Raw genomic sequence first — 57,671 nt, forward strand, 5'->3', positions numbered from 1 at the left:
TGCTCCCACCACCGGCGCACGGCGTCGCTGGCCCGCCACCTCGTCATCAGGGGGAGGTCGTCGCGGGTCATCGCCCGGAGGCTCACGACGTGCTCGGGATCGAGGTCGAAGTGCAGCACCGCGCCCGACAGGTCGCGCGCCACGGGGGCGCCGCCGACCGCAGCCACGGTGCGTGCGGCCGCGGCCCGCCACGACTCGCCGTCGTCGACCGACCCCGCGAGGTCGTGCGCGCCGGTGTGGACGACGAGGGTGGTCACCACTCGTCAGTGCGCCAAGCCGTGGCCGACCACCGGCGGGAGGACCGACCACGGGAAGTCGATCCAGCGCTCGGTGCGCCGCCAGGCGTAGTCGGGCTTGATGACCGACTGGGGCTTCTCGTAGACCACCGCGGTGCGGGCCTCGGCGACGTGGCCCTCGCAGAACTCGTGGACCAGCTCCAGGGTGCGGCCGGTGTCGGCGACGTCGTCGGCGATCAGCACCTTCAGCCCGGACAGGTCGACCGCGGCGGGCGTGGGCGGCAGCATGATCGGGACGTCGAGGCGCTGGTCGACGCCGGTGTAGAACTCGACGTTGACGACCGAGATGTTCTTCACGCCGAGCGCGTAGCCCAGCCCCATCCCGAGCGCCAGGCCGCCGCGCGCGATCGCGAGCACCATGTCGGGGGCGAACCCCGAGTCCGCGACCCCTTGGGCGAGCTCGCGGGTGGCGGTGCCGAACAGGTCGTAGGTGAGGACCTCGCGCTCGTTGCTCACGCCGCACATCCCACCAGAGCGGTGGCCGGGCGTGGAAGGGGGTGGTCAGTCCTCGGGCAGGTCGTGCGCGTCGACGAGGTCGTCGACGTCGTCGCCACCGTGGTCGGCGAGCGCCTCGCGGACGACCGCGAAGGCCAGGCCCGAGGAGTAGCCCTTGCGGGCCAGCATCCCGGCGAGCCGCCGGGTGGCGACCTGCGGGTCGAGCCCGCGCATCGAGCGCAGCTTCTTGTCCACCAGCGCTCGTGCGGCCGTGCGCTGGTCGTCGTCGTCGATCTGCTCGAGCGCCTCGGCGACGTCGTCGTCGGTGACGCCCTTGCGTCGCAGCTCCTGCTTGAGGGCCCGCGGCGCGAGGCCCCGGCTGCGGTGCCGGCTCTCCACCCACTGCCGCGCGAAGGCGGCGTCGTCGACCAGCCCGACCTCGGTGAACCGGTCGAGCAGCGCCGAGGCGAGCTCGTCGGGGACTCCCCGCTTCGCGAGCTTGTCGGCGAGCTCCTGACGGGTGCGCGCCTGGCCGGTGAGCGTGTCGAGCAGGATCTTGCGGGCCACCGCCTCGGGGTCGGCCTCGACCTCCGCTGCGGCGGCCTCCGCACGCGCCACGCGGGCGGCCTCGCGCTCCTCCCAGGTCCGGGTGCGGCTGCGACCGCCCTTCTTGCGCGCGCTGTTCCGCGCGCCCGACGAGCGGGCGCCGGGCCGCTCCGGCTCGGCCGGCGCGGGTGGGGTCTCCCCCACCCACGCCGTCACGCCGAGGCCGACGTCACCGACCCAGTCGGGGGCCGGCCGCTGCTCAGAAGTCATCGACCCCGATGGGCTCGTCGCTCAGGCCGTCGGCGGGCGCGTCGACGACCGGGGTGACGCCCAGCTTCTCGAGGATCAGCTTCTCGATCTCGTTGGCGAGGTCGGGGTTGTCGCGCAGGAAGTTGCGCGAGTTCTCCTTGCCCTGCCCGAGCTGGTCGCCCTCGTAGGTGTACCAGGCGCCGGCCTTGCGGATCAGGCCCGCCTCGACGCCGACGTCGATCAGGCCACCCTCGCGGCTGATGCCCTTGCCGTACATGATGTCGAACTCGGCCTGCTTGAACGGCGGCGCGACCTTGTTCTTCACCACCTTGACGCGGGTGCGGTTGCCGACCATGTCGGTGCCGTCCTTGAGCGTCTCGATGCGTCGCACGTCGAGGCGCACCGAGGAGTAGAACTTCAGCGCGCGACCACCGGTCGTGGTCTCGGGCGAGCCGAACATCACGCCGATCTTCTCGCGCAGCTGGTTGATGAAGATGGCGGTGGTGCCGGCATTGTTGAGGGCACCGGTCATCTTCCGCAGCGCCTGGCTCATCAGGCGGGCCTGGAGGCCGACGTGGCTGTCGCCCATCTCGCCCTCGATCTCGGCGCGGGGCACGAGTGCTGCGACCGAGTCGATGACGATCAGCGACAGCGCACCGGAGCGGATCAGCATGTCGGCGATCTCGAGCGCCTGCTCACCGGAGTCGGGCTGGGAGACCAGCAGCGCGTCGGTGTCGACGCCGAGGGCCTTCGCGTACTCCGGGTCGAGCGCGTGCTCGGCGTCGATGAAGGCGACGATGCCGCCGGCCGCCTGGGCGTTGGCCACCGCGTGCAGGGCGACCGTCGTCTTTCCGGAGGACTCCGGACCGTAGACCTCCACCACGCGACCGCGCGGGAGGCCACCGAGCCCGAGCGCGACGTCGAGGGCGATCGACCCCGTGGGGATCACCTCGAGCGGGGCACGCGTCTCGTCGCCCAGTCGCATGACCGAGCCCTTGCCGAACTGCTTCTCCACCTGGGCGAGGGCGGCGTCGAGGGCCTTCTCGCGGTCTGCACCAGCCATTGCTGTGTCCCGTTCTCTCGAGTGAGTGATGTGAGGTACGTCTGCGACGCTAGGGCGAGCCACCGACAGTCCCTGATCAGGACCGTCACCTGCTGTGGACAACCTCGCCCCTCGTCGTACCTGTGGACGCACAGTAGCCCGAACAGGTGTTCGACGCGCGCTCCGGCGCGGCGTGTCGCGCCGCCGATCGGCCTACCGGCTCAGTCGTGGCGTCGGGTCACGCCGCCGGCGACCACGACCGTGAGCGCGAGCAGCGCGGCGAAGAGGGCGAGCGCGGCGTAGCCCAGCGACCCCACGATCACGCCCGCCAGCGCGCCGCCGCCGGCCGCGGTGAGGGCCATCGCCATGTCGGAGGTGCCCTGGACGTCGGTGCGCGCCTCGATGGGCGTCCGGTCGGCGACCACCGTCGACGCGGCGACCGTCGCCGCCGACCAGCCCAGGCCGAGCAGGAACAGCCCGCAGAAGATCTGCCACGACGAACCCTCCGGCGAGGACCCGCAGAGGGCGAGCGAGACGAGCAGCACCGCTCCCCCGGCGACGAGGACCGTGCTCCGGCCGAGACGGTCCGCGGCCCACCCCATCACCGGCGAGAACGCGAACATCCCGAGCACGTGGATCGAGATCACGAAGCCGATCACCTCGAGGTGGGCGCCGCCGTGCTCCATGTGGAGCGGGGTCATGATCATGACGGTGACCATCGCGGCGTGGGCGCACGCCATCGCCACGACCGCTGCCCCGACCGCCGGCACCTCCCGCACGACGGTGGCGAACCGACTCCACGAGCCCCGGTCAGGACCGCTCGCCGCGTCCGCGCGGACCCCCGCGACCTGCTGGGCGAGCAGCAGCGGGTCGGGCCGCAGCCGCCACCCGACCCACACCGCTGCGAGCACCAGGACCACCGAGCCGATCGCGAAGCCGCCGGTGAGCTCCGGGATGCCCAGAGCACGCGCCACCCGGCCACCCACGCCGGTCAGGTTGGGGCCGGCGACGGCGCCGATCGTGGTCGCCCAGACGACGACGGACAGCGCACGGGCGCGGTGCGCCTCGGTGGCGAGGTCCGTGGCGGCGTAGCGCGAGCCGTTGTTGACCGCCGTGGTCGCCCCGAGCAGCAGGGCCCCGAGGAGGAGCACGGCCATCGAGTCGACGACGCCCGCCAGCACCGCGAGCACGGCACCCGTCGCGCCGACGAGGTATCCGGTCACCAGCCCCGCACGGCGCCCGCGCCGACGCATCAGGCGGGCGAGGAGGTAGGCCGTCGCGGCCGTGCCGAGCACCTGGAAGGTCTGCGCGAGCCCGGCCTGCGTCTCGCTCCCGGAGATGTCGCGCGCCAGGAGCGAGGCGGTCGCGACGCCGATCGTCACCCCGACGGCCCCCACCGCCTGGGAGACGACCAGGGTCCGGACCGTGTGCCGCTGGACCGCGGCGAGGTCGACCTGCTCGACGGTGCCGGTCACCGCTCGCTCGCGGGCAGCTCGAGCTGGCGGCGCACGGCCGCCCACACCTGCTTGGGCGGCATCCCGGCGTCGAGCGCCTCCTGGGTCGTGCGTCCGTCGAGGTCGCGCACGACCGTGAGCTCGGCCCAGGTGCGGGAGTAGTCGCGCCCCAGTGCGTCGTCGAGCCGGGCCCAGAACTCGGTGTGCCTCATGGGGACACGGTCCCACGCGTGGCCGACAGCTCGATCCACGACTCGTCCCGCGACCCGGCCAGCCCGGACCGGACCACCACGTCGGTCCACCCCGCGGCCTCGACGACTACCTGCAGCGGACCCGGGCGCCAGTAGGTGAAGTGGCGGGGGCGGGTGACCGAGCCGTGCGTCGACCACCCCTCGCCGTCGCCCTCCTTGAACGAGGCGCGCAGCTCGCCGCCGACGCGGGTCACGGTGGCGAGCCGCGCGAGCACCGTCGGCAGGTCCGCCCGTCGCGCGTGCAGCAGCGAGGCGTTGGCCCAGACCGCGTCGTACGGGCCCTCCGGCGAGGTGAGGTCGTCGACGAGCGGGTCGAGGAGGTCGCACGTGTGGCCCTGCTCGCGCAGCAGCGTGACGAAGCCGGGCGTGACGTCCGTGCGCCGGACGACCAGCCCGGCTGCCTCGAGCAGCAGCGCGTCGCGACCGCCGCCACTGCCGACCTCCAGCACCCGCGCGCCGGCACCGAGCCGGTCGGCGAGCGCGGCGACGTCGGCGCGGACGCTGTCCGGCACCGGCGGCGCGGCGAGGGCGTAGGCAGCTGCGTCCTGGTCGTAGGCGCCGACGGTCCGGAGGACCTCGTCGGGCCAGGCGCCGACGTCGTGGAGGTGGTGGACGACGTCGTGCAGGTGGTAGCTGCCGAGCGAGGCGACGGTGAACTGGTCACCGTTGGAGCGGGTGCCACGTCGCGCGGCGCCCCGTTCGTCGACGCGGGCGTAGAGACCGGCCACCGCACCGGCGGCGTCGATCAGGTCACCGACGACGACGGCGGGGTCCTGCGACGGGTAGTCGGACTCGACGGCCGTGACGTCCTGGTCCCAGCTGGCGAAGACCGGTCGGTCCTCCTCCAGCATCAGCCGCACCCGCTCGGCGAACAGCACGTGGACGTCGCGCACGTGGCAGGCGTACTCGAGCGGCGACCAGACCCCCGGCGAGGGTCGCTCGCCCACGTCGGGGCGACGCAGCACCTCCGACCAGGTCATCGCCGTGTCGTGCAGGAGCCCGGGCAGGTCGGCCAGGCCCTGGGCGGACGGATCGAACCCGCAGTCGGGGCAGGGACGCTCGAGGACCCAGGTCCAGTCCTTGGTGTCGGGCGTGATCTCAGACGTGATGTCGGGGGTGCTGCTCACGCCTGCATCCAACCAGCCCCGGCGCCGGGGACAATGGGCGGAATGGACATCCGCCGCGCAGTTCCCGCCGACCTCCCTGCCGTCGCCGCGATCTACGGACGCGAGGCCCGCGAGGGGTACGCCACGTTCGACCACGAGCCGCGACCGATCGCGTTCTGGGAGGAGAAGCTAGCCGGACCGGACCACCTCCTCGTCGCCGAGCACGACGGCGAGGTGGTCGGCTGGGTCTCGTCGGCGCCCTACCGCCCCAAGCCGGCCTACCGCCACACGCGCGAGACCACCGTCTACGTCGTGCCCGGCCACCAGGGGCTCGGCGTCGGCCGGCAGATGTACGACGCCCTGCTGGCGCTGCTGCGCGCGGACGGGGTGCACGCCGTCGTGGCCGGCGTCGCGCTGCCCAACCCGGCGAGCCAGGGCCTGCACGAGGCGTGCGGCTTCGAGCAGGTCGGCGTGATGCGGCAGGTGGGCCGCAAGCTCGACCGCTGGATCGACCTGGCGTGGTACTCCCTGGTGCTCGACTGAGCGCGGCTCAGGCCAGCCCGAGCTCGCGGGTGGAGACCTCGCGCATCTCGACCTTGCGGACCTTGCCGGTGACGGTCATCGGGAACTCCTCGACGACCATGACGTAGCGCGGGATCTTGTAGTGCGCGAGCCGGCCGGTCGCGAACGCCCGGACCCCGTCGGCGTCCAGCGGGTCGGCGCCCGGGCGCATCCGCAGCCACGCGCACAGCTCCTCGCCGTACTTCTCGTCCGGCACCCCGACCACCTGGACGTCCTCGACGTCGGGGTGGGTGTAGAGGAACTCCTCGATCTCGCGCGGGTAGATGTTCTCCCCGCCCCGGATCACCATGTCCTTGATCCGACCGGTGATCCGCACGTAGCCCTCGTCGTCCATCACGCCGAGGTCGCCGGTGTGCATCCACCCGTCGGCGTCGATCGCCTCCCGGGTCTTCTCCGGCTCGTCCCAGTAGCCCAGCATCACCGAGTAGCCGCGGGTGCAGAACTCGCCGGCCTCGCCGCGCGGCACCGTCTCGCCCGTCACCGGGTCGACGATCTTGACCTCGAGGTGCGGGCACACCCGGCCGACAGTGCCGACCTTGCGCTCCAGCGAGTCGTCGGTACGGGTCTGGGTGGAGACCGGCGACGTCTCGGTCATGCCGTAGGCGATGGTCATCTCGTCGATGCCGGCGGCGATGAGCTTCTTCATCATCTCCTCCGGGCACGGCGAGCCGGCCATGATGCCGGTGCGGACCGAGGACAGGTCGTAGGACGAGAAGTCAGGCAGCGCCCACTCGGCGATGAACATCGTCGGTACGCCGTAGAGCGAGGTGCACGCCTCGTCGGCGGTCGCGGCGAGGGTGAGGGCGGGGTCGAAGCCGGGCGCCGGGATCACCATGGTGGCGCCGTGGGTGGCGCACGCGAGGTTGCCCATCACCATGCCGAAGCAGTGGTAGAAGGGCACCGGGATGCAGACCCGGTCGGCCTCGGTGTAGCCGCAGACCTCGCCCACGAGGTAGCCGTTGTTGAGGATGTTGCGGTGGCTGAGGGTGGCACCCTTGGGGAACCCGGTCGTGCCGGAGGTGTACTGGATGTTGATCGGGTCCGTGGGCGTCAGCGACGCCGCGCGCTCGGCCAGTGCCTCGTCCGTGACGGCGTCGCCGTCGGCGAGCAGCCCGGCCCAGCTCTCCTCGTCGTCGAGGTGCACCACGCGCTCCAGTGCACGGGTGTCGACACGCGTCTGCTCGATCATCGCGCGGTAGTCGCTCGTGCGGAACGAGGTCGCGCTGACCAGCAGGCGCATGCCGGACTGGTTGGCGACGTAGGCGAACTCGTGGGTGCGGTAGGCCGGGTTGACGTTGACGAGGATCGCGCCGACCCGCGCGGTGGCGAACTGCACGAGCGTCCACTCCGCGCTGTTGGGTCCCCAGATGCCGACCCGGTCGCCCTTCTCGATGCCGGCGCCGATCAGGCCGCGTGCGACCCGGTCGACGTCCGCGTCGAGCTCGGCCCACGTCCAGCGGCGTCCGCTGGCGCACTCGACGAGCGCCTCGCGATCGGGGTGCGACGCCACGGTCCGGGCGAGGCTGGCGCCGATCGTCTCCTCGAGCAGGGCGGGCGTGCTGTCGCCCTGCGCGTAGGAGTCGGACGTGGTCGCGGCGGTGGGCTCCATGCCCCGAAACCTACGTGCGGGCCCCGACGCGTCGCCAGTGGGCACCGGCTCAGCGGCGCGACAGCACCAGACGGGTGAGCCTCCCCAGGCCGTGCTCGTAGGCACCCGCCCCCAGGTTGGTCCCGACGAGGAAGACCAGGGCGTCGGACGACGTGACGGCGTAGGTCACCGCGGAGGCGCCGAACGCCCCGGCGTAGTAGGGCACTTCCTTGACCAGCTCGGCCGTCACGTAACCCGCGGCGGAGGCGAGATGGAGGGCCCGTGGCCCCGCGGAGCGGGCGACTGCGAGGTCGTGGGCGGCCTTCGACAGCACGTTGGTGCTCGTCCCGGTGAGGGTCAGGAGCTCGTGGTTGGCGCGCAGGTTCGTCCGGAGGCCCAGGCCCCACACCCCGTAGCTGACGACGAGCAGGCCCACCAGGACGGGCTTGCCCCGGCCGTCGAGGATCCCGGACGTCGCCAGGAGCAGCCCCGCAGCCGTGGCCACTGCCTCGAGCGCGTAGGTCGAGGCGCCGGTGGCCACGAGCGACACGACCCATGCCGCGGCCTTCCCGCGGCGCGTCGCCGCCGGCTCCCGGCGCCGCGACGCAGTCGCGATCCGGTCCTCCTGGACGTGTTCTCCCACCATGGAGCTCACCCCGCTCCCTCCCCAGGCCCGCGACACGGTGCTGCCGGTCGGAGCCGACAAGGACGCTACGCGCGCGGCGCAGGGGTCGCCCACACCGAAACTTGGGGTATGGCCCACCCCGCGGCGGGCCTCAGGTGAGCAGCAACGCGTCCAGCCGGCGTCGTACGACTGCGAGCCCGACGAGGCCCATGACGACGAGGTAGACGACCGAGACCGCCGACTCCCAGGTCACCACCCCGGTGGTCAGCTCGCGGCACAGCACGACGCCGCGATAGAGCGGGGTGGCCTCGACGACCCAGCGCAGCAACCCGTCACCGAACGCCTCGACCGGGAAGAAGGTCGCCGAGAACAGGAACAGCGGCATCTGGGCGAGGGTGATCTTGTCGAAGTCCTGCCAGCTCGTCATCCACGTGGTCAGCGCCATGCAGACGGCCGAGAACGCGAACGCGATCAGCACCGTCGCCGGCAGGGCCAGCACGGCCCACCACGACTCGACCAGTCCCATCGCCAGCATCACGACGAGGAACGCGGCGGAGTAGACCGAGCCGCGCAGCAGGCCCCAGATGATCTCGCCCCGGGCGATGTCGCCGGTCGACAGCGGCGTGGCCAGCATCTGGTCGTAGAGCTTCTCGTACTTGAGCTTGAAGAACACGTTGAACGTGCTGTCGAGCAGCGCCCCGTTGAACGCCGACGTGGCGAGCATGGCGGGCGCGACGAAGGCGGCGTAGGGCACCTGCTCGCCGTGGAACTCGAAGGTGTCGATGAGCTGGCCGACGCCGATGCCGATCGAGAAGAGGTAGAGCACGGGCTCGAGGAAGCCGGTGAGGAAGAGCTTCCAGGCCGAGCGGTAGACGATGAAGTTGCGCAGCACCAGCAGCCGGGCGGCGCCGGTGGACGACAGCGGAGCGGGGACCGCGACCCCGGACAGGACGGCCACCTCAGACCTCCAGCCGCTTGTCGAGGCCCCGCACCGACCACACCCAGCCCACCGCGGTGAGCCCGACCAGGACCGCCAGGTTGACCAGCGCGAGCGGCCAGTCGACGGTGTCGAGGCAGAACATGCGCGACAGCGAGACGCCGTGCCACAGCGGGGTGAGCCGGGCGACCCACTCGAGCACCGGTCCGAGGTTGCTGATCGGGAAGAACGCCCCGGAGAACAGGGTGAGCGGCAGGACCCCGAGCCGGAACACCAGGCCGAAGCCCTCCTCGGACTTCAACCGCGCGGAGTAGCCGAACGTGATCGCCGCGAACGCCGTGCCGACGAGCACCTGCGCGACCCACGCCAGCACCGGACCCCACCAGCTCTCGAAGACGCCGAACGGTGCCAGCACGAGCATGAACACCGCGCACGCCGACGCCACCCGGAAGACCACGAAGGCGAGGAACGCGTTGACCAGGTCGCGGACCGCCAGCGGTGTCGCGAGCTGGGCGTAGAAGGTCTTGTGCCACTTGATGGCGCCCATCACCGGATAGGTCGACTCGCTGACCGCCAGGGTCATGGCGTGCGCCGCCACCAGCCCGGGGACGATGAAGGCGAGGTACGAGGTCGCGCCCTCGAGCCGCGCGGGATCGGCGTCGATGAAGCCGCCGAGCAGCACGCCCATCGCCAGGACGTAGAAGAGCGGGGTCGCGAACGAGTTGGCGACTCCCCCGCGCCAGGTGCGCTTGTAGACGGTGAGCCAGTAGTCGTACTGGCGGGCCATCCCCTCCCACGCGGAGAGGGTGCCGGTGGGCCGGGCGGCGGAGGTCGAGGTCGCCATCAGTCGGCCAGGCTCCGGCCGGTGAGGCGCAGGAAGACGTCCTCGAGGGTGGAGCGGCGCACGAGCGTCGCGATCGGCTGGAGCCCGCGCTCGATCACGGCCGTCACGACGTCCTCGCCGTGGTCGCTGTAGACCAGGAGCCGGTCGGGCAGCACCTCGACCCGCTCGCCGAGGTCCTCGACCTTCTCCGCGAGCGCCTCGTGCTCGCCGACGCCGAAGCGCAGCTCGGCGACCTCGCGGGTGGAGTGGGCGTCGATCAGCTCGCGGGGCGATCCCTCGGCGGCGATCACGCCCTTGTCCATCACGACGAGCCGGTCGCACAGCTGCTCGGCCTCGTCCATGTAGTGGGTCGTGATGACCAGCGTGACGCCGGACTGCTTGAGGCGGAACAGCTGGTCCCACAGCACGTGGCGGGCCTGCGGGTCGAGACCCGTCGTGGGCTCGTCGAGCAGCAGCACGTCGGGGTTGTTGATCAGGCTGCGCGCGATCGTCAGGCGGCGCTTCATGCCGCCCGAGAGGTCCTCGACCTTGGCCTTGGCCTTCTCGGTGATCTGCGCGAACTCGAGCAGCTCGCTGGCCCGCTCGCGGCAGGTGGCGCGGTCGAGGCCGAAGTACCGGCCGTAGATGTAGAGGTTGTCGAAGACGTTGAGCTCGTTGTCGAGGGTGTCCTCCTGCGGGCACACGCCGAGCCGGCCCCGGATCGCCGGACCGTCGGTGGCCGGGTCCATGCCGAGGATCCGCAGCTCGCCGCCGCTCACCGGGCTGACGGAGGCGATCATCCGCATGGTGCTCGACTTGCCGGCGCCGTTGGGCCCGAGGAACCCGAACGCCTCACCCTGGAGCACCTCGACGTCGATGCCCCTCACGGCCTCGAAGTCCCCGAACGACTTGCGCAGCCCCCGCGCCGAGATCATGGTCTCCCTCACGTCGCAGGACCCTAGATCAGACGTACGACACCGCGGTAGCGCACCCGGGTCCGTAGGATCGGACCGTGGACGAGCGCGTGGTCGAGGACGTCACGCCGCAGGCGCCCGCCGTGGCCGGGCCCGTGCTGATGAACCAGCACTGGCGCGACCTGACCTTCCTGCACTGGGCGGTCGACCCGGCGCTGGTCGCCGACCGGATGCCGCGCGGCGTGCGCCCCGACACGCTCGACGGACGCACCTACGTCGGGCTGATCCCGTTCCGGATGGTCGACGCCTCGCCGTTCCGGCTCCCGGGCACGCCGTGGCTCGGCACGTTCCTGGAGACCAACGTGCGCCTCTACTCCGTCGACGACACCGGGCGGCGCGGCATCGTGTTCCTCAGCCTCGACGCCGACCGCCTGGCCGTGGTGCTGGGCGCGCGGGCCGGCTTCGGCGTGCCCTACCGGTGGGCCCGGATGCGCCACCGGCTCGACGCGGGCGTGCACACCTACGACGCCCGGCTCCGCTGGCCCGGCGCCCGGGGCGCGACGCACGTCGCCGTACGACCCGGGCCGCGCCGCGAGCCGACCGAGCTCGACCACTTCCTCAGCGCCCGCTGGGGACTGCACACCTCGGTGCTCGGACGCACCCTCTACGTCCCCAACCGGCACGAGCCGTGGCCGGTGCACGACGCCGAAGTGGTGGCCCTCGACGACTCCCTGGTCGCCTCGGTGGGCCTGCCCGGGCTGACCACCCGGCCACCGGACCACGTCGGATTCAGCCCCGGCGTCTTCACCGAGTTCGGCTTCCCGGTCGACGCCCGCCGACCTCGCCGCGGGTGACGCTCAGCCTGCCGGCGTGAGCCGCAGCAGCCGTCCCGAGCCCTCGTCCTCGAGCAGCCAGATCGATCCGTCCGGCGCCTCGTCGACGGCCCGGACCCGCTGCCCGAGGTCGTAGACCTGCTGCTCGCCGGCCGACGTACCGTCGAGGTCGACGTGCACCAGCGCCTCACCGGACAGCGCCCCGATGAGGGCGTCACCGCGCCAGTCGGCGAACATCTCGCCGTCGTAGACCAGCAGGCTGCCCGGCGAGATGCTCGGGTTCCACCACGCCGCAGGCGCCGCGAAGCCGTCGCCCTCGGCGTGGTCGGGGATCTCGCCGCCGCCGTAGTCGCTGCCGTTGGACACCTCGGGCCAGCCGTAGTTGCTGCCCGGCTCGATGACGTTCAGCTCGTCACCGCCCTCGGGCCCCATCTCGGTCTCCCACAGCGTGCCGTCCGGGGCGAACTGGAGTCCCAGGGCGTTGCGGTGCCCCCAGCTCCAGAGCTCGGCGCTCACCCCGCCGCGGTCCTCCAGCGGGTTGCCGGGGGCGGGGTCCCCGTCGAGGGTCAGCCGGACGATCGACCCGAGGTTGTTCGAGGTGTCCTGCGCGGGACTCCCCTGCTGGCGCTCGCCCGAGGTCACGAAGAGGTGCTGCCCGTCGGGCGAGAAGGCGATCCGATGGCTGAAGTGGCCGTCGCCCTCCACCTTCGGCACCTGCCGCCACAGGACCTCGAGGTCCTCCAGCGACGCCGACGACCCACCGGCGTCGAGCCGCGCCCGGCCGACCACGGCGCCGGTGCCGCCGTCACCCGCCTCCACCCAGCTGAGGTAGATCGTGCCGTCCTGCTCGAAGGTCGGCGCCGGCGCCACGTCGCCGAGCCCGCCCTGACCGGCGTCCACCACCTCCGGGACGCCGCCCACCTCGACCTGCTCGCCCGTGTCGGCGTCGCGCAGGTGCAGCACGCCGCTGCGCTCGGTCACCAGCAGGTCTCCGGAGCCGGGCAGGAACGCCATCGCCCACGGCTCGTCGTAGCGGTCCACCTCCTCCACCGCGAAGGGCCAGTCGCGGTCGCCCTCCGCCGTGGCGGGACCGAGCGCGCCGGATGCGGCCGTGTCGCCGGAGCAGCCTGCCGTGAGGGCCGCGACGAGTCCGGCCGCGAGGCCGCCGAGCGTGCGCGCGAGGTGTGCCATGGCTCCATCCTGCGACGGGGTGGCAAGCAACCGGGTCCGTCGCGAGACTGTCCGAAAAGTTTCCGGTCGGTCCATGTCGAAGCGAGCCACACCCGTGCGACGTACGTGCGAGACAAGCAGTCCACACCCACACAGGAGTTGAGAGAGATGCCGCGTTTCATGGGATTCGTCCGCATGGAGGAGAACATCGGGATGCCGCCGAAGTCGCTGTTCGAGGCGATGGACGCCCACATCGGCGAGCGCGCCGCCGACGGCCGCTTCGTTGACGGCGGTGGGCTCTACGGCACCGAGGACGCCGTGAACTTCGTCGTCCGCCAGGGCGAGGTCACCCGCGTCGACGGCCCGTACGCCGAGGGCAAGGAGGTCGTCGGCGGCTGGGCGATCATGGAGTACCCGACCGTCGAGGCGGCGATCGCCGACCACGAGGTCTTCGCGCAGCTGCACGCCGACCACTGGCCCGAGGTCACCGTGATCTCGACGCTGCGCCAGATCTCCGAGGGTCCCGAGGAGCCCACCGACTGAGCGCGGCTCACTACGCTGGCCGCGTGCCGGCAGGGACCACGACTGACGACCCCACGGGGGCCGTGATCGCCGCGTGGCGGGCCGAGTCGGCCCGCCTCGTCGGCGCCCTCACCCGGATGACCCGCGACGTCGACCTCGCCGAGGACCTCGCGCAGGACGCGCTCCTCGCCGCGCTCGAGCAGTGGCCGGCCACCGGGATCCCGGACAATCCGTCCGCCTGGCTGATGACCACGGCGAAGCGCCGCGGCGTCGACCACTTCCGGCGCGCGGAGACGCTGCGCCGCAAGGTGGCCGAGCTCGAGCACGGCCGCGGGGAGGAGGCAGAGGTGCCGGACCTCGACGACCAGGTCGACCACATCGAGGACGACGTCCTGCGGCTGGTCTTCCTGACCTGCCACCCGTCGCTGACGCCGGAGTCGCGCGCCGCGCTGACCCTGCGCCTGGTCGGTGGCCTGACGACCGCCGAGATCGCGCGCGGGTTCCTGACCAGCGAGGCCACGATGGGCCAGCGGATCTCGCGGGCCAAGAAGACCCTCGCCCTGGCCCGCGCCGAGCTCGAGCTGCCCACCGGCGCCGAGCGGGTCGCCCGCCTCGACGACGTGATGGCCGTGCTCTACCTGATCTTCAACGAGGGCTACTCCGCCACCGCCGGCGACGACTGGATGCGCACGGACCTCGTCGACGAGGCCACCGGGCTGGCCCGGATGCTCGCCGACCTCGCTTCCGACGAGGTCGAGGTGCTCGGCCTCCAGGCGCTGATGGAGCTGCAGGGCTCGCGCACCGCCGCTCGCCTGTCCGCCGCGGGTGAGCCGGTGCTGCTGGAGGACCAGGACCGCACCCTGTGGGACGAGCTCCGGATCCGCCGCGGCCTGTCCGTGCTGGAGCGTGCGAGCGCCCTGGCGGCGTCCGGGGCGCCGGTCGGCCGGTATTTCCTGCAGGCCTCCATCGCCGCCCAGCACGCGGCCGCCCGCCGCGCAGAGGACACCGACTGGCGTCGCATCGCGACGCTCTACGACGTGCTGGCCGAGGCCGCGCCCGGCCCGGTCGTCGAGGTCAACCGCGCCGTCGCGCACGGCCGCGCCCACGGCCCGGACGCCGGGCTCGCGGTGCTCGACGCGGTCGACGTGTCCGCGCTGGGAGCCTCTCCCCTGCCGGCCAGTGTGCGGGGTGACCTCCTCCAGCGCGCCGGCCGCCACGGCGAGGCCGCGACGGCGTTCGACGAGGCGGCCGGACTCACCCGCAACGAGGGCGAGCGGGCGGTCCTGGTGCGGCGGGCTGCCGAGAACCGGGCTGACGCCACCCGCTGACCCGGCCTACTGTCGCAGGATGGAGCCCACCGCACCCACCGCCGAGGACCTGGTCCACCTGCGTCGCTGTGTCGAGCTCGCTCGCGAGGCCCTGGACGCCGGCGACGAGCCGTTCGGATCCGTGCTGGTCGCACCGGACGGCGCGGTGCTGCGCGAGGAGCGCAACCGCACGGGCGGGGGCGACCAGACCCGGCACCCCGAGCTCGACCTCGCCCGCTGGGCCGCCGCCCACGTGCCGGCCGACGCACGTCCCGCGTGCACCGTCTACACCTCCGGCGAGCACTGCCCGATGTGCTCCGCCGGGCACGCGTGGGTCGGGCTGGGCCGGATCGTCTACGCCGGCTCCACCGCCCAGCTCGCCGAGTGGCGAAGCGGCCAGGCGCCGGGACCGGTGGCACCGCTGCCGATCGGCGCCGTCGCACCGGACCTCCCGGTGTCGGGTCCCGCACCCGAGCTCGCCGACGAGCTCCGAGAGCTGCACGCCCGGGCCGCGGCGAGGGGCTGATCCCCGCAGGCGACCGGCAGGGGTGTGCCGGGCCGTCCACCGTCACGGTAGGAAGGACGCATGCGCATCTTCTTCACCGGCGGCAGCGGCAAGGCCGGCCGGCACGTCGCCCCGTACCTCGCCGAGCAGGGACACCAGGTCACCAACGCCGATCTCGTGCCGCTCGACCGGCCCGGCGTCCAAGACCTGCACGTCGACCTGACCGACGCCGGCGAGGTCTACTCGGCGCTCGCCGGGCTGGCCACGTTCGACGAGCTCGACCTGCCCGAGAAGCCGTCCTACGACGCGGTCGTCCACTTCGCGGCGATCCCGGCGATCCTCAAGCAGGCCGACGCCGCGACCTACGCGACCAACGTGCTCAGCACCTACAACATCCTCGAGGCCGCCACCCGGCTCGGCATCCCGAAGGTGGTCTTCGCCTCGTCCGAGACCACCTACGGCGTCTGCTTCGCCCAGGGCGAGCGCACGCCGCTCTACGTCCCGGTCGACGAGGAGCACCCCACGGTCCCGGAGGACTCCTACGCGATGTCGAAGGTGGCCAACGAGGTCACCGCCCGCTCGTTCCAGGCACGCAGCGGCACCGACGTCTACGGGCTGCGGATCAACAACGTCATCGAGCCGCACGAGTACGCCGAGCTGTTCCCGCCGTTCCTCACCGACCCCTCGCTCCGCCGACGCAACATCTTCGCCTACATCGACGTGCGCGACCTCGGGCTGATGGTCGAGCGCTGCCTGCAGACCGACGGCCTGGGCTACGAGGTCTTCAACGTCGCCAACGCCGACATGTCGGTGGCCGCGACCACGCAGGAGGTGATCGAGCGCTTCTACGACGGCGTCGAGGTGCGCCGCGAGATGGGTCGGGACGAGACGTTCTACGCCATCGACAAGGCGCGCTCGCTGGTCGGCTTCGAGCCGCAGCACTCGTGGCGCGACGTCCTCGACGACCCGGGCGCGGCGTCGTGAGCGAGCGTCGCCGGGTGACCTTCGAGGACCACGCCCACGTCTCCGGCCCGTTCCTCCACGGGACGAAGGCCGAGCTGAGCCCCGGCGACGAGCTGGTCGCCGGCTACGCCTCCAACTTCGACGCCGACCGGGCGCTGCGCCACATCTACTTCACGACGCTGGAGAGCACCGCGGCGTGGGGTGCCCAGCTCGCGACGGCGCTGGCCGGGCTGGAGGGCGACGGCCACGTCTACGCCGTCGACCCGATGGGCCCGTTCGAGGACGACCCCAACGTCACGGACAAGAAGTTCCCCGGCAACCCGACCGAGTCCTACCGCACCCACCACGCCCTGAAGGTGCTGCACGAGGTGCACGGCTGGCAGCCGCACTCCCCCGTGGCGCTGCAGGCGATGCTCGACGGGCTGGCGCGGCTGCGCGAGCAGGGGCTCGACGTCATCGAGGACTGAGCGCTGCTCCTGCCCGCTGTCGGTGGCGGGCCCCATGATGTGGTCATGACGACCTTCTCCGGCGACGACTTCGAGGGCGGCTCGTTCGTCCGGGCCAGCCTCAAGGGCGCGACCTTCCGCCACTCCGACGTCAGCGGCGTGACCATGCGCGGCGTCGACGTCGGCGGCCTCGACATCGACAGCCACGACCTCTTCATGGGTACGCTCGTCGTCAACGGCGTGGACGTCGTGCCGCTCGTCGAGGCCGAGCTCAACCGGCGGTTCCCCGGCCGCGAGCTCCAGCACGCGAGGACGCCCGAGGGCCTGCGCGAGGGGTGGGTCGCGGTCCAGGCAGCGTGGGCGGAGACGGTGGCCTCGACCCCGCCCGAGATGCGCGACGCGCATGTCGAGGACGAGTGGTCGCTCGTCCAGACCCTGCGCCACCTGGTGCTCGCCACCGACACCTGGCTGCGCGGCGCGATCCTGCGCATCGACCAGCCGTTCCACGAGATCGGCCTGATGTTCACCGGCGCCGAGCAGATGGGCGTCGACATGTCCCCCTTCCGCACCGACACCCCGTCCTGGGACGAGGTGCTGGCGGTCCGTGCCGAGCGCCAGCAGCTCGTCACCGACTTCCTGGCCTCCGTCACGCCCGAGGCGTTGGCGATGGAGCGCGACGACCCGTGGGGCTTCGACTGGCACCCCACCGTCGGCGACTGCGTGCGCGTGGTCCTCGAGGAGGAGTGGGCGCACCTGCGCTACGTCCGGCGCGACCTCGCGCTGCTCGGGTGACGGGTCCCGCCGGCCCCACTGCTCGTCGGTCGAGGAGGGACGAAGTCCTGTCGCGAGACCCGCTGTGGTGCAGCATCTGCCCATGCAGCTGATGCGCGCCCACGGGCTGGCCGTCGCCACCCTCCTCCTCGCTGCCTGCACCTCAGCCACACCCACGTCCACGACCGACGTCTGGCACGCGTGCCGCGACACGATGGCGGACGAGGGCGACGACACCATGCCGACGGGCTGGACGATCGTCGAGCGGTCGGTCGACGTCGCGCCCTCCGGCGACGGCTTCACGGTGACCGGCAGCGTCGAGGACGACGACGGTGCGGAGCTCGCCTTCGGCTGCGAGGTCGACGATGACCTGTCGGTCTCCGACTGGCACCTGAGGATCGACGGCCTCACCACCGGGGCGCCGTGATGCGTCGCGTCGCGTTCGTCATCACGGCGGTCGCCCTGTCGCTGCTCGCGGCCGGGCTCGGCGTCCGGCTGGTGCAGGTGCACCGCGAGGAGGGCACGTGGTCGCTGACGACACCCGGGGTCGCGCACCGCATCCACGTGTTCGACCGGGACTACGACCGCAGCGGCCGCAGCCGCGATCCGGTCGACGACCTCGTCGAGGGTGCCACCGTGCCCGGCGGCACCGTCCTCGTCCCGCCAGACCTCGGCCGGCGTCTGCCGCTGGTCATCGAGGTCCGCGACGACGAGGGAAGGGTGTGGACCTACGGCCTGGTCGGCGGACCGTAGCAGCCCCGCGTCAGCCGCAGCCGGTCGTGGTCGTGCCCGCGCCGTCGGTGTCGATCCCCCACTCGCACAGCCACCCGTCGTGGCCGCCGGTCGCCTCGAGGAAGGCGAGGACGACGACGAGGAACGCCAGCGCGACCACGAGGGCGGTGCCGCGCAGCGCCCACCGCCTCAGCCTCTCCATCGGTCCACCGTAGGACCTCCGTGCCTAGGGTGGGGCGCATGGCGGACAACGTGCTGTGGATCGTGACCGACGACCAGATGCGCTCGACCCTCCGGTCGATGGACCGCACCTGGAGGCGCCTCGTGCGCAAGGGCGTCCACTTCCCGCACGGCTACAGCGCGATGCCGCTGTGCGGGCCTGCGCGCGCGTCGATCCTGACCAGCCGCTACCCCCACAACCACGGCTGCTCGACCAACATGACCCACCAGCCCTTCGTCGCCCGAGGGCTCGACAGGGACACCGCCGCGACCCGGATGAGCCAGGCCGGCTACGGCACCGGCTACTTCGGCAAGTACATGAACGGCGTCGCGCAGGACCCGACGTACGTCGCTCCCGGCTGGGACCGGTGGGTGACGCTGCTCGACGGCATGGTCGACGACCCGAGGGTCAACGTCGACGGCTCGGTCCGGCAGGTCGGGTCGCAGCGCGCGTTCGACCGCTTCGCCGCCAAGCGGCTGCGGCGGTTCATCCGCCGCCACCAGGACGGGCCGTGGTTCGCGATCTACTCGCCGACCGCGCCGCACGGGCCCTACACGCCCAGCCCGGAGCACGCCGACGACTTCGACGGGGTCGCGTGGGACCCGCCGGCCCTCAACGAGCGCGACATGAGCGACAAGCCCACGTGGCTGCGCGACCTCCCGCCGCACGACCGCGACCGGATGCGCAGGCTCTACGAGGGCAAGCTCGAGGAGCTGCAGGACGTCGACGACCAGATCGGCAAGGTGCTCGACGTCCTGCGCCGCACCGGCCAGCTCGGGCGGACGTGGATCTTCTTCGTCTCCGACAACGGCTACCTCCTCGGCGAGCACCGGCTGCTGTCGAAGTCGCAGCCCTACGAGGAGGCAGCAGGCGTCCCGTTCGCCGTGCGCGGTCCCGGCGTCGACCGGGGCGAGGTCGACGCCCTCGTCTCGCAGGTCGACCTGATGCCCACCACGCTCGACATCGCCGGGCTGGACCCCGACTCGGGCCGCGAGCTCGACGGCCGGTCCATGCTCGGCCCGCTGAGGTCCGGGGAGTGGAGCGCCTGGCGCCGCCGGCTGCTCGTCGAGAACACGCACCTGGGGTGGTCGCTGCTGCGGGAGGGCCCGCACGCGTACGTCGAGCACCACGGCACCGGGGAGTGGGAGCTCTACGACCTCGCGCGCGACCCCCACCAGCTCGCCAGCCTCCGCGACGCCGACGTCTCCGGGTGGGCGAGGCGCACGGCCGAGCTCACCGCGAGCCAGGGCGTCGCCCTGCGCGGGCTCGAGCAGTAGCCGCGCTCAGACGAACGGCAGCAGCGACTCGAGCGAGTCCGTCGGCGTATTCAGGGCGATGCCGGCCCCGATCGCACCGAGCTTCCAGGCCGATCCGTCGCGGAACAGCCTCGCCATCACGAGCCCCGTCTCCCGGACCCCGAGCGTGATCGTGACGCGCGCCAGCTCGGTGCCGTCGTCGTCGACGAGGCGGCAGTAGGCGTTGTGGATGAACTCGAGGGAGTGCCCCTGGTAGCTCGTCACCAGGAAGAGGATCGACTCCACCTTCGAGTAGACGCGGTCGAGGTCGACGGTGATCACCTCGTCGTCGCCCTCGCCCCGGCCCGTGGTGTTGTCGCCGAGGTGGACGACCGAGCCGTCGCGGGTCGCGAGGTGGTTGAAGAAGGCGAGGTCGAAGAACTGACCACCGGCGAACTGCACGGCCGAGGCGTCGAGGTCGATCGGTGGCGCCCCGCTGCCGATGAACCCGGCCGTCGGGTTGTGGTCCCAGCCGATGGCCATCTGCACCTTCGTCAGGGGCTTCCCCTCCACGGCGAGCGTGAAGTCCTGCCCCTCGGTCAGCTCGATCACGGGTCGCTCCTCGGTCGTCCGGTGCCGTCGAACCTAGCGCGGCGGGCCCCGGAGCCCAGCCCGACGGGCGAGGCTCGCTGTCGGACCCCGGTGACAGACTGGCGCGCATGAGCGCCCTCGACCGGTTCAGCGCCCCCACGCGGGCGTGGTTCGAGGCGTCGTTCGCCAGCCCGACACCCGCGCAGGAGGGGGCGTGGGACGCGATCGCGGCCGGCAAGCACGCGCTCGTCGTCGCGCCGACCGGCAGCGGCAAGACCCTCAGCGCCTTCCTCCACGCGATCGACCGGCTGCTCAGCACCGAGCGGCCCGACGACAAGTCCCGGCGCACGCGGGTGCTCTACATCTCCCCGCTCAAGGCGCTCGGCGTCGACGTCGAGCGCAACCTCCGCGCCCCGCTCACCGGCATCCGCAACACCGCCGAGCGGCTCGAGTCCACCGTCCCCGACGTCACCGTCGGCCTCCGCTCCGGCGACACCAGCCCGGCCGACCGGCGCAAGCTCGGCACCACTCCCCCCGACATCCTCATCACCACGCCCGAGTCGCTCTTCCTGATGCTCACCAGCCAGGCGCGCGAGACCCTGCGCGGCGTCGACACCGTGATCATCGACGAGGTGCACGCCGTTGCCGGCACCAAGCGCGGCGCCCACCTCGGGATCAGCCTCGAGCGCCTCGACGCGCTGCTCGACCAGCCGGCCCAGCGCATCGGCCTGAGTGCGACCGTGCGCCCGCTCGAGGAGGTCGCCCGCTTCCTCGGCGGCAGCCAGCCCGTCGAGATCGTCGCCCCGCCGAGCACCAAGGAGTGGGACCTGCGCGTCGTCGTGCCCGTCGAGGACATGACCATGCCCGAGGAGTACGACGAGGAGTCCGGCGACCCCGGTCGCTCCACCAGCATCTGGCCCCACGTCGAGGAGCACGTGGTCGACCTCGTCGAGCAGCACCGCTCCACCATCGTCTTCGCCAACTCGCGCCGCCTCGCCGAGCGGCTGACGGCCCGGCTCAACGAGATCGCCTCCGAGCGGGCGGAGCGCGCCGCGGAGGAGGACGTCGAGCGAGACGGCGCGAAGCGGGCACGGCCCCCAGCCCAGGTGATGGCGCAGTCCGGCCAGAGCCAGGGGGCCGAGACGGTCATCGCCAAGGCCCACCACGGCTCGGTCTCCAAGGAGCAGCGGGCGATCATCGAGGACGACCTCAAGCGCGGCCGGCTCCCCTGCGTCGTCGCCACCAGCAGCCTGGAGCTCGGCATCGACATGGGCTCGGTCGACCTCGTCATCCAGATCGAGTCGCCGCCCAGCGTCGCCAGCGCCCTCCAGCGCGTCGGGCGCGCAGGCCACCAGGTCGGCGAGACCAGCCGCGGCGTGCTGTTCCCCAAGCACCGCGGCGACCTCGCCCAGACCGCCGTCGCGGTCGAGCGGATGCGCACCGGTGCCATCGAGAAGATGGCCGTCCCCGCCAACCCGCTCGACGTCCTCGCCCAGCAGGTCGTCGCCGCGCTCGCGATGGAGGACTGGCCCGTCGACGAGCTGTTCGCGCTGGTGCAGCGCGCCGCCTCCTACTCCCAGCTCCCGCGCAGCGCCTTCGACGCCACTCTCGACCTGCTCTCCGGCCGCTACCCCAGCGACGAGTTCGCCGAGCTCCGCCCCCGCATCGTGTGGGACCGCGTCGCCGACACGCTGAGCGGTCGCCCGGGCGCCCAGCGCCTCGCCGTCACCAGCGGCGGCACCATCCCCGACCGCGGGCTGTTCGGCGTCTTCCTCGTCGGGGAGAAGGCCAGCCGGGTCGGCGAGCTCGACGAGGAGATGGTCTACGAGTCCCGCGTCGGCGACGTCTTCGCCCTCGGCGCCACCAGCTGGCGGATCGAGGACATCACCCACGACCGGGTGCTGGTCACGCCTGCTCCGGGCATCCCGGGCCGACTGCCGTTCTGGAAGGGCGACGCGCTGGGCCGTCCCGCCGAGCTCGGCGCCGCGGTCGGCAGCTTCACCCGCGAGCTCGCCGCGCTCACCCCCGCGAAGGCGGTGGCGAAGGTCAAGGAGCGCGGCCTCGACGACTACGCCGCCACCAACCTCGTCACCTACCTCACCGAGCAGCGCGAGGCCACCCAGGTCGTCCCGCACGACACCCAGGTCGTCGTCGAGCGCTTCCGCGACGAGCTCGGCGACTGGCGCCTGGTCGTCCACTCCCCCTACGGCACCCCCGTCCACGCCCCGTGGGCGCTGGCCATCAACGCCCGGCTGCGCGAGCGCTTCGACGTCGACGGCCAGGCGGTCGCCTCCGACGACGGCATCGTGATCCGCATCCCCGACACCGACGCCGAGCCGCCCACCGGCGAGGTGATCGTGTTCGAGCCCGAGGAGATCGAGCAGCTCGTCACCCAGGAGGTCGGCGGCTCGGCCCTCTTCGCCAGCCGCTTCCGCGAGTGCGCCGCCCGCGCCCTCCTGCTGCCGCGCCGCGACCCCGGCCGCCGCAGCCCGCTGTGGCAGCAGCGCCAGCGCAGCGCCCAGCTGCTCGAGGTCGCCTCGCAGTACCCGTCGTTCCCGATCGTGCTCGAGGCGGTGCGCGAGTGCCTCCAGGACGTCTACGACCTCCCCGCCCTCGTCGCGCTGCTCGGTCGGGTCCAGCGCCGGGAGGTCACGGTCGTCGACGTCGCCACCACGACGCCCAGCCCGTTCGCGCGCAGCCTGCTCTTCGGCTACGTCGCCCAGTTCGTCTACGAGGGCGACTCCCCGATCGCCGAGCGCCGGGCCGCCGCGCTGTCCCTCGACCAGGGCCTGCTCGCCGAGCTGCTCGGACGCGCCGAGCTCCGCGAGCTGCTCGACCTCGAGGTGCTCGCGGAGGTGGAGGCCGAGCTCCAGTGGCTGGCCGACGACCGGCGCGCCCGCACCGCCGAGGGGGTCGCCGACCTGCTCCGGCTCGTCGGACCGCTGTCGACCGACGAGGTCCGCGCCCGCGCGGTCGACGGCGCCGACGTCGAGGCGTGGCTCGCCGAGCTCGAGGCCAGCCGCCGGGTGCTCCGGGTCCGGATGGCCGGCGACGAGCGCTGGACCGCGATCGAGGACATCGGACGGCTCCGCGACGGCCTCGGCGTGCCGGTCCCGGTCGGCACCCCCGACGCCTTCCTCGAGCTCCCCGACGACCCGCTCGGTGACCTCGTCTCGCGCTACGCCCGCAGCCACGGGCCCTTCACCACGACCGAGGTCGCCAGCCGTCTCGGGCTCGGCGAGGCGGTGGCGCGCCAGACCCTCCAGCGCCTGGCCCACCGCGGTCGGGTGCTCGACGGCGAGTTCCGCCCCTCGGGCTCGGGCAGCGAGTGGTGCGACGCCGAGGTGCTGCGCAAGCTCCGCCGTCGCTCGCTGGCCCGGCTGCGCCAGGAGATCGAGCCGGTCCCGCAGGACGCGGTCGCCCGGTTCCTCCCCGCCTGGCAGCGCGTCGGCGGCACCGGCCGCAGCCAGCTGCGCGGCGTCGACGGCGTGGTCGCCGCGATCGACCAGCTCGCCGGCTGCCCGGTCCCGGCCAGTGCGCTCGAGCCGCTGGTCCTCGCGGCGCGGGTCCGCGACTACGAGCCCTCGATGCTCGACGAGCTCACCGCGTCGGGCGAGGTGATCTGGTCGGGTCACGCCCCGCTGCCCGGCAGCGACGGCTGGGTGAGCCTCCACCTCGCCGACCAGGCCCACCTCACCCTGCCCGAGGTCGAGGCCGACGAGCCGACCGGCCTGCAGCGCGCCGTCCTCGACGCGCTCGACCCCGGCGGGGCGTGGTTCTTCCGCCAGCTCGCCGACCGGGTCGGCGCCACGAGCGACGCCGAGCTGTCGACCGCGCTCTGGGAGCTGGTCTGGCAGGGCCGCGTCACCAACGACACGCTCACCCCGCTGCGCGCCCTCGTCCGCAGCGGCACCCCGTCGCACCGCACCCGCCGCACGCCCCCGCGCCTGGGTCGCCCCGGTCGGGGCGGGGGCCGGATGCCGGCCCGCACCGGCCCTCCCGAGACCGCCGGACGGTGGGCCCTGCTGCCCGAGCGCGACGACGACCCGACCCGTCGCGCCCACGCGCGCGCCGAGCACCTCCTCGAGCGGCACGGCGTCGTCACCCGAGGCGCCGTGGTGAGCGAGCGGGTCGCCGGGGGCTTCGCGGGCGTCTACAAGGTGCTCAGCGCCTTCGAGGACTCCGGCCGCTGCCGTCGCGGCTACTTCATCGAGGGCCTCGGTGCCGCGCAGTTCGGCACGGCTGGCGCCGTCGACCGGCTGCGCACCTTCTCCGACCCCGCGTCGGCGTCGGGCGCCAAGCCCGAGGTGGTCGCCCTCGCCGCGACCGACCCGGCCAACGTCTTCGGCGCGGCCCTGCCGTGGCCCGAGGCCGATGCCGAGCGCTCCGGCCACCGGCCGGGCCGCAAGGCCGGGGCGATGGTCGTGCTGGTCGACGGGGCGCTCACCGTCTACGTCGAGCGCGGCGGCCGCACGCTGCTCACCTGGAGCGAGGACGAGGACGTCCTCACCCCTGCGGCGTCAGCGCTCGCCGAGGCCGCGGGGCGCGGCGCCCTGGGCCGGCTCACGGTCGAGAAGGCCGACGGCCAGCCGCTGATCGGCGGCGGCGGTGACACGCCGATCCGCCAGGCGCTCGCGGCAGCCGGCTTCGTGGCCACGCCCAAGGGACTGAGGCTGCGTGCCTGAGGGTGACACCGTCTTCCGGTCGGCGGCCGCGCTCGACCGCGCCCTCACCGGTCACCGGCTCACCGTCACCGACTTCCGCGTCCCGGCCTTCGCCACCCTCGACCTCACCGGCGGCACCGTCGTGCGTACCCTGTCGCGCGGCAAGCACCTGATCACGCGGATCGACCACGACCGCGCCTGGAGCCTGCACACCCACCTCAAGATGGAGGGCTCCTGGCACGTCTACGCCGACGGCGACCGCTGGCGGCGTCCGGGCGAGCAGGTCCGGGCAGTGCTCGGGATCGAGGGACGCACGGCCGTCGGGTTCTCGCTCGGCATCGTCGAGGTGGTGCCGCGCCACGAGGAGGCGGCCCTCACCGCGCACCTCGGCCCGGACCTGCTCGGTCCGGACTGGGATCCCGACGAGGCTCTCGCCCGACTGCTCGTGCAGCCGGAGCGTCCGCTGGGCGAGGCGCTGCTCGACCAGCGCAACCTCGCCGGGATCGGCAACATGTACATGGCCGAGCTGTGCTTCACCAGCGGCGTGCACCCGACCACCCCGGTCGGGCTCGTGCGCGACCTGCCGCGGCTGTTGCGCCGCGCCCACCAGATGCTCGAGGTCAACCGGCACCGGGCGATCCAGTCGACCACCGGCAACCTGCGCCAGCGCGAGCGGCTGTGGGTCTACCGGCGCGACCGGTCGCCGTGCCGTCGTTGCGGCACGCCGGTCGAGGTCGACATGGTCGGCGAGCCCGGCCGCCAGCGAGCCGCCTACTGGTGCCCGAGCTGCCAGCCAGCGGCTTGAGCCACGGGCCGGCGTCAGGCGGCGGAGGCGACCACGTCGCCGGCGCCGATCGGCGCGCTCGGCACCAGGCCGAGCGCGACCTCCTCGAGCGCCACCGCGTCGGCGACGTCGCGGAGCACGTCGGAGAGCGGGAGGTCCATCGCCTGGCACAGCGAGGCGAGGAGCTCGGAGGACGCCTCCTTCTGCCCCCGCTCGATCTCGGAGATGTAGCCCAGGCTGACCCGGGCCTCGGCGGAGAGGTCGCGCAGGGTCATCCCCCGCTGCATGCGGGCACCGCGCAGCACCTCACCGAGCAGTCGTCGGAAGAGAACCATGCGCGATGTCCTTACTCTCGGTCGAGTGGAGTCGTGGGGCCAACGCTACCCGAGGAGGGTTTCTTCCCGGGCGAGGATCCGCGCATCGTCTCGACCAGCAGGTCGAGGGCCGCGGCGCAGGTGGCCTCCCGGATCCCGCTCCGGTCCCCCTCGAGCGCGAGCAGGCGCGTGCGGAGCCCGTCGGGGCCGGCCACGCCGACCCACACGGTGCCTGCCGGGTGCCCCTCCTGCGGGTCGGGCCCGGCGACCCCGGTCGTCGACACGCCCCAGGTCGCGTCCAGGCGCCGGCGCACGCCCTGCGCCATCGCGGCGGCGCACTCGCCGGACACCACGCCGTGCCGCGCCACCACGTCCTCGGGCACGTCCAGCAGCGACACCTTGACCCGCGTCGCGTAGGAGACCACGCCGCCGACGAGGGCCCGCGACGCACCCGGGACGTCCGTGAGCCGGGCAGCGAGCAGGCCACCGGTCAGCGACTCGGCGCACGCCACCGTCCCACCGCTGCCCACCAGCAGGTCGAGCGCGAGGTGCGCCTGCGGCAGCCACATGTCGGTGACACTAGCCGCATGCCCCTCCCCATCGAGGACTACGCACTGATCGGCGACCGTGCCACTGCCGCACTGGTCGGCAGGGACGGCTCGATCGACTGGCTGTGCCTGCCCCGCTTCGACTCCCCCGCCTGCTTCGCCGCGCTGCTCGGCTCCGAGGAGCACGGCCGCTGGCTGCTCGCCCCGGCCGAGCCGGTGGTGTCGACCAGCAGGAGGTACGTCGACGGCACCGCGCTGCTGGAGACCACGTTCACCACCGCCGGCGGCGAGCTGGTGCTGCTCGACGTGATGCCGACCGGCGACGGGCGCGCCGACGTCGTGCGGCGGGTCACCTGCACCCGCGGACGGGTCCGGGTCGCCCACGACTGGCGGGTCCGCACCGACTACGGGCGCGTGCGTCCCTGGGTGAGCCGCGAGCAGGCCTTCGACGAGGAGGTGGTCGTCGCGGTCGCCGGCCCGGACAAGCTGGTCCTGCGCGGACCGCGCCTCCCCCGGGGACACGAGGGCCACCACGACGACGAGTTCGACCTCGTCGCCGGCGAGGAGATGACCTTCTCGATGACGTGGGTGCATTCCTGGCACGACGTCCCCGTCCCCCTCGGCCGCACCGAGCGGATCCGGGCCACCGTCGAGCACCAGCGCGCCTGGTCGGCCCGGGCACCGCAGGACGTGCCGCACGCCGACCTCGTGGGACGCAGCCTGCTCACGCTGATGCTGATGACCCACCAGGACACCGGCGGGATCGTCGCCGCACCGACCACGTCGTTGCCCGAGGACTTCGGCGGCGAGCGCAACTGGGACTACCGCTACTGCTGGTTGCGCGACGCGGCCCTCACGCTGGAGTCGCTGCTCGGCGCAGGCTACGAGGAGGAGGCGCTGCAGTGGCGCCGCTGGCTGCTGCGCGCGGTCGCCGGCGACCCGGCCGACCTGCAGATCATGTACACCGTCGACGGCGGCCGCGAGCTGCCCGAGCGCGAGCTCGAGCACCTGCCCGGCTACGCCGGCAGCCGCCCGGTCCGGATCGGCAACGGTGCGGTGTCGCAGCGGCAGAACGACGTGCTCGGCGAGGTGATGATCGCGCTCGACCTGGCCCGTCGGGCCGGGCTCGAGGAGACCGGCAACTCGTGGGCGCTGCAGCGAGCGCTCGTCGACGAGCTCACCGCGCACTGGGACGACCCCGACCACGGCCTGTGGGAGATCCGCGGACCGCTGCGGCACTTCACCCACTCGCGGGTGATGGTCTGGGTCGCCTTCGACCGCGCCGTGCGGGCCGTCGAGGAGCACGGCCTCCCGGGACCGGTCGACCGGTGGCGCGAGCTGCGCGACCGGGTGCGCGCGGAGGTGCTGGACAAGGGCTGGGACGCCGATCGCGGCACGTTCACCCAGCACTACGACACCCGTGAGGTCGACGCCTCGCTGCTCGTCATCCCGCTCGTCGGGTTCCTGCCCGCCGACGACCCACGCGTCCTCGGCACGATCGCGGCGGTGCAGGAGGACCTGCTGCGCGACGGCCTGCTCCTGCGCTACCGCACCGACACCGGGGTCGACGGCCTCGCCGGCTCCGAGCACCCGTTCCTGGCGTGCTCGTTCTGGCTGGTCTCGGCGCTCGCGGCGGCGGGCCGGCGCGAGGAGGCGCACGACCTCTTCGACCGGTTGTGCGGCCTGACCAACGACGTGGGCCTGCTCGCGGAGGAGTACGACGCCGACCACGGCCGGATGGCCGGCAACTTCCCGCAGGCGTTCAGCCACCTCGCCCTCGTGCAGGCGGCCCTCGCCCTGCGGTGAGCAGGACGAGGGCCGCCTCGTACGAACGGGGTGCGTCAGCGCGTCAGCGGCGGCGCACCTTCACCACGACGACCTCGCGGTCGCCGCGGATCTTGCGGTTGCCCGCGTAGGACACGACGATCCGCTTCTTGCCGGTGTGGGTGAAGCGGTCGAGGCGCAGGAACGCCTTGCCCTTCTTGAGCTTGACCGTGTAGGTCTTGCCGCCGGCCTTGACCGTGATCTTGCCGGTCACCTTGGAGATGCCGAGGGCCGAGGCCTTCAGCTTCAGGCGCAGGCGGGTCTTGCCCTTCACGACCTGCTCGGGCTTGGTGCGGACCTTGAGCGCGCCCTTGGCCTTGCGGACGTCGATCGGAAGCGAGAACGTCGTGCCGGTCGTGGCACCGGTGAAGGTCAGCATCTGCTTGCCGGTCTTCGTCTTGCCCTTGAGCTTCACCGACACCGCGCTGGTGCCGTAGTCGTCGAACGGGCTGGTGCCGATCGTGTTGTCGACCGCGGTGGAGCCGATGGTGACGTCGCCGGCCTTGACCGCGAGGGCGGCGTCCTTGGCGTCGGCCGCGGTGCTCATGGCGAGCGAGGACAGCGACAGCTTCACGTCCTGGCCGATGCGGTAGAAGCGCGGGGCGCCGGCCGGCCAGGAGACGCCGACCTGGCGCTGCTCCGAGCGGACGGCCAGCGGGGTGGTCGCGGCCTTCGCGGCCATGTAGTCGACCATCGCCTGCAGGTCGACGCGGCCGGTGTCGCGCTTGCCGGTGCCGGCGTTGAACCCGCGGAAGTTGTCGCCGCCGCTGGCGAGGAACGAGTTGACCGTGACCGAGTACGACGCGGCCTTGTCGATCGCCTTCCCGTTGAGCCACATCCCGGTCACCCGGTCACCCTCGGGACGCTTGGCGTCGTAGGTGGCGAGGAAGCCCTCGGAGACGCCGAGGCGCAGGAACGGGCGGGTCGGCACGTTGCCGCTGCCGTCGCGCTGCCACTGCTGCTCGAGCACCGTCTTGATCTGCGCGCCTGTCATCTTCATGTTGACCAGGGTGTTGGCGAACGGCTGGACCACTGCGGCCTGCTTGTAGGTCAGGTTGGCCGGGAAGCCGCCCGCCACTCCGGTCATGTCCTGGCGGAGGCCACCGGGGTTCATGAACGCGATCTGCGCGCCGCCGGCCTCGGGGGTCGACGTCACCCAGCGCTGCACCTCGGCGACGAGGTTGCCGGCGGTGGACTCGCCACCGCGGTTCTCGCTGCCGTCGGCGAGCTTGGCGCGGTTGAAGGGACCGGCGATCTTGCCGAGCACCCGGGCGCCGAGGACGTCGGCCTTGGTGACCGCGTCGTTGACGAGGGTGGTCACGGCCGCCTTGGTGTCGATGGCCGTCTGGTCGGTCAGCGTGACCGTGTTGGCCCGGACGATGTCGTTGGTCGTCACCGACACCGCGTCGGTGTCGGGGTCGACGCTCATGACGAGGCGGTTGAGGTTGGTGCCGTACTGGCCGGCCGACACGACCGGACGCCCGTTGATCGTGTGGTTGTAGGCCAGGTGGGTGTGGCCGGAGATGATCGCGCTGACGTCGCTGTCGACGCCGTTGACGATGCGGCCGAAGGCGTTGGCGTTGCTCGACGCCGACGCCAGCGTGGTGTCGGGCGCCCCCTCGTGGACCAGCAGCACGACGACGTCGGCACCGTCGGCCTTGAGCCGGTCGGCAGCGGCGTTGGTCTCGTCGATGATGCTGGAGATCTTGAGGTCGGCGATGCCCGACGGGCTCACCAGGCTCGGGAGCTCCTCGGTGACGCCGCCGACGAAGCCGATCTTCACGCCGCCGACCGTGGTCGTCCAGGTGCCGCCGTCGGAGGCGTCGTTGGCGTCGGGCGTCCGGGCCGTGACGTCCGGGAGGGCGTAGGAGCTGTCGGACTTCTTGCGCACGTTGGCGGCGATGTACTGCCAGTTGGCGCCGCCCTCGGGGTTGGTGGTGGCGTCGTAGGGCGCCATCACGCGGCTGACGAGGTCGTTGTAGCCGGCGTCGAACTCGTGGTTGCCGGCAGACGAGACGTCGAGGCCCGCGGCGTTCATCGCGTCGAGCGTCGGCTTGTCACGCTGGATGAACGACTCGAAGGTCGAGGCGCCGATCAGGTCACCGGCCGCGGTGAACACGGTCGTGCCGGGGTGGTCGGACTCCAGCTGCTTGACGGCGCCGGCGAGCTGGGCTGCGCCGGCCTCCTGGGCACCGTTGGAGGTGTTGGAGAGGAGTCGACCGTGGAAGTCGTTGGTCGCCAGGATCTGGATCGTGACGGGTGCGGCGTTCGCCGGCGTCGCCGTCGAGATGACGGCGAGCGGGGCTGCCACGAGCCCCGTCAGGGTGGTCGCGAGGGCGATCCCGCGACCGGTTCGTGATGCTGACACGAGGTGGCCTTTCGTCAGGGTGCGTGTGAGTCGGCTCACCCTAGCGTCCGATCCGCCGGGCCTCGTCTCGGCACGACAACGATTTCCCGACCTGTCGGTCAGTGTTCTCCCCGGACCCGCTCCACGCGGTCCTCAGGCGGGGCGCACGCGCTGGCGGCGCACCTCGCGGACGAACTCCCAGCCCGACCACAGCGTCATCGCGACGGCGCCGGCGATCATGACCTGGCTGAGGTAGAACAGCACCTCGCCCGTCGGGCCGGGCCAGAAGTCGAAGGCACCGCCGTGCGCGTCACCGTGCGGCAGCGGCCACGTGAGCCCGGCGAGCGCGAAGGCCTGGAGCACGGTCTTGATCTTGCCGCTCTGCGCAGCGGGGATCACGACCTGCTTGAGGACCGAGAGCCGCAGCAGCGTCACGCTCCACTCGCGCAGCAGCACGACGACCGTGACCCACCACCAGACGTCGCCGACGATCGACAGCCCGATGAAGGCCATGCCGGTGATGGCCTTGTCGGCGATCGGGTCGGCGATCTTGCCGAAGTCGGTGACCAGCCCGTGCTTGCGGGCGAGGTCGCCGTCGATCTTGTCGGTGATCATCGCGACGGCGAAGAGCGCGAACGCGACCCACCGCCACAGCGGGTCGTTGCCGCCGTCGTGCAGCAGCGCCCACCCGAAGAACGGCACCATCACGATGCGGAGCGTGGTCAGGACGTTGGGGACGTTGAGGTTGGAGACCTCGCGCTGCTCGGTGCTCATCGGTCGGCTCCGTCCGCGGTGGGGTGGGCGACCAGGTCGACACCGTCGGTGCCGGTGACGGTCGCGGTGAGCAGGTCGCCGACGCGTGCACCGGAAGCGCCGACGACCACGGTGGTGCCGTCGACCTCCGGACCCTGGTGGTCTGCGCGTCCCTCGACGACGCCGTCGGACACCGACTCGACCAGCACCCGCACCTCCTCGCCGATGCGCTCCTCGGCCCGCTGGGCGTTGAGCTCCTCGACGAGCGTCGACACGTGCTCGGTCCGCGCACGGACCTCGTCCTCGTCGAGCTTGAGGTCCTCGGCGAACCCGGCCGCCTCGGTGCCGTCCTCGTCGGAGTAGCCGAAGACGCCGGTGACGTCCATGCGGGCGGCGACGAGGAAGTCGCACAGGGTCTGCAGGTCGTCCTCGGTCTCGCCGGGGAAGCCGACGATGACGTTGGCGCGCACGCCGGCGAGCGGGGCGAGGGTGCGCACCTGCTCGAGCAGCCCGAGGAAGCTCTCGGGATCACCGAAGCGGCGCATCCGGCGCAGCACCGAGGCGCTGGCGTGCTGGAAGGACAGGTCGAAGTAGGGCACGACCCCCGGCGTGGAGGCGATCGCCTCGATCAGGCCGGGACGCGTCTCGGCGGGCTGGAGGTAGGACACCCGCACCCGCTCGACCCCGTCGATCCCGGCCAGCTCGGGCAGCAGGGTCTCGAGCAGGCGGAGGTCGCCGAGGTCCTTGCCGTAGGACGTGGAGTTCTCGCTGACGAGGAACAGCTCCTTGGCGCCCTGCGTGGCGAGCCACTGCCCCTCCTGCAGCACGTCGCTGGGACGGCGGCTGACGAACGAGCCGCGAAAGCTCGGGATGGCGCAGAAGGAGCAGCGCCGGTCGCAGCCGCTGGCCAGCTTGAGCGGGGCCATCGGCCCGGCGTCGAGCCGGCGACGCACGGCGCGCGGCCCCGTGGCGGGCGCACCCGCCCCGATCTCGGACACGTCGGCCGTGACCGGCTCGTGGCCCGGCACCGAGATGGCGGACGCGTCCCGGTCGACCGGCGAGATCGGCAGCAGCCGACGCCGGTCGGAGGGCGTGTGGGGGTGGTGGGTCTCGCCGCCGACGATGGCGCGCAGCTTCGACGCGATGTCGGGGTAGTCGTCGAAGCCGAGCACCGCGTCGGCCTCGGGCAGCGACTCGGCGAGGTCCTTGCCGTAGCGCTCGGCGAGGCACCCGACGGCCACCACGGCCTGCGCGCGCCCGCCGTTGCCGGCCGACGCCTTGAGGTCGGCCGCCTCGAGCAGCGTGTCGACGGAGTCCTTCTTGGCCGCCTCGACGAAGCCGCAGGTGTTGACCACGACCGTGTCGGCGTCCTCCGGGTCCTCGACCAGGAGGAACCCGCCCGCCTCGAGGCGTCCGGCCAGCTCCTCGGAGTCGACCTCGTTGCGGGCGCAGCCGAGCGTCACCACGGCGACGTTCAGCGGGGTCAGGGAAAGCTCGGTGTCAGTGGTCATCGCACCCGTGAGTATGCCGGGTCGGGCTCCCACATCCCCCATTCCGGGGTTTCCGGGCGCCGTGCGTTCCGGTAGACATTCCCCACGGTCGAGCGGAGCTGCCATGACGGACACGCAGACGGGGAACGGTGAGCTGAGGGCGGGAGCCATCGGCTTCGTGGACGCGCTCGTGATCGGGCTGGCGTCCACGTCGCCCGCCTACTCCCTGGCCGCCATCATCGGCGCGGTCACTGCGCTCGCCGGGGTGCACGCGCCCGGCATCCTGCTCGCGTCGTTCGTCCCGATGGCGCTGATCGCGGCGGCGTTTCTCTACCTCAACCGGGTCGACCCGGACTGCGGGACGACGTTCAGCTGGGTGACGCGCGCGATGGGGCCGTGGTTCGGGTGGCTCGGCGGCTGGGCGATCATGATGACCGGCGTGCTGATCGTCGGCTCGCTGGCCGACGTGGGCGTGCGGTTCGGGCTCTACGGCCTCGGCGAGCTGGTGCGCAGCGACGCGCTGGTCTCGGCCGGCGACGAGGCGTGGGTGCGGATGCCCCTCGCGGTGGTGCTGGTGCTCGCGATGACCTGGATCTGCGTGCTCGGCACCGACGTGTCGGCGCGGCTCCAGAACGTCCTCATCCTCGTGCAGGTCGTCTCCCTGCTGGTCTTCGCGGTGGTCGCGATCGTGCGCGCGGTCGGCGGCGACAGCCCGCTCGACGAGGTCACGCCCGCCGTCGGGTGGCTCGACCCGTTCGGTGCCGGCGGCGCCGCCCTCAGCTCCGGCCTCCTGCTGGGCGTCTTCGCCTACTGGGGCTGGGAGTCGGCGGTCAACCTGAGCGAGGAGACCACCGACGGCGACCGCACGCCCGGTCGCGCCGCCATGCTCTCGACGGTGATCCTGCTGGGGACCTACGTGTCGGTGGCGGTCGCCGTGGTGGCCTTCGCGGGGACCCAGTGGCTGGCCGACAACGCCGGTGAGGAGGAGGCGGTGTTCTACACCCTCGCCACCGAGGTGCTCGGCGGGTGGAGCTGGGTGCTGCTGCTGTCGGTGTCGACGGCCGCGATCGCCTCCACCCAGACGACGATCATCCCGGCCTCGCGCACCGGGCTGTCCATGGCCCGACGAGCCGCGATCCCCGCGCGCCTGGGCCACATCCACCCGCGCCACCGCACGCCCGACGTCAGTACGTGGACCGTCGCCGCCATCGCCATCGTCTGGTACGTCGGCATGTACCTCGTCAGCGAGAACGCGCTCTTCGACTCCCTCACCGCGCTCGCGCTGCTGATCGCCTTCTACTACGCGCTGACCGGTGTCGCGTGTGCCGTCTACTACCGCAAGCACCTCACTGAGAGCGTGCGCAGCCTGCTGCTGATCGGCGTCGGCCCGGTCGTCGGCGCGCTGATGCTCGCCTGGCTGCTGGTGCTGGCCGTCCGCGACCAGTCCGACCCCGCCAACTCCTACAGCGGCCAGGCGTGGTTCGGGGTCGGTCCGCCGCTGGTCATCGGCATCGCGATCTTCCTCGTCGGGGTGGTGTGCATGCTGGTGTGGCGGGCACAGGACCGGCGCTACTGGGCCGAGCGCCCGTCGCTGCCCGACCCCGACGTCGTGCACGGGCTGAAGTCCCCGCGCCCGGATCCCGACGGATTGGAGGGCTGAGACCGATGACGGTGCTGCTGGGCTACGACGAGTCGCCGGGGGCCGACGCGGCCCTCGAGGTGGCGATCCAGGTCGCCACCCGCTTCGGCGAGGACCTGGTCCTCGTCTACGGCGCTGCGCCACCGGGCCGGATGGGCGAGGAGGCGCGCACGCACCTCGAGGCGCTGCTGGAGATGGGGCGGTCGGCCACCGCCCACGCCCTCGAGCGGGCCCGCGCGAGCGGCGTCGAGACGAGCGTGCGGCTCGTGGACGCCAAGCCCGCGGAGGCACTCCTGCAGGTCGGCGCCGAGCTCGACGCCTCCGTGATCGTCGTCGGCACCGCTGGTGACAGCCCGTTCCGCGGTGCGCTCCTGGGCTCGACGCCCCACAAGCTCCTGCACCTCGCCGACCGCCCCGTGCTCTGCGTCCCCGTCCCCTGACTGCCGGGTCGCGGGGTCAGTCGGCGACGAAGGTGCCCTGGCCGGCGACGCCGGCCTCGCCGACCGGACGCGCCGTCCCGCCGGCGACCGTGACGGTGACGCCGCCGTCGGTCGACTGGACCCGGACCGGGGGCGACACCTCGAGCTCGCGGGTCTGGCCGACGGCCAGGCTGCCCTTGAACACGATCGTGCCGGCCGCGTCGCGGACGACCACGCGGGCACCCGACGAGGGGGCGGAGACCACGACCGCGACCGGCTTGGCGGCCGGCGCGCTCGCCGCGCCCTGCGGTCCGCCCGACCCGTTGAGGACCGGGGTGGCGCCGCGCAGCTCGGGCGGGGTGTCCATGACCAGGCGGGCGATCGACCAGGCCAGCACGAGGGCCATCACGACCGCGACCAGCACCGACCAGTTCGGACCGCCGCGGGTGCCGCGGATCGAGCCGTTGGCGCCGGTGGCGAGCTCGGCCTCGAAGACCCGGCGCGGGTTGATCGGGGCGTGGGCGTAGCGCTCGTCGTAGGAGGCCAGCAGCGGCGCGACGTCCACGCCGAGCACCCGGGCGAGCGTGCGGAGGTGGCCGCGCGCGTAGAAGTCGCCGCCGCAGGGCTCGAAGTCGTCGACCTCGACGGCCTCGATGACGTGCGGGCGGATCCGGGTCCGCTCGGCGAGCTGGTCGACGGTGAGGCCGATCCGCGTACGCGCGGCGGCGAGCTCCGGGCCGATGACCGGGTCCTCGGCCGGCTCGACCTCGAAGTCGTCGAGCACGAGCGGCTCGACGGGCTCGCCGGGCCGGGCGATCGCCCGCACCCGGTCGCCCCACGACTGCGTCTCCTCGACCAGGCTGACCCGGCCGGCGCGGTGGTGCTCGCGCCCCTCGGGCTCGGTGTCGGTCTCGACCTCGACCTCGCGACGCACCTCCGAGCGGCGCGCGGCTCCCGTCTCGCGCAGCGCAGCGGGGGTCGGGCTTGCGACGACCGGCTCGGCGCCGCTCGCACGGTCCTCGTCGACCGCGCCGGGCTCGTCGGCGTCGAGGTCCTGCTCGGGCGCCTCGTCGGCGACGGGCTCCAGCACCACGACCTGGCTGGCGTCGCGGGCGACCCGGCCGAGCGCCTCGGTGAGGTCGCCGTCGGCACCGGTCACGCGCGTGGCCAGGCCCAGCGGCACGGCCAGCGGAGCGCCGTGCAGCAGGCGGGAGACGACGGTGTGCCGCTTGCCGGCCCCGGAGAGCTCGGACTCGATCAGCTCGAGGTTGTGGGGCACCACGACGAGCCGGCCGTCGCGCAGCGGGCCCCGACGCGGGAGGTGCTCCACGTGGTGCACCGCCGTCCACGGCAGCCCGCGCCACGTGCGGCCGAGCCGGATCCGGATGCCCTGCACGTCGGCGACGAGCAGCGGCGTGCGCGCGTCGACCAGCCCGACCAGCCAGTAGGCGCCGAGCAGGCCCATCACGACGACGAATGCCCAGTCCAGGGCCGAGCCGCTCTGCGTCGCCCGTGCCAGGTAGGCGATGGCCACCGCGGACGCGGTGAGGCCGACTCCCCCGGCGACCCCGGCACGACGGCGTACCTCGACGGCGTCCGGGGCGACGCCCAGCACCTCGCGGCCGTCCCCCGTCATCTCGTCGTGCTCACGGACGTGGTCCTCGTGCAGTGCCTCGGCGCCCATCAGGCTCCCCCTTCCAACGTGGCGATCACGGAGTCGATCTCGTCCGGCTTGACCAGGACGTCGCGTGCCTTGGAGCCCTCGCTGGGTCCGACGACCCCGCGGCTCTCCATGATGTCCATCAGGCGGCCGGCCTTGGCGAAGCCCACGCGCAGCTTGCGCTGGAGCATCGAGGTCGACCCGAACTGGGTGGAGACGACGAGCTCGATGGCCTGGACCACGAGCTCCATGTCGTCGCCGATGTCGTCGTCGAGGTCGCGCTTGGACTCCTTCGGCGCCGTCACGTCCTCGACGTAGGTGGGCTCGAGCTGGTCCTTGCAGTGCTTGACGACCTGGTGGATCTCGGCCTCGGTCACCCAGGAGCCCTGGACGCGCACCGGCTTCGAGGCGCCCATCGGCAGGAAGAGGCCGTCACCCTGGCCGACGAGCTTCTCGGCGCCCGGCTGGTCGAGGATGACGCGGCTGTCGCCGAGCGAGCTGGTGGCGAACGCCAGCCGGGACGGCACGTTGGCCTTGATCAGGCCGGTGACGACGTCGACCGACGGGCGCTGCGTGGCGAGCACGAGGTGGATGCCGGCGGCGCGGGCGAGCTGGGTGATCCGGACGACCGAGTCCTCGACGTCGCGCGGGGCGACCATCATCAGGTCGGCGAGCTCGTCGACGATGACCAGGAGGTACGGGTAGGGCGACAGGGTGCGCTCGCTGCCCGGGGGCACCTCGACCTTGCCGGCACGCACCGCCTTGTTGAAGTCGTCGATGTGGCGGAACCCGAAGTTGGCCAGGTCGTCGTAGCGCATGTCCATCTCGCGCACGACCCACGCCAGCGCCTCGGCGGCCTTCTTGGGGTTGGTGATGATCGGGGTGATCAGGTGCGGGACGCCCTCGTAGGCGTTCAGCTCGACCCGCTTGGGGTCGACCATGATCATCCGCACCTCGTCCGGGGTGGCCCGCATGAGGATCGAGGTGATCAGCGAGTTGATGAAGCTCGACTTTCCGGATCCCGTGGCACCGGCCACCAGCAGGTGGGGCATCTTGGCCATGTTGGCCACCACGAAGCCGCCCTCGACGTCCTTGCCGAGGCCGGCGACCATCGGGTGGTGGTCCGAGCGGGCGGTGTTGGAGCGGAGCACGTCGCCGAGGGAGACGATCTCCTTGTCGGTGTTGGGGATCTCGATGCCGATCGCGGACTTGCCCGGGATCGGGCTGAGGATCCGCACGTCCGCGGAGGCCACCGCGTAGGCGATGTTCTTCGACAGCGCCGTGACCTTCTCGACCTTGACCGCCGGGCCGAGCTCGACCTCGTAGCGGGTGACCGTCGGGCCGCGGGTGTAGCCGGTGACGGTGGCGTCGATGCCGAACTCGTCCATCACCTGCATCAGCCGCTCGACGACGGCGTCGCTGGCCTTCGACCGTGCCTTGTGGACCGAACCCGGCTTGAGGGCGGAGTTCTCGGGCAGCGAGTAGGTGATGTCACCGGAGAGCGCGAGCTGCTCGACGCGCGCGGGCAGCGGCGTGTGCGGCGGGGGCTCGACCGGACCGGTGTCGTCCTTGCCCGCGCCGGCGTCGACCGCCGGGCTGACCTCGGTCGGGGCGTCGGCGAACAGGTCGATGCCGTAGTCCTCGACCGGCTCCTCGTCGGCCTTCTTGCGCTTGCGCTTCTTCAGCTCGCGGTCCGACAGGACCGGGCTGTCGTAGGCCGGGTCGCCCATCTCGGGGTCGACGTCGTCGTCGAGCATCGACCGGCGGCGGGTGCGCACCGGCGTGGTGGCCGCGTCCTCGGTGGGGAGGTCGTCGGGGTGGGTGCGGCCCAGGGCACGGTCGCGGAGCTCGGCGAGCCGCGCAGGCACCTGGTAGACCGGGGTGGCGGAGATGATCAGCACGCCGAAGGTCATCAGCAGCGCGAGCAGCGGCACCACGACGTAGGGCGTCTGCATCAGGTCGAGCAGCAGGCTCGAGGTGACGTAGCCGACCGCGCCGCCCGCGGACTGCAGGTTGGTCGCGTCGCCGAGCACGGGCTGCGGGTTGCCGTTGGCGATGTGCACGATGCCGAGCAGGCCGAGGGCGAAGGCGGTCCACCCGATGACCTGGCGGCCCGCGGGTCCGTTGCGCTCCGGGTCGCGCAGGGTGCGCCAGCCGGCCCACACGAGGAACAGCGGCACCAGCCAGCCGACCTTGCCGACCGCGCCCGAGGTCACCGAGCGGGCGAGGTCCATCACGCCGCCGGGGAGCTGCCACCACACGGCGGCGCCCACCACGGTCGCGAGGCCCAGCAGGAACAGCCCCACGCCGTCGCGCCGGTGCTCGGGGTCGAGGTCGCGGGCGGACTGCCCGACCGAGCGGGCGACCGCGCCGACGCCGTGCGCCAGCCCGAGCCAGATCGCGGCGACCGCGTGCCAGAGCGCGCCGAACACGCGTGACACCGGCCCCGGGCCGTTGCGCACGGCACGGGGTGCGGGACGCGCGGCGGGGCGGCGCTTGGACGCGCTCGATCCGCTCCGCCCCTTCGCCGCGGAGGCGCGAGGGGCGGGACGCTTGGTGCTGGTACTCCGTGATCGGGTGCTCGACCCACTGGTGCTGCGCTTGGTTCCAGACGTGCTCGAGCTCCGCGACCCCGGCGGGGAAGACGTACGGGTCGCCATGGTCCGACCCTACGGCCCCGTCACACCCGCCCCATGGATCACAGCAGTGCGTGTCGTGGCGTCCCGGCACCTGTGGGACACGGGAGAGGAAAGTATTCGGTCAGGGGCTTCCTGACCGAGCGGTCGGGTGCTTATGGTGACCCGGATCACTCGGGGCTGTCCCGGGTGCGCACATCATCCCCGGAGGAAGATCACGTGAAGCTTCTCGGGCAAGGGTTGTCCCTTGCACTCCTCGCCGCGGGCATCGCCGCGGTACCCGCAGCGTCGGTCCAGGCCCAGCCGGCCGGATCCGACGACGTCGTGTCCCAGCTCCGCCAGGAGGCCAACACCTCGGTCTCCGTCAGGCGCTCCCCCGCCACCGGCAAGGTCACCTTCCTGACCGCCAACGGCCGCACCGGCGACCTGCTCCCCGGTGTCGCCGCGAAGTCCGGCAAGGACGCGGTGGCCAAGGCCGGCGAGTACGTCGACCGCTACGCCGCCGCGTTCGGCGCCCGCGCCGACGAGCTCGAGCAGTCGCGTGTCACCACGGACGGCAACGGCACCACCGTCACCTACCAGCAGGTCTACCGCGGCATCCCGGTCTACGCCGGTGAGCTGAAGGTCAGCGTCGACGCCCAGGGCGACCTGGTCGGCGTGGCCGGCAACGCGGTCCCCGACCTCGACCTCTCGGTCACCCCGAAGGCCAGCGCCGCCAAGGCCGGCGCCCAGGCCGTGCGGTGGGTCAGGTCCGACCCGCCGAGCGAGGCCGACGGCAGCGGCGCGGCCGACACCTCCGGGATCAAGGCCGACCCGCAGCTGGTCGTCTACCGCAAGGGCCTCGTCAAGGGCGAGCCCGGCGAGGCGGTCCTCGCCTACCAGGTCGAGGTCAGCAACGCCAAGAACATCCGCGACGTCGTCGTGCTCGACGCGCAGACGCTCAAGATCATCAACCGCTACTCCCTCGTGCACGGCGCGCTCGACCGCGAGCTCTACGAGCTCAACCCGGGCACCACGCCGGTGTGGTCGGAGGGCGACGCGTTCCCGGGCGGCCTCAACGAGGACCAGCAGAACCTGGTGAACTCCGCGGGCGAGTCCTACTGGCTCTACTCCAACGCCTTCGGCCGCGACTCCTACGACGGCGCCGGCGCCACGATGAAGACGGTCAACAACGACCCGACCATCGACTGCCCCAACGCCAACTGGAACGGCACCACCACCAACTACTGCGACGGCGTCACCTCCGACGACGTCGTGTCGCACGAGTGGGGCCACGCCTACACCGAGTACACCTCCGGCCTGATCTACCAGTACCAGTCGGGTGCGCTCAACGAGTCCTACTCCGACGTCTGGGGCGAGACCCTCGACCAGATCAACGGTCGCGAGGACGAGGGCGAGAGCTTCATGACCCCGCGTCCCGAGGGCTGTGACGTCACCGCCCCCGCCGGCATCACGATGAACATCACCGCGCCGGCGACCCGTGAGTGCACGGCCGTGGAGGCCGGCTTCGGCCCGGGCTTCAGCACGACCCCGACCACCGCGACCGTCCTGGTCGCGACCGACGCCGCCAACGCGACGGGTCCGTCCACGACCGACGGCTGCACGGCGTTCACCAACGCCGGCGCGATCGCGGGCAAGTACGCCTACGTGGACCGCGGCACCTGCTCGTTCCAGGTCAAGGTCGACAACGCCGTCGCGGCGGGTGCCACCGGCCTCGTCATCGGCAACAACAACGTCGACTTCCCGATCAGCCCGGCCGGCACCGCCGACATCCCGGGCGTCATGGTCGGCCAGGACGACGGCGTGGTCTTCAAGGCCAACGGCACCTCCACGGTCAGCATCGCGGCCGAGGACACCACCGGCCGCGCCGACTCGACCCGCTGGCTGATGGGCGAGAAGTCCACCGCCTTCGGTGGCGCGATCCGCGACATGTGGTCGCCCACCTGCTACGGCGACCCGGCCAAGGTCACCGACGCCGAGTACAAGTGCGACCCGGCCCTGACCGACGCCGGCGGCGTGCACAGCAACTCGGGCGTGCCCAACCACGCCTACGCGCTGACCGTCGACGGCGGCACGTTCAACGGCCAGACCATCTCGGGCATCGGGCTCGACAAGGCCGCCAACATCTGGTGGCGCGCCCAGACGGCGTACCTCACCCCGGCGTCGAACTTCACCGACGCCGCGGACGCCTTCGAGCAGTCCTGCGCCGACCTCGTCGGCCAGCCGATCAACAAGCTGAGCACCACGCCGAACGCCGGTCAGGTCGCCACGACCCCGATCACGGCCGACGACTGCGCCCAGCTGACCAAGGCCGTCGCCGCGGTCGAGATGCGGACCGAGCCGGTGCGCTGCGACTTCCAGCCGCTGCTCGCCAAGAACGCCCCCAACCCGTGTGGTGAGGGCTTCGTCAGCGACGCGATCTGGAGCGAGGACTTCGAGGACGGCCTGGCCGGCTGGACCGCCTCGCAGGAGATCGCCGACATTCCCGAGTTCGACTACGCGGGTGGCTTCGGCAAGCCGTGGGAGTCCGTCGCGAAGGCGCCCGGCGGCCACGCCACCAAGGTCGCCTACGGCCCGACGCCCGACCTCGGCTCGTGCACCGGCGACGGTGGCGACGACTTCTCCAGCCGTGACTCCATCACCTCGCCGATCGTCGAGCTCCCGGACACCCTCCGGACGCCGCGCCTCACCTTCGACCACTACGTGGCGATCGAGAGCGGCTACGACGGCGGCAACGTCAAGGTCAGCGTCAACGGTGGCTCCTTCGAGACCATCCCGGCCGAGTCCTACGTGTTCAACGCCCCGGGCCAGATCTTCACCCTGGGCCAGGGCAACACCAACCCGCTCCAGGGCCAGGACGGCTTCACCGGCGTCGACGGTGGCCAGGCCAAGGGTTCGTGGGGCCAGTCGCAGGTGGACATCGAGTCCCTCGGCATCGAGCCGGGCGACACCGTGCAGTTCCGCTTCGACATCGGTCGCGACGGCTGCGGCGGCATCGACGGCTGGTACATCGACAACGTCCAGCTGATCCAGTGCAAGCTGGCCACCGAGATGACGGCCGTGCACCTGCCCGAGCCCTCCACCTTCGGTGAGGCGTCCGCGGTCCAGGTGAAGGTCTCGCGCAAGGGCAACGTCGGCTCGGCCCCGACCGGCGACGTCACCCTGACCAAGGCCGACGGCTCGACCGTCGCCAGCGGCACCCTCGACGGCGGGGCGGCGACCATCGCGCTCCCGGCGGACCTGCCGGTCGGCGTGCACACGCTGACCGCGACCTACTCCGGCGACGTGACGCTGGCCTCGGCCACCGCCAAGGTCACGGTGACGGTCAAGGCGGCTCCCGGCCAGGAGAAGGCCGGCTCGCGGACCTCTGCCTCGGTGAAGCCGAGCAAGCCGCGGTTCCGGCAGGACTTCAAGGTCGTCACGAAGGTGAAGTCGCGCGACGGCAAGCCCACCGGGAAGGTCGTCGTCCGCATCGACGGCAAGAAGGTCGGCACCGCCAAGATCCGCAAGGGTCGCGTGGTCATCACGGTGCGCAAGGACCTGAAGGTCGGCACGCACAAGCTCGTCGCGATCTACAAGGGCTCCGACACCGTGAAGCGCAGCAAGGACAAGCTCACCTTCCGGGTCGTCCGCTGACCCAGCGAGGCTGAGCAACCGCACCACCGGCGAGGCCCCGACGGACATGTCCGTCGGGGCCTCGTCGCGTCCGCGGACGATGTGCGGCTCGCGGTGCACGGCTCGGGAAAATCCACTCCTCGGGGCTTCCCGCGCGCCACTCCGTCTCCCTAAGGTGTGCCAGATCACTCGGGGATGTCCCGGGTGCGAGCGAGAGGTAGAACTCGTGAAGCAGCCCAACCGAGGCCAGGGCCTGACCCTCGGCCTCGCTCTCATCGCCGCCGGGCTCGCCGCCCAGCCGCTCGTCGCGGCCCAGGCGGCCCCGACGAGCAAGGCGGAACAGTCGGTCGTCAGCCGGCTGAAGGACGCCGCGGCCGGCAAGGTCGACCTCCGGTCCAACCCCGCCACCGGTCGCGTCGGGTTCGCCCGCGCGGACGGCACCGGCCAGGACCTGCTCCCGGCCGTCGCGGCCGAGGGCCGCCAGGGCGCGATCGCCAAGGCGTCGGCCTACCTCGACGACTACGCCACCGCCTTCGGCGCGCGGCCCGGCGAGCTGCGCCAGACCGAGGTCTACGCCAGCAAGGCCGGCTGGTCGATCACCTTCGCCCAGTCCTACCGGGGCGTCCCGGTGTTCGGCGGCGAGCTGAAGGCGTTCGTCGACCGCGACGGCGACCTCACCGCCGTCAACGGCTTCGCCGCCCCCGACCTCTCCCTCGACGTGACCCCCGGACTGTCGCAGCAGGAGGCCTCGGCGAAGGCGCTGCAGGCGGTCAGCGCCAAGCCGGCCGGCTACGAGGACGGCGGTCCCAGCGGGTTCCGCAAGGGCCTCCAGGTCCGCTCCGCCGACCTGGTCGTCTACCGCACCGGCTCCCCGCGCGGCATCGAGGGCGAGGCGAAGCTCGCCTGGGCCGTCGAGGTCTGGAACAAGAAGTCGGTGCGCGAGACGCTCATCCTCGACGCCGCCAGCGGCAAGCCCCTGAACCGCTGGTCGATGATGGCCGACGCGCTGGACCGCGAGCTCTACGAGGCCTTCGTCAACGACAACGGCACCCCGAGCGACCCCAACGACGACTTCGTCGACGCCGACCAGGTCTACACCGAGGGGCAGGACTTCCCCGGCGGCCTCGACCAGGACCAGCAGAACGAGGTCCTCGGCACCGGCGAGGCCTACTGGCTGTTCCGCAACACCTTCGGCTACAACGCCTGGGACGGCCAGGGCGGCAAGATGATCACGGTCAACAACGACCCGACCATCGACTGCCCCAACGCCAACTGGAACGGCGTCACCACCAACTACTGCTCCGGCGTCACCGGTGACGACACCGTCGCCCACGAGTGGGCTCACGCCTACACCGAGTCGACCTCGGGCCTGATCTACCAGTGGCAGGCCGGCGCGATGAACGAGGCGTACTCCGACATCTGGGGCGAGACCGTCGACATGCTCAACGACCGCATGAACGACGTCGGCGAGCCGAACTCCGACGGCGGCAACGTCCCGCGCACGGCGGGCAACTGCTCGCAGTACACCCGCTCGCTCACGGTCATGACGATCACCGCTCCCGCGGAGGTCGCCGGCGACTGCGAGAACGTCCCGGCCTCCTTCGGCCCGGTCATCACCGAGACGCCGGTCAACGCGACCGCCGTCGTCGGCACCGACGCCGCCGACGCCGACGGACCGTCGACCACCGACGGCTGCTCGCCGCTGACCAACGCCGCCGCCATCGACGGCGACTGGGTCTACGTCGACCGGGGCACCTGCCCGTTCGCCACGAAGATCGCGAACGCGGAGGACGCGGGCGCGAGCGGCATCGTCGTCGGCAACACCCCGACCGGCGCGCTGGGCTCCATCGCGGGCCAGTCCGACCTCTACGGCGTCATGGTCTCCAACGCCGACGGCGAAAAGTTCAAGCAGGCCGGCACCACGAGCTTCACCATCGCGGCCGAGCCGTCCGACGCCGACCCGACCAACCGCTGGCTCTCCGGCGAGTCGGACCCGGCCTTCGGCGGGGCGATCCGCGACATGTGGAACCCGAACTGCTACGGCGACCCGGGCAAGGTCTCGGACCAGGAGTACGTCTGCGGCAGCGAGGACTCCGGCGGCGTCCACACCAACTCCGGCGTGGTCAACCGCACCTTCGCGCTCCTCGTGGACGGCATGGACGGACAGGGCACCGGCATCGGGCTCGACAAGGCCGCGTGGCTGTTCTGGCACACCCAGACCAACTACCTCACGCCCACGTCGTACTTCCCCGACCTGGCCGACGGCCTCGAGGCCTCCTGCCAGGACCTGCAGGGCATCGCCCTCGACAAGGCCACCGTGGGCAACCCGCAGCTGGCCGACGGCTCCGACGGCGCCTTCAGCGCCGGCGTGATCGCGGGCGGCACGACCGAGGCGGACTGCGCCATCCTCGCCGACGTCATCGCCGAGACCGAGCTGCGCCTCGACCCGAGCGCGGAGTGCGACTGGCAGCCGCTGCTCAAGCCCGGCGCCCCGGAGCTCGGCTGCGGTGCGGGCACCACGACCTCCACCACGTGGTCGGAGGACTTCGAGGACGGCCTCGCCGGCTGGACCCAGGACGAGGAGGTCGGCTCGCCGGTCTCCGAGGGCATTGCGTGGGAGGCCTCGACCGAGGCTCCCGAGCACACCGGCGGCGTCGCCTTCGGCCCCGACCCGGTGGCCGGCAACTGTGGCGCACCCGGCGACCTCACCAGCCGCAACGGCCTGATCTCACCCGCCATCACGGTGCCGGCCGGCACCACGCCGCGCCTGCAGTGGGACCACTACATGGCCTCCGAGGCGACGTGGGACGGCGGCAACGTCAAGGTCAGCGTCAACGGCGGTGAGTTCGCCCAGGTGCCGAACGAGGCGTACCTGTTCAACGCGCCCGGCGGCACGATGGACCCCGACCAGGGCCCGATGGGCGGCGAGGCCGCCTGGACCGGCACCGACGGCGGCCAGCTCGGCGGCTCGTGGGGCACCTCGGTCATCGACCTCGCCCAGGTGGCGAAGGCCGGCGACTCGGTGAAGTTCCGCTTCGACATGGGCCGCGACGGCTGCAACGGCGTCGAGGGCTGGTACGTCGACAACGTCAAGGTGCAGGTCTGCAGCACGGGCACCACGCCCACCACGCCGCCGACCACCACCCCGACGCCCACGCCCACGCCGACGCCCACCCCGGCGCCGGAGGCGGTCGACTCCACCACCGTGGTGAAGGTCGTGCCGAAGAAGCCCTCGCACCGCGAGGACTTCAAGGTCGTGGTCAAGGTCGAGGCCGACGGGGCCACCCCGGACGGCAAGGTCGTGCTGCGCATCGACGGCAAGCGGATGGGCATCGGCATGCTGGAGGACGGCAAGGTCGTCTTCCGCATCGAGCGTGACTACTTCGTGGGCAAGCACGTCGCCTACGCGAAGTACAAGGGCTCGGACACCGTCGACCCCAGCAAGGACCGCGTGCGGTTCCGGGTGGTCCGGGGCTGACCCGACCCACCAGCAGCACCCAGCACCACGGCAGGACGGGAGGGCCCCGGCGGAGCGATCCGCCGGGGCCCTCCCCCGTTCGCCGGACTCAGCCCCCGGACTCAGCCCCCGGACTCAGCCGGCGTCGAGACCGGCGAGCCACGGCAGCACGACCAGCGCCGTCGGCAGCGCGAGCAGCGCGAGGGCCAGGATCGCGACGAGGCACGCCTGCACCCGGTGCGGGCGTCCGTCGCGCAGCGCGGACACCCGTGCCGTGAGCGCCCCGGACGACCCGAGCGCCCCCTCGGGGGTCGACGAGCCGGCCAGGGCGAGCAGCGCACCGAGCAGCGCACGGCGGTCGCCGTGGCGCACGGCCGCCCGGTCGGCCAGCACCTCGACCAGCACCTCGACCTCGGCGCGCGCCGCGCGGCTCGCCACCCAGCGTGGGAAGGCCCGGTGCAGCACGGTGAACGCCTCGAGGACGAGGTCGTGGCGCGCCCGCAGGTGGGAGCGCTCGTGCTCGAGCACGGCCTCGAGCTCGTCGGGACCCAGCCGGTCGAGGGCCGAGCGTGACACCACGATCCGCGACACTGCGACACCGGGGACGCAGTAGGCCACCGGCAGGTCGTGGTCGAGCACCGAGACCCCTCCGTCGACGCGGGCGACGAGGTCGACCCGCTCGCGGTGCGTGCGCCGCACCCGCCGCAGCGCGGTGCCGGTCAGGTGGCCGCTCAGCAGCAGCCGGCCCGCCACGACCAGCGTCACCGCGCCGGCCAGCGCGGCGACGACCACGTCTCCCGACGCGACCGGGGGCACCCAGAGCCGGTCGGTGGCCAGCGCCAGACCCGCCCCGAGCGCGGCGAGCACCGCCGCCAGCGCCGTGCTCTGCCACAGCAGCATCGCCGCCGCCGGCGTACGTCGCAGGCGCGGCCAGCGGGCCAGCAGCGCCGGGACGGGGCCGGCGAGCAGCACGCCGAGGACGCCGAGGACGACGGGGGTCAGCACGGGCGCGGGATCAGTCGAGCTCGGCCAGGGCCTGCCGCAGCGCGGCCAGGTCCTCGGCGCTGGCCTCCCCGACGAACGACACGAGGGCCTGGCGCCGGTCGTCCCCCGTGCCGTCGAGCGCCTCGCGCATCAGCTCGGCGGTGAGCTCCGCGCGCGACTGCCGCGGGACGTAGCGGAACGCCCGCCCCTCGCGCTCACGGACCAGCAGGTCCTTGCGGGCGAGCCGGTCGAGCACCGTCATCACGGTCGTGTAGGCGAGGTCGCGGTCGCGCAGCGACGCGTGCACCTCGCGGCCGCTGGCGCCGCGCTTGCCATCGACCGCTCCCGCGTCGAGGGTCCACAATGCCTCGAGGACCGCTTGCTCCAGCTCGCCCGTCAGGGACCTTGGACTCATGTCTCCGGAGTCTAGGGGCCCTGTCGCCGAAACTACGACACGACGTAGTATCTACTACACTTCGTAGTAATGACCGCGCCGAAAGGGTGCCTCCATGGACGTCCTCGACATCGCCCGCTGGCAGTTCGGGATCATCACCGTCTACCACTTCCTCTTCGTCCCCCTCACCGTCGGGTTGACGGCCGTCATCGCCGGCCTCGAGACCGCCTGGGTCCGCACCGGCAAGGAGGAGTACCTCCGGCTCACCAAGTTCTTCGGCAAGCTGTTCCTGATCAACTTCGCGATCGGCGTGGTGACCGGCATCGTCCAGGAGTTCCAGTTCGGCATGAACTGGTCGGACTACTCCCGCTTCGTCGGCGACATCTTCGGTGCACCGCTCGCGGTCGAGGGGCTGCTGGCGTTCTTCCTCGAGTCGACCTTCCTGGGGCTCTGGATCTTCGGCTGGGACAAGCTCCCCCGCGGCCTCCACGCCGCGACCATGTGGCTCACCCACCTCGGCACCCTGGCGTCGTCGTGGTTCATCCTCGCCGCCAACTCCTGGATGCAGCACCCGGTCGGCTACCGCTACAACCCCGAGTCGGGGCGCGCGGAGCTGACCGACTTCTGGGCCGTGATGTTCAACAAGGTCCAGCTGGTCACCTTCCCGCACGTGATCATGGCGGCCTACATGACCGCCGGCGCCTTCCTGCTCGGTGTCGCGGCGTACCTGTACATGAAGAAGGGCCACGAGCAGGACCGCCCGCTCTACCACAAGGCCATCCGCATCGGCGCCGTCGTGACCCTGCTGGCCGGCCTGGGAGTGGCCATCACCGGTGACCTGCAGGGCAAGGTGATGACCGAGGTGCAGCCGATGAAGATGGCCGCTGCCGAGGGGCTCTACGAGACCAGCTCGAGCTGCGCCCCCTTCTCCGTCTTCACCGTCGGCACGCCCGACGGCAAGGAGGAGAAGTTCGCCGTGACGGTCCCCTGCCTGCTCTCCTTCCTCGGCACCGGGTCGGTCGACGGCACGGTGCAGGGCATCAACCCGCTGCGCGAGGAGTACGTCCAGAAGTACGGACAGGACCCGACGGCGACCACGGCCACGCAGGGCGACTACACGCCCGTCATCCCGGTGACGTACTGGTCCTTCCGCTTCATGATGGGCCTCGGCTTCTTCGCCGCCGCCGGAGCCGCGCTGATCCTCTGGATGACCCGCAAGGGTCGCGTCCCCGGCGTCCGGTGGGTGGGCACTCTCGGGCTGTCGCTCCCGATCGCCGTGGTGCTGGCCAGCTCGTGGGGCTGGATCTTCACCGAGATGGGCCGCCAGCCGTGGGTCGTGTTCGGCCTGATGACCACCGAGTCCGGTGTCTCACCCGGCGTCTCGACCTTCGAGGCAGCCACCTCGCTGATCGTGCTCACCCTCCTCTACGCGGTGCTCGCCGTGGTCGAGGTCGGCCTGCTGGCCCGCTACATCAAGGCCGGCGCCGAGCCCTTCGTCGAGCCCCCGGACGTCCCGGTCGGCGGCGCCGACGAGGACAAGCCGCTCACCTTCGCCTACTGACCCGACCACCAGCCACGACATCCCGAGAAGGATCGAGGAAGACATCGCCATGGAACTGACCACCGTCTGGTTCTCGCTCATCGCCGTGCTGTGGGTCGGCTACTTCTGCCTGGAGGGATTCGACTTCGGCGTCGGCATGCTGCTCCCCGTCCTCGCCAGGGACGAGACCGAGCGCCGCGTCATGATCAACACCATCGGGCCCGTCTGGGACGGCAACGAGGTGTGGGTCCTGGTCGCCGGAGGCGCCACCTTCGCCGCCTTCCCCGAGTGGTACGCCACGCTCTTCAGCGGCTTCTACCTCCCGCTCCTGCTGATCCTGGTGGGCCTCATCGTGCGCGGGGTCGCCTTCGAGTACCGCCACAAGCGCGGTGAGGCCGCGTGGAAGCAGCGCTGGGACCTCGCGATCATCGTCGGCTCGTTCCTGCCGGCGCTGCTGTGGGGCGTCGCGTTCGCCAACATCGTCGCCGGCGTGCCGATCGACGCCGACAAGGAGTTCACCGGCAACCTCTTCACCCTGCTCAACCCCTACGGCCTGCTCGGCGGTCTGGTCACGCTGACCCTGTTCCTCACCCACGGCGCGATGTTCGTGGCGCTCAAGACCGACGGCGACATCCGCCACCGCGCCCGCGACCTCGCGGTCCGGATCGGTGCCGTCGCCGCGGCGCTGGCCGTCCTGTTCCTCGTGTGGACGCAGGTCAAGACCGGCACCGCCGCCACCGCCGTCGTGTTCGTCGTCGCCGCGCTGTCCCTGGTCGGTGGCCTGGTCGCCGCCCGCGCCGGCAGCGAGGGCTGGGCCTTCATCGGCACCTTCGTCACGATCGCCCTCGCGGTCGTCGGGCTGTTCCTCGCCCTCTTCCCCGACGTGATGCCGTCGACCACCGACCCGGCCTTCTCGCTCACCACCACCAACGCGGCCGCCACGGCGTACACGCTGAAGGTGATGACGTGGGTCGCGGTGATCTTCACCCCGATCGTGCTGGGCTACCAGGCGTGGACCTACTGGGTCTTCCGCAAGCGGATCTCGGTGCACCACATCCCCACCGCGGAGCTCGCGGAGGCGTCCGCCCAGTGAGGCCACTCGACCCCGCCGTCCTCACCCACCTGCGACCTGCTCGGGTCCCGCTCGCCGTGGTGGTGGCGAGCGGGGTCGTCGGCGGCCTGGCCACCGTCGCCCAGGCGTTCGCCCTGGGCGCGCTGGTCGTCGCGGCAGTCACCCCGCCGGCCGGGGGCTGGGCGGTCGCCGGCTGGTGGCTGGTCGGACTGGTCGCGCTGCGCACGGTGAGCGCGTACGTCGGCCAGCGCGCCGCCGTGCGCGCCGCCGGCGAGGTGTCGGGCGCGCTGCGCGGGCGGCTGCTCGAGGCGTCCCGCCACGATCCCACTGCCCGCCCCGCCGAGCTGTCCGTGCTCGCCACCCGCGGCCTCAGCGGCGTCGAGCCCTACGTCACCCGCTACCTCCCCGCGCTGGTCCCGGCGACGGTGCTGCCGGTCGTCACCCTCGCCGCGATCACCTGGCTCGACCCGCTGTCCGGGCTGGTCGTGGCGCTCACGCTCCCCCTGGTGCCGGTCTTCGCGATCCTGGTCGGGCTCACCACGCGCGACCGGGCGGACCGGCAGTGGCGGGCGCTGGAGGCGCTGTCGGGCCACTTCCTCGACGTCGTCCGCGGGCTGCCCACCCTCGTCGCCCACCGACGCGCCGAAGCGCAGGTCGAGTCGATCCGCGCGGTGACCCACCGCTACCGTCGCGCGACCGTGGAGACGCTGCGGCTGGCGTTCGCGTCGTCGTCGGTCCTGGAGCTCGTCGCCACCCTGTCCGTGGCCCTGGTCGCCGTCACCGTGGGCCTGCGGCTCGCGTCCGACTCCGTCGACTTCCGCGTCGCGCTCACGGTGCTGCTGCTCGCCCCGGAGGCGTACTGGCCGCTGCGGAGGGTGGGCGCGGAGTTCCACTCGGCCGCCGAGGGTGCTGCCGCGCTGGCGCGCGCCGACGCGCTGCTCACCCGGCCCGTGCCGGCGGCGGGCACCGCCCGACTGTCCCGCGCCCGGCTGGCGCTCGCGCGGCTGGAGGTCGGCCACTCGTCCGACGCCTCCCTCGTGGCGCCCGTCGACCTCACGCTCCCCGAGCGCGGGCTCGTGGCCGTGGCCGGGCCGTCGGGGTGCGGCAAGTCGACCCTCCTGTCCACCCTCCGCGGCGAGCTGTCCCCCGTCGCCGGCGACGTCCTCGTCGACGGCACCCGGCTGGCCGAGGTGGACCCCGCCTGGTGGCGTGGTCGCGTGGCCTGGGCGCCCCAGCGACCGTGGCTGCTCGCGGCGTCGGTGGCCGACAACGTCCGCGTCGGCCGGCCCACGGCCGGCGACGACGAGGTCTGGGACGCGCTGCGTGCCGTCGGCCTCGACGACGTGGTGCGCGCGCTGCCGGACGGCCTCGCGACCGTGCTCGGCGAGGACGGCGCCGGCCTGTCCGCCGGCCAGCGGGCCCGCGTCGCGCTCGCGCGGGTCGTCGTCAGCCGTCGCCCGGTCGTGCTGCTCGACGAGCCCAGCGCCCACCTCGACGAGGAGACCGAGCAGGTGCTGCTCGCGACCGTCGCCCGCCTCGCCCGGACCAGCCTGGTCGTCGTCGTTGCCCACCGCCCCGCCGTCCTCGACGCCGCCGACGTGGTGGTCCGGCTCTCCCCCGCCGCCACCGTGGCGGCGGATGACACCCCGGCCGCCACCATGGCGGCGGACGACACCGGATCCGTCGCAGGCGACGTCGTGCGCCGCCACCCCCGGGCGGCCGAGCCGGTCCTCGCGACGGAGGAGGACGACGTACGCCCCCGCTGGGGGCTGCGCACGGCGACCCTGCTCGGTGCGCTGTCGGTGGCCTCCGGGCTGGCCCTCACCGCGACCGCGGGCTGGCTGATCACCCGTGCCAGCCAGCACCCGCCGGTGCTCTACCTGATGGTGGCGATCGTCGGGGTCCGGCTCTTCGGCCTGGCCCGACCGGTGCTCCGGCACGCCGAGCGGGTGCTGAGCCACGACGTGGTGCTCCGCGAGCTCGCCGAGCGCCGGGCCCGGGTGTTCGCCGACCTGGTGCCGCTCGTGCCGGGGCGCCTCGGCCCGCGGCGCGGTGACCTGCTCACCCGGGTCGTCGACGACGTCGACGCGCTCCTCGACGAGCGGCTCCGGGTGCGTCAGCCGGTCGCGACCGCGCTGCTGGTCGTCGGCGGAGCCGTCGCGCTCACCGCCCTCGTCCACCCGGCGGCCGGCCTGGTCGTGCTGGCCGTCTCCGCGACCGGCGCGCTGTCGTTCCTCCACGCCCGCCACGCCGCCGCCCGGGCGGAGGACCAGGTGGTCACCCGGAGGGCGGCGCTCGGGACCCGTGTCGAGGAGGTCACCCACGGCCTGCGCGACCTGGAGCAGTGGGGCGCGACCGACCAAGCGCTCGCGACGGTCCGCGCGGAGGCCGAGGCCCTCGACGACGCCGTACGCCGCTCGGCCCGGGCGGTCGCGGCGGGCACCGCGCTCACCACGGCCGCGGCCGGGACCGGGGTCGTCGCGATGGCCCTCGCCGTGCCCTCGGGAGCCGTCTCGCCCGCCGTGCTCGCGCTGCTCCTGCTCGTCCCGCTCGCCCTCGCCGACGTCACCGGCGGGCTCGCCGACGCCGGAGCACTGTCCGTGCGCTCGCGCGCCGCACGGCGGCGTCTCGACGCCCTGCGCGCCACCGCGCCCGCCGTCACCGACCCGGTGTCACCGGCCACGCTGCCGGCCGACCACGCCGTCGCGCTCGAGGGTGCCGTTCTCGGCTGGGACGGGCACGCCGTCCTCGACCTCGGCGACCTGACCCTCCGGGCCGGCGAGCACGTCGGTGTCACCGGCCCGTCCGGCTCGGGCAAGTCGACCCTCGCCGCCACCCTCGTCCGCTTCGTCGACCCGGTCGACGGTCGGGTGCGGCTCGGCGGGACCGACCTGCGCGACCTCGCGCTCGACGACGTGCGCGGCCGCGTGGGCCTGGTCGACGACGACCCGCACGTGTTCGCCTCAACGGTCGCGGAGAACGTCCGCCTCGCCCGCCCCGGCTCCTCGGACGCCGAGGTGCGCGACGCGCTCGACCGCGCCCGCCTCGGCGGCTGGGTGGACGCGCTGCCGGACGGCATCCACACCCGGGTGGGTGCCGGGTCGCGCGAGGTGTCCGGCGGCGAGCGCGCCCGGCTGGCCCTCGCCCGCTCGCTGCTGGCCGACCCTCCGGTGCTGGTGCTCGACGAGCCGACCGCCCACCTCGACGGCCCCACGGCCCGCGCCGTCGCCTCGTCGATGCTCGAGGCCGCCGCGCGCGCCGGTCGGTCGGTCGTGTGGATCACCCACGGGACCGTCGGGCTCGACGCGATGGACCGGGTCGTGCAGGTGGGCGGCGCCGACGCCCCGCCGGTCAGTCCGTCGCGTCCCGTGCGGTCCGCAGCGGGAGGGTGAACCGGAAGGTGCTGCCCTGGCCGAGCTCGGAGGTCAGCCCCAGGGTGCCACCGTGGGACTCCGCGATCCGCTCGGCGATCGGCAGGCCGAGACCCGTGCCGGGGATCGACAGGGCGTTGGGGTTGGTCGAGCGGTGGAACGCCGAGAAGACGTGCTGCTGGTCGGCCGGCGAGATGCCGATGCCGGTGTCGGTGACCTCGACGCACACCTCGTCGTCCGTCACGGTCATCCGCACGTCGACGGTGCCGCCCTCGAGGGTGTACTTCACGGCGTTGTCGACCATGTTGTCGACGACGCGTGCGAGCTCCTCGGGATCGCCGAAGACGACGACCGGCCCGGGTGCGTCCGTGGTGAACGACAGCGCCACCCTCGCCTGGTCGGCGCGGATCGAGAGCAGGTCGACGCTGGCCTCGCACAGCTCGGCGAGGTCGACCGCCCGGCGCACCGTCTCGCGCCGCCCCTGCACCCGCGAGTAGTGCAGCAGGTTGGCGACGAGGTGGGCGAGCCGCTGCGCGTTGCGGGTGATCGCGTCGATCGAGCTCAGGTCGGGGTAGCGGTCGGCGACCAGCTCGGCGTGGCCCAGGATCGCGGTGAGCGGGGTCTTCAGCTCGTGGGAGATGGTGGCGATCAGCTCGCTGCGGTAGCGGGCCAGCTCGCGCAGCTCCTGCACCAGCCGCTGCTCGGCCTCCAGCACCCGCGACGCGCGCACGATCTGGCCCAGCAGCCGTCCGACCTCCAGCAGCGCGTCGGACTCTCCCGGGCTGAGCGCACGGGCCCGCTCCCCGAAGCAGACCACCGCGTAGCCCACGAGGTCGTCCTGCGAGACGAACGGGCAGATCACCGCCCGTCGGGCGCCGACGTCCCGCAGGACCTGCTGCAACGGCTTGCGGCCGGCGGGCAGGACCGTCGAGGCGACGTCGTCGACCGACACCTCCAGCAGGCCCGGCGGCTGCGCCAGCACCACCTGGCTGAGCAGGTCGGCCCGCAGCTCCGGCACCTCGTGCTCCGGCTCGAAGGGCAGCGGCGTGCCCGCCCCGAGATCGCGCCCCTGGGCGTCGATCGGGAAGGTCCGCACCCACACCTGCGAGGTGTGCAGGCACTCGTCGATCGCCGCGACCGCGACCGTGAGGGCCTGACCGAGCGCAGGTTGCGTCGCAGCACCCGCCACCGACGTCAGCATCCGGTCGAGCCGGACCCGCTCGGTGAGCCGCTCGCGCTCGCGGGCGTTGGACAGCGCGACGCCGGCCTGCACGACGAACATCTCCAGCAGCTCACGGTCGGCCTCGCTGGGCATCCGGTTGTCGCGCGGCAGGTCCACCGCCATGTTGCCGAGCAGCTCGCCGCTCGCGGAGAAGAGCGGGGCGTAGAGCGCGTGCTGCGGGTGCCAGGCGTCGGGGTCGTCGTCCGGCGCCTCGAGGTCGGGGATCCACGCGGCGCGCAGCCGCTCCTCCGACATGCGCCCGGCCGGCACGAAGCGCAGGATCCCCCACTGGTCGGCCTGGCGGAACTCGTCGAGGATCTGGTCGGCGGGGGTGCGCCGGTCGAGGATCTCGCGGACCACGTCGGCCGGGCCGGCGACGTTGGTCATCACGAGGGTGTCGCCGTCGAGGCGCGCGATCGCGGCGACGCCGTAGCCGAGCACGTCGACCACGCCGTGCGCGATCTCCTCGAGGATCACCTCGGTGTCGGTCGAGGAGTTGACGCGCCGCATCAGCTCGGCGAGCCGGCTCAGCGCGCCCTCGGTGTGCGCCACCACGTCCTCCTCCCCCACATCCTGCTCCAGGTCGTGCTCCACGCGTCCACCGCCGACCGCGGTGCCCGTCGGCCGGGTCAGGCCTCGATCACCACAGGGATGATCATGGGCCTGCGACGGTGCGCACGGTTGACCCATCGGCCCACGACACGCCGGACGGTCTGCTGGAGCTGGTGCGCGTCGCTCGTCCCGTCCGCGATCGCCGCGTCGATCGCGTCGATGATCGGCTGGCGGATCTCCTCGAACGTCGTCTCGTCCTCGGCGAAGCCGCGGGCGTGGATCTCCGGCCCGGACACGACCTTGCCGGTCACCGAGTCGACCACCACGATCACGGAGAGGAAGCCCTCCTCGCCGAGGATCCGCCGGTCCTTCATCGATGCCTCGGACACCTCGCCGATGGTGGTGCCGTCGACGAAGACGTAGCCCACCTCGACCTTGCCGGCCACCCGAGCGACGCCGTCGACGAGGTCGACGACCACGCCGTCCTCGGCGAGCACGACGTTCTCCACGCCGGTCGCGCGTGCGAGGTCGGCGTTGGCCCGCATGTGCCGGAACTCGCCGTGGACCGGCATCACGTTGCGCGGCTTGACGATGTTGTAGCAGTAGAGCAGCTCGCCCGCGCTGGCGTGGCCCGAGACGTGCACGAGCGCGTTGCCCTTGTGCACGACGTTCGCCCCGAGGCGCGAGAGCCCGTTGATCACCCGGTAGACGGCGTTCTCGTTGCCCGGGATCAGCGAGCTGGCGAGGATGACGGTGTCGCCCTCCTCGAGGTGCACGAAGTTGTGGCTGCGCTGGGCGATCCGGCTCAGCGCCGACATCGGCTCGCCCTGCGAGCCGGTGGAGATGAGCACCTGCTTGTGCGGCGGCAGGTCGGCGAGGTCCTTGGCGTCGACCATCACGCCGGGCGGGACCGTGAGGTAGCCGAGCTCCTGGGCGATGGCCATGTTGCGCACCATCGAGCGGCCGACGTAGCCGACCTTGCGGCCGTGGGCCACGGCCGCGTCGAGCACCTGCTGGACGCGGTGCACGTGGGAGGCGAAGCAGGCCACGATGATCCGCTGGTCGCTCTTGGCGAAGACCCGCTCGAGCACCGGCGAGATGTCCTTCTCGGCGGTGGTGAAGCCGGGCACCTCGGCGTTGGTCGAGTCGGTGAGGAACAGGTCGACGCCCTCGTCGCCGAGGCGGGCGAACTCGTTGAGGTCGGTGATCCGCCCGTCGAGCGGGAGCTGGTCCATCTTGAAGTCGCCGGTGTGCAGCACGACGCCGGCCGCGGTGCGGATGACGACCGCGAGCGCGTCGGGGATCGAGTGGTTGACGGCGACGAACTCGAGCACGAACGGCCCGAAGGTGATCGTCTGGCCCTCGGCGACCTCGTACTGCGCGGTCTCCTTCAGGCGGTGCTCGCGCAGCTTGGAGCCGAGCAGCGCCAGGGTCAGCTTGGAGCCGACGAGCGGGATGTCGCCGCGCTCGCGCAGGAGGTACGGCGTGGCGCCGATGTGGTCCTCGTGGCCGTGCGTCAGCACCAGCGCCTCGACCGCGTCGAGGCGGTCCCGGATCGGCTCGAAGTCGGGGAGGATGAGGTCGACGCCGGGGTGGTGGTCCTCGGGGAACAGCACGCCGCAGTCGACCAGCAGCAGCCGGCCCTCGTGCTCGAACGCGGTCATGTTGCGACCGACCTCGCCGAGCCCGCCGAGCGGGATGACCCGGAGGCCTCCTGCGGCGAGGGGGGCGGGCGCGCTCAGGTCGGGGTGGGGATGGCTCAAGGGAATCCTTCGTTCGGGTGTCGTTCAGATCAGGCCGGCGGCGGCGAGGCCGGCGCGCAGCGCCGCCACCTCGTCGTCGTCCAGGGCGACCAGCGGGCCGCGGACGCGGCGGTTGTCGAGCACGCCGAGCAGCTCGAGGGCTGCCTTCGCGGTCGTCGCTCCGTAGTTGGGGACGCCCATCACGGCGTCGAAGGCGGGCACCAGCGAGGTGTGGACCCGCAGCGCCTCGGCGTGGTCACCGCGCACCCAGGCGTCGATCATCGCGGCGAGCCGGTCACCGGCGGCGTGGGCCACCACGGAGACCAGGCCGACACCGCCGTAGGCGAGGTAGCCGAGGGTGTTGGCGTCGTCGCCGGAGTAGACGGCGTAGCCGAGGTCGACGAGCTGGGCGGTGCGCGCCAGCAGGCCGGACGCCTCCTTGACCGCGGTGACGTGATCGTAGCGCCGCATCGCCTCGTAGGTGTCGAGCTCGATCAGCGT

Annotated in this window: 48 protein-coding genes (2 of these 48 running past the window's edge); 21 read left to right on the forward strand and 27 right to left on the reverse strand. The window is 72.6% G+C overall.

The annotated features are described in order from the left end of the window. From KDN32_RS11000 to KDN32_RS11030, 7 genes are all read right to left on the reverse strand, one after another. Positions 1-257, reverse strand: the 5' end (the start) of a protein-coding gene (locus KDN32_RS11000; RefSeq protein ID WP_307853953.1) for a GNAT family N-acetyltransferase. Its footprint begins 445 nt before the window's first position; the window shows 257 of its 702 coding nt (coding positions 1-257); the start codon lies at positions 255-257; its stop codon lies off the left edge, out of view. Positions 258-263: 6 nt separating this feature from the next. After that, entirely contained in the window at positions 264-752 is a 489-nt protein-coding gene (locus KDN32_RS11005; protein WP_307853954.1) for a phosphoribosyltransferase, read from the reverse strand. 45 nt (positions 753-797) lie between these two features. Beyond that, positions 798-1,547 carry a regulatory protein RecX gene (locus KDN32_RS11010; protein ID WP_211732002.1) on the reverse strand — a complete coding sequence of 250 codons (750 nt, stop codon included), beginning with the start codon at positions 1,545-1,547 and terminating at the stop codon, positions 798-800. Beyond that, positions 1,537-2,589, reverse strand: coding sequence for a recombinase RecA (gene recA / locus KDN32_RS11015; protein ID WP_211732004.1), 1,053 nt, complete (start codon positions 2,587-2,589; stop codon positions 1,537-1,539). Before recA ends, KDN32_RS11010 begins: the two co-directional genes overlap by 11 nt. Positions 2,590-2,789: 200 nt before the next feature. Then, positions 2,790-4,043, reverse strand: coding sequence for an MFS transporter (locus tag KDN32_RS11020; RefSeq protein ID WP_211732005.1), 1,254 nt, complete (start codon positions 4,041-4,043; stop codon positions 2,790-2,792). Continuing rightward, positions 4,040-4,234, reverse strand: a complete 195-nt coding sequence (locus KDN32_RS11025) for a DUF3046 domain-containing protein (protein ID WP_211732006.1) — start codon at positions 4,232-4,234, stop codon at positions 4,040-4,042. Before KDN32_RS11025 ends, KDN32_RS11020 begins: the two co-directional genes overlap by 4 nt. After that, positions 4,231-5,400 (reverse strand): methyltransferase domain-containing protein, encoded by a 1,170-nt coding sequence (locus KDN32_RS11030; protein WP_211732007.1) that lies wholly within the window; start codon positions 5,398-5,400, stop codon positions 4,231-4,233. The genes KDN32_RS11025 and KDN32_RS11030 overlap by 4 nt, the downstream gene beginning before the upstream one ends. 42 nt (positions 5,401-5,442) lie before the next feature. Here KDN32_RS11030 and KDN32_RS11035 point away from each other — a divergent pair, with 42 nt between their 5' ends. Continuing rightward, on the forward strand, positions 5,443-5,922 hold the full coding sequence (locus tag KDN32_RS11035) for a GNAT family N-acetyltransferase (protein ID WP_211732009.1): 480 nt from the start codon (positions 5,443-5,445) through the stop codon (positions 5,920-5,922). Between the two features lie 7 nt (positions 5,923-5,929). Here KDN32_RS11035 and KDN32_RS11040 read toward each other — a convergent pair whose 3' ends face one another. The 5 genes from KDN32_RS11040 to KDN32_RS11060 form a co-directional block, all read right to left on the reverse strand. After that, on the reverse strand, positions 5,930-7,570 hold the full coding sequence (locus KDN32_RS11040) for an AMP-binding protein (protein ID WP_211732010.1): 1,641 nt from the start codon (positions 7,568-7,570) through the stop codon (positions 5,930-5,932). 49 nt (positions 7,571-7,619) lie between these two features. Next, positions 7,620-8,204, reverse strand: a complete 585-nt coding sequence (locus KDN32_RS11045) for a hypothetical protein (RefSeq protein WP_211732012.1) — start codon at positions 8,202-8,204, stop codon at positions 7,620-7,622. A 121-nt stretch (positions 8,205-8,325) separates the two neighbouring features. Next, positions 8,326-9,132: an ABC transporter permease gene (locus tag KDN32_RS11050; protein ID WP_307853955.1), complete on the reverse strand. Its 807-nt coding sequence runs from the start codon at positions 9,130-9,132 to the stop codon at positions 8,326-8,328. Between the two features lies 1 nt (position 9,133). Then, the gene (locus tag KDN32_RS11055; RefSeq protein ID WP_249216408.1) at positions 9,134-9,955 is read right to left on the reverse strand and encodes an ABC transporter permease; all 822 of its coding nucleotides are present in this window, start codon (positions 9,953-9,955) and stop codon (positions 9,134-9,136) included. After that, positions 9,955-10,881 carry an ABC transporter ATP-binding protein gene (locus tag KDN32_RS11060; RefSeq protein WP_443678610.1) on the reverse strand — a complete coding sequence of 309 codons (927 nt, stop codon included), beginning with the start codon at positions 10,879-10,881 and terminating at the stop codon, positions 9,955-9,957. The genes KDN32_RS11055 and KDN32_RS11060 overlap by 1 nt, the downstream gene beginning before the upstream one ends. Positions 10,882-10,946: 65 nt before the next feature. Between KDN32_RS11060 and KDN32_RS11065 the strand changes: the two genes are divergently transcribed. Next, a complete protein-coding gene (locus KDN32_RS11065) occupies positions 10,947-11,702 on the forward strand; it encodes a YqjF family protein (protein ID WP_307853956.1) in 756 nt (251 codons plus the stop codon). Positions 11,703-11,705: 3 nt separating this feature from the next. Here KDN32_RS11065 and KDN32_RS11070 read toward each other — a convergent pair whose 3' ends face one another. After that, positions 11,706-12,872 carry a PQQ-dependent sugar dehydrogenase gene (locus KDN32_RS11070; RefSeq protein ID WP_211732013.1) on the reverse strand — a complete coding sequence of 389 codons (1,167 nt, stop codon included), beginning with the start codon at positions 12,870-12,872 and terminating at the stop codon, positions 11,706-11,708. A 159-nt stretch (positions 12,873-13,031) separates the two neighbouring features. On the opposite strand from KDN32_RS11070, the gene KDN32_RS11075 reads away from it, so the two are divergent. From KDN32_RS11075 to KDN32_RS11110, 8 genes are all read left to right on the forward strand, one after another. Then, positions 13,032-13,394, forward strand: coding sequence for a YciI family protein (locus KDN32_RS11075; protein ID WP_249216409.1), 363 nt, complete (start codon positions 13,032-13,034; stop codon positions 13,392-13,394). Between the two features lie 23 nt (positions 13,395-13,417). Next, positions 13,418-14,701 (forward strand): RNA polymerase sigma factor, encoded by a 1,284-nt coding sequence (locus tag KDN32_RS11080; RefSeq protein WP_211732017.1) that lies wholly within the window; start codon positions 13,418-13,420, stop codon positions 14,699-14,701. Positions 14,702-14,720: 19 nt separating this feature from the next. Then, entirely contained in the window at positions 14,721-15,206 is a 486-nt protein-coding gene (locus KDN32_RS11085) for a nucleoside deaminase (RefSeq protein WP_211732018.1), read from the forward strand. A gap of 60 nt (positions 15,207-15,266) precedes the next feature. Next, positions 15,267-16,169, forward strand: a complete 903-nt coding sequence (locus tag KDN32_RS11090) for an NAD-dependent epimerase/dehydratase family protein (protein ID WP_211732020.1) — start codon at positions 15,267-15,269, stop codon at positions 16,167-16,169. After that, complete coding sequence (arr, locus tag KDN32_RS11095) at positions 16,166-16,615, forward strand: NAD(+)--rifampin ADP-ribosyltransferase (protein ID WP_307853957.1); 450 nt, start codon at positions 16,166-16,168, stop codon at positions 16,613-16,615. Before KDN32_RS11090 ends, arr begins: the two co-directional genes overlap by 4 nt. Positions 16,616-16,660: 45 nt before the next feature. After that, positions 16,661-17,386, forward strand: a complete 726-nt coding sequence (locus KDN32_RS11100; protein ID WP_211732023.1) for a DinB family protein — start codon at positions 16,661-16,663, stop codon at positions 17,384-17,386. A gap of 82 nt (positions 17,387-17,468) precedes the next feature. Continuing rightward, positions 17,469-17,792: a hypothetical protein gene (locus KDN32_RS11105; protein WP_211732024.1), complete on the forward strand. Its 324-nt coding sequence runs from the start codon at positions 17,469-17,471 to the stop codon at positions 17,790-17,792. Then, a complete protein-coding gene (locus tag KDN32_RS11110; protein ID WP_211732026.1) occupies positions 17,789-18,118 on the forward strand; it encodes a hypothetical protein in 330 nt (109 codons plus the stop codon). Before KDN32_RS11105 ends, KDN32_RS11110 begins: the two co-directional genes overlap by 4 nt. A gap of 10 nt (positions 18,119-18,128) precedes the next feature. Here the strand turns inward: KDN32_RS11110 and KDN32_RS11115 are convergent, their stop codons facing one another. Further along, positions 18,129-18,299 (reverse strand): hypothetical protein, encoded by a 171-nt coding sequence (locus KDN32_RS11115; protein ID WP_211732027.1) that lies wholly within the window; start codon positions 18,297-18,299, stop codon positions 18,129-18,131. Between the two features lie 38 nt (positions 18,300-18,337). On the opposite strand from KDN32_RS11115, the gene KDN32_RS11120 reads away from it, so the two are divergent. Further along, a complete protein-coding gene (locus tag KDN32_RS11120; protein ID WP_211732029.1) occupies positions 18,338-19,594 on the forward strand; it encodes a sulfatase family protein in 1,257 nt (418 codons plus the stop codon). A gap of 6 nt (positions 19,595-19,600) precedes the next feature. Here KDN32_RS11120 and KDN32_RS11125 read toward each other — a convergent pair whose 3' ends face one another. Beyond that, positions 19,601-20,164 (reverse strand): TerD family protein, encoded by a 564-nt coding sequence (locus KDN32_RS11125; protein ID WP_211732030.1) that lies wholly within the window; start codon positions 20,162-20,164, stop codon positions 19,601-19,603. 107 nt (positions 20,165-20,271) lie between these two features. On the opposite strand from KDN32_RS11125, the gene KDN32_RS11130 reads away from it, so the two are divergent. Next, complete coding sequence (locus KDN32_RS11130) at positions 20,272-24,828, forward strand: ATP-dependent helicase (protein WP_211732031.1); 4,557 nt, start codon at positions 20,272-20,274, stop codon at positions 24,826-24,828. Beyond that, entirely contained in the window at positions 24,821-25,612 is a 792-nt protein-coding gene (locus KDN32_RS11135) for a DNA-formamidopyrimidine glycosylase family protein (protein ID WP_211732033.1), read from the forward strand. The genes KDN32_RS11130 and KDN32_RS11135 overlap by 8 nt, the downstream gene beginning before the upstream one ends. Positions 25,613-25,626: 14 nt before the next feature. On the opposite strand, the gene KDN32_RS11140 is transcribed toward KDN32_RS11135, so the two are convergent. Together KDN32_RS11140 and KDN32_RS11145 are read right to left on the reverse strand one after the other, a co-directional pair. Beyond that, the gene (locus KDN32_RS11140; RefSeq protein WP_211732035.1) at positions 25,627-25,926 is read right to left on the reverse strand and encodes a helix-turn-helix domain-containing protein; all 300 of its coding nucleotides are present in this window, start codon (positions 25,924-25,926) and stop codon (positions 25,627-25,629) included. Between the two features lie 11 nt (positions 25,927-25,937). Continuing rightward, positions 25,938-26,474, reverse strand: a complete 537-nt coding sequence (locus KDN32_RS11145; protein WP_211732037.1) for a CinA family protein — start codon at positions 26,472-26,474, stop codon at positions 25,938-25,940. 18 nt (positions 26,475-26,492) lie between these two features. Between KDN32_RS11145 and KDN32_RS11150 the strand changes: the two genes are divergently transcribed. Then, a complete protein-coding gene (locus KDN32_RS11150) occupies positions 26,493-28,259 on the forward strand; it encodes a glycoside hydrolase family 15 protein (protein WP_211732039.1) in 1,767 nt (588 codons plus the stop codon). Between the two features lie 43 nt (positions 28,260-28,302). Here KDN32_RS11150 and KDN32_RS11155 read toward each other — a convergent pair whose 3' ends face one another. The 3 genes from KDN32_RS11155 to rimO form a co-directional block, all read right to left on the reverse strand. Then, positions 28,303-30,645, reverse strand: a complete 2,343-nt coding sequence (locus KDN32_RS11155) for a bifunctional metallophosphatase/5'-nucleotidase (protein WP_211732041.1) — start codon at positions 30,643-30,645, stop codon at positions 28,303-28,305. A 132-nt stretch (positions 30,646-30,777) separates the two neighbouring features. Next, positions 30,778-31,398 carry a CDP-diacylglycerol--glycerol-3-phosphate 3-phosphatidyltransferase gene (pgsA, locus tag KDN32_RS11160; RefSeq protein ID WP_211732043.1) on the reverse strand — a complete coding sequence of 207 codons (621 nt, stop codon included), beginning with the start codon at positions 31,396-31,398 and terminating at the stop codon, positions 30,778-30,780. Further along, positions 31,395-32,855, reverse strand: a complete 1,461-nt coding sequence (gene rimO / locus KDN32_RS11165; RefSeq protein ID WP_211732510.1) for a 30S ribosomal protein S12 methylthiotransferase RimO — start codon at positions 32,853-32,855, stop codon at positions 31,395-31,397. The genes pgsA and rimO overlap by 4 nt, the downstream gene beginning before the upstream one ends. Before the next feature lie 136 nt (positions 32,856-32,991). Between rimO and KDN32_RS11170 the strand changes: the two genes are divergently transcribed. Both KDN32_RS11170 and KDN32_RS11175 read left to right on the forward strand, forming a co-directional pair. Next, positions 32,992-34,527, forward strand: coding sequence for an APC family permease (locus tag KDN32_RS11170; RefSeq protein ID WP_211732045.1), 1,536 nt, complete (start codon positions 32,992-32,994; stop codon positions 34,525-34,527). Positions 34,528-34,532: 5 nt separating this feature from the next. Continuing rightward, positions 34,533-34,946, forward strand: a complete 414-nt coding sequence (locus KDN32_RS11175; RefSeq protein ID WP_211732047.1) for a universal stress protein — start codon at positions 34,533-34,535, stop codon at positions 34,944-34,946. 16 nt (positions 34,947-34,962) lie between these two features. On the opposite strand, the gene KDN32_RS11180 is transcribed toward KDN32_RS11175, so the two are convergent. Both KDN32_RS11180 and KDN32_RS11185 read right to left on the reverse strand, forming a co-directional pair. Next, positions 34,963-36,609 (reverse strand): helix-turn-helix domain-containing protein, encoded by a 1,647-nt coding sequence (locus KDN32_RS11180; RefSeq protein WP_211732049.1) that lies wholly within the window; start codon positions 36,607-36,609, stop codon positions 34,963-34,965. After that, on the reverse strand, positions 36,609-39,245 hold the full coding sequence (locus KDN32_RS11185) for an FtsK/SpoIIIE family DNA translocase (RefSeq protein WP_211732051.1): 2,637 nt from the start codon (positions 39,243-39,245) through the stop codon (positions 36,609-36,611). The genes KDN32_RS11180 and KDN32_RS11185 overlap by 1 nt, the downstream gene beginning before the upstream one ends. Before the next feature lie 195 nt (positions 39,246-39,440). Here KDN32_RS11185 and KDN32_RS22875 point away from each other — a divergent pair, with 195 nt between their 5' ends. Next, positions 39,441-42,857, forward strand: a complete 3,417-nt coding sequence (locus KDN32_RS22875; protein WP_211732053.1) for a M4 family metallopeptidase — start codon at positions 39,441-39,443, stop codon at positions 42,855-42,857. Positions 42,858-43,062: 205 nt separating this feature from the next. Next, entirely contained in the window at positions 43,063-46,314 is a 3,252-nt protein-coding gene (locus KDN32_RS11195; protein WP_211732056.1) for a M4 family metallopeptidase, read from the forward strand. Between the two features lie 114 nt (positions 46,315-46,428). On the opposite strand, the gene KDN32_RS11200 is transcribed toward KDN32_RS11195, so the two are convergent. Continuing rightward, positions 46,429-47,298 (reverse strand): M56 family metallopeptidase, encoded by an 870-nt coding sequence (locus KDN32_RS11200; RefSeq protein WP_307853961.1) that lies wholly within the window; start codon positions 47,296-47,298, stop codon positions 46,429-46,431. Between the two features lie 10 nt (positions 47,299-47,308). Beyond that, entirely contained in the window at positions 47,309-47,692 is a 384-nt protein-coding gene (locus KDN32_RS11205) for a BlaI/MecI/CopY family transcriptional regulator (protein ID WP_211732058.1), read from the reverse strand. A gap of 94 nt (positions 47,693-47,786) precedes the next feature. Between KDN32_RS11205 and KDN32_RS11210 the strand changes: the two genes are divergently transcribed. Genes KDN32_RS11210 through cydD form a run of 3 tightly spaced genes read left to right on the forward strand, consistent with a single transcriptional unit; the run spans position 47,787 to position 53,675 of the window. Continuing rightward, on the forward strand, positions 47,787-49,232 hold the full coding sequence (locus tag KDN32_RS11210) for a cytochrome ubiquinol oxidase subunit I (protein ID WP_211732061.1): 1,446 nt from the start codon (positions 47,787-47,789) through the stop codon (positions 49,230-49,232). 49 nt (positions 49,233-49,281) lie between these two features. Next, positions 49,282-50,304 (forward strand): cytochrome d ubiquinol oxidase subunit II, encoded by a 1,023-nt coding sequence (gene cydB, locus KDN32_RS11215; RefSeq protein ID WP_211732063.1) that lies wholly within the window; start codon positions 49,282-49,284, stop codon positions 50,302-50,304. Then, positions 50,301-53,675, forward strand: a complete 3,375-nt coding sequence (cydD, locus tag KDN32_RS11220; protein WP_211732065.1) for a thiol reductant ABC exporter subunit CydD — start codon at positions 50,301-50,303, stop codon at positions 53,673-53,675. Before cydB ends, cydD begins: the two co-directional genes overlap by 4 nt. Here cydD and KDN32_RS11225 read toward each other — a convergent pair. The 3 genes in view from KDN32_RS11225 to dapA are tightly spaced (at most 35 nt apart) and all read right to left on the reverse strand, a layout consistent with a single transcriptional unit that may run on beyond the window. Continuing rightward, a complete protein-coding gene (locus KDN32_RS11225; protein WP_211732067.1) occupies positions 53,635-55,470 on the reverse strand; it encodes a GAF domain-containing sensor histidine kinase in 1,836 nt (611 codons plus the stop codon). The genes cydD and KDN32_RS11225 overlap by 41 nt on opposite strands. Positions 55,471-55,505: 35 nt before the next feature. After that, positions 55,506-57,191, reverse strand: coding sequence for a ribonuclease J (locus KDN32_RS11230; RefSeq protein WP_211732069.1), 1,686 nt, complete (start codon positions 57,189-57,191; stop codon positions 55,506-55,508). Positions 57,192-57,215: 24 nt separating this feature from the next. Further along, a protein-coding gene (gene dapA / locus KDN32_RS11235) for a 4-hydroxy-tetrahydrodipicolinate synthase (RefSeq protein ID WP_211732071.1) crosses the window boundary here: on the reverse strand, positions 57,216-57,671 show its 3' portion. 432 nt of this gene lie beyond the right edge of the window; the window shows 456 of its 888 coding nt (coding positions 433-888); its start codon lies off the right edge, out of view; the stop codon is at positions 57,216-57,218.

This window comes from Nocardioides palaemonis, assembly GCF_018275325.1.
GTDB classification, from domain to species: domain Bacteria; phylum Actinomycetota; class Actinomycetes; order Propionibacteriales; family Nocardioidaceae; genus Nocardioides; species Nocardioides palaemonis.

What these genes read in the sequence shown, in the direction of transcription:
- KDN32_RS11145 (WP_211732037.1), bottom strand. Translation starts at nt 26,474, where the DNA reads ATGTGGCTGCCGCAGGCGCACCTCGCGCTCGACCTGCTGGTGGGCAGC.
- KDN32_RS11105 (WP_211732024.1), top strand. Translation starts at nt 17,469, where the DNA reads ATGCAGCTGATGCGCGCCCACGGGCTGGCCGTCGCCACCCTCCTCCTC.
- KDN32_RS11210 (WP_211732061.1), top strand. Translation starts at nt 47,787, where the DNA reads ATGGACGTCCTCGACATCGCCCGCTGGCAGTTCGGGATCATCACCGTC.
- KDN32_RS11070 (WP_211732013.1), bottom strand. Translation starts at nt 12,872, where the DNA reads ATGGCACACCTCGCGCGCACGCTCGGCGGCCTCGCGGCCGGACTCGTC.
- KDN32_RS11075 (WP_249216409.1), top strand. Translation starts at nt 13,032, where the DNA reads ATGGGATTCGTCCGCATGGAGGAGAACATCGGGATGCCGCCGAAGTCG.
- recA (WP_211732004.1), bottom strand. Translation starts at nt 2,589, where the DNA reads ATGGCTGGTGCAGACCGCGAGAAGGCCCTCGACGCCGCCCTCGCCCAG.
- pgsA (WP_211732043.1), bottom strand. Translation starts at nt 31,398, where the DNA reads ATGAGCACCGAGCAGCGCGAGGTCTCCAACCTCAACGTCCCCAACGTC.
- KDN32_RS11025 (WP_211732006.1), bottom strand. Translation starts at nt 4,234, where the DNA reads ATGAGGCACACCGAGTTCTGGGCCCGGCTCGACGACGCACTGGGGCGC.
- KDN32_RS11115 (WP_211732027.1), bottom strand. Translation starts at nt 18,299, where the DNA reads ATGGAGAGGCTGAGGCGGTGGGCGCTGCGCGGCACCGCCCTCGTGGTC.
- KDN32_RS11055 (WP_249216408.1), bottom strand. Translation starts at nt 9,955, where the DNA reads ATGGCGACCTCGACCTCCGCCGCCCGGCCCACCGGCACCCTCTCCGCG.
- KDN32_RS11120 (WP_211732029.1), top strand. Translation starts at nt 18,338, where the DNA reads ATGGCGGACAACGTGCTGTGGATCGTGACCGACGACCAGATGCGCTCG.
- KDN32_RS11185 (WP_211732051.1), bottom strand. Translation starts at nt 39,245, where the DNA reads ATGGCGACCCGTACGTCTTCCCCGCCGGGGTCGCGGAGCTCGAGCACG.
- KDN32_RS11150 (WP_211732039.1), top strand. Translation starts at nt 26,493, where the DNA reads ATGCCCCTCCCCATCGAGGACTACGCACTGATCGGCGACCGTGCCACT.
- KDN32_RS11170 (WP_211732045.1), top strand. Translation starts at nt 32,992, where the DNA reads ATGACGGACACGCAGACGGGGAACGGTGAGCTGAGGGCGGGAGCCATC.
- KDN32_RS11035 (WP_211732009.1), top strand. Translation starts at nt 5,443, where the DNA reads ATGGACATCCGCCGCGCAGTTCCCGCCGACCTCCCTGCCGTCGCCGCG.
- KDN32_RS11205 (WP_211732058.1), bottom strand. Translation starts at nt 47,692, where the DNA reads ATGAGTCCAAGGTCCCTGACGGGCGAGCTGGAGCAAGCGGTCCTCGAG.
- KDN32_RS11090 (WP_211732020.1), top strand. Translation starts at nt 15,267, where the DNA reads ATGCGCATCTTCTTCACCGGCGGCAGCGGCAAGGCCGGCCGGCACGTC.
- KDN32_RS11010 (WP_211732002.1), bottom strand. Translation starts at nt 1,547, where the DNA reads ATGACTTCTGAGCAGCGGCCGGCCCCCGACTGGGTCGGTGACGTCGGC.
- KDN32_RS11040 (WP_211732010.1), bottom strand. Translation starts at nt 7,570, where the DNA reads ATGGAGCCCACCGCCGCGACCACGTCCGACTCCTACGCGCAGGGCGAC.
- KDN32_RS11175 (WP_211732047.1), top strand. Translation starts at nt 34,533, where the DNA reads ATGACGGTGCTGCTGGGCTACGACGAGTCGCCGGGGGCCGACGCGGCC.
- cydB (WP_211732063.1), top strand. Translation starts at nt 49,282, where the DNA reads ATGGAACTGACCACCGTCTGGTTCTCGCTCATCGCCGTGCTGTGGGTC.
- KDN32_RS11085 (WP_211732018.1), top strand. Translation starts at nt 14,721, where the DNA reads ATGGAGCCCACCGCACCCACCGCCGAGGACCTGGTCCACCTGCGTCGC.
- KDN32_RS11180 (WP_211732049.1), bottom strand. Translation starts at nt 36,609, where the DNA reads ATGGGCGCCGAGGCACTGCACGAGGACCACGTCCGTGAGCACGACGAG.
- KDN32_RS11100 (WP_211732023.1), top strand. Translation starts at nt 16,661, where the DNA reads ATGACGACCTTCTCCGGCGACGACTTCGAGGGCGGCTCGTTCGTCCGG.
- KDN32_RS11130 (WP_211732031.1), top strand. Translation starts at nt 20,272, where the DNA reads ATGAGCGCCCTCGACCGGTTCAGCGCCCCCACGCGGGCGTGGTTCGAG.
- KDN32_RS11140 (WP_211732035.1), bottom strand. Translation starts at nt 25,926, where the DNA reads ATGGTTCTCTTCCGACGACTGCTCGGTGAGGTGCTGCGCGGTGCCCGC.